The 57,671-nt window shown below is 39.2% G+C and carries 54 protein-coding genes and 1 pseudogene (2 of these 55 only partly in view); 28 read left to right on the forward strand and 27 right to left on the reverse strand.

All coding sequences use genetic code 11. The features are described 5' to 3' along the window. On the reverse strand, nt 1-255 hold the 5' end (the start) of the coding sequence (locus tag DTA23_RS01410) for a TlpA family protein disulfide reductase (protein WP_070565104.1). Its footprint begins 1,119 nt before the window's first position; only the first 255 of its 1,374 coding nucleotides appear in the window; it begins with the start codon at nt 253-255; the stop codon falls past the left edge of the window. Nucleotides 256-273: 18 nt separating this feature from the next. Beyond that, nucleotides 274-648: a hypothetical protein gene (locus DTA23_RS01415; protein WP_070565101.1), complete on the reverse strand. Its 375-nt coding sequence runs from the start codon at nt 646-648 to the stop codon at nt 274-276. Nucleotides 649-1,322: 674 nt separating this feature from the next. Here DTA23_RS01415 and DTA23_RS01420 point away from each other — a divergent pair. The 4 genes from DTA23_RS01420 to DTA23_RS01435 all read left to right on the forward strand — a co-directional run bounded on the left by DTA23_RS01420 (nt 1,323) and on the right by DTA23_RS01435 (nt 3,261). Then, a complete protein-coding gene (locus tag DTA23_RS01420) occupies nt 1,323-1,775 on the forward strand; it encodes a helix-turn-helix domain-containing protein (protein ID WP_070565098.1) in 453 nt (150 codons plus the stop codon). Between the two features lie 84 nt (nt 1,776-1,859). Beyond that, nucleotides 1,860-2,372, forward strand: a complete 513-nt coding sequence (locus DTA23_RS01425) for a hypothetical protein (protein ID WP_070565096.1) — start codon at nt 1,860-1,862, stop codon at nt 2,370-2,372. 9 nt (nt 2,373-2,381) lie between these two features. Further along, a complete protein-coding gene (locus tag DTA23_RS01430; protein ID WP_070565092.1) occupies nt 2,382-2,825 on the forward strand; it encodes a helix-turn-helix transcriptional regulator in 444 nt (147 codons plus the stop codon). Nucleotide 2,826: 1 nt separating this feature from the next. Further along, nucleotides 2,827-3,261, forward strand: a complete 435-nt coding sequence (locus DTA23_RS01435; RefSeq protein WP_070565089.1) for a hypothetical protein — start codon at nt 2,827-2,829, stop codon at nt 3,259-3,261. A 266-nt stretch (nt 3,262-3,527) separates the two neighbouring features. On the opposite strand, the gene DTA23_RS01440 is transcribed toward DTA23_RS01435, so the two are convergent. The 7 genes from DTA23_RS01440 to DTA23_RS01470 form a co-directional block, all read right to left on the reverse strand. Continuing rightward, nucleotides 3,528-3,779, reverse strand: a complete 252-nt coding sequence (locus tag DTA23_RS01440) for a hypothetical protein (protein ID WP_139144960.1) — start codon at nt 3,777-3,779, stop codon at nt 3,528-3,530. A gap of 79 nt (nt 3,780-3,858) precedes the next feature. Further along, on the reverse strand, nt 3,859-4,191 hold the full coding sequence (locus DTA23_RS01445; RefSeq protein ID WP_070565082.1) for a toxin-antitoxin system YwqK family antitoxin: 333 nt from the start codon (nt 4,189-4,191) through the stop codon (nt 3,859-3,861). 252 nt (nt 4,192-4,443) lie between these two features. Next, nucleotides 4,444-5,043 carry a hypothetical protein gene (locus DTA23_RS01450; RefSeq protein ID WP_070565079.1) on the reverse strand — a complete coding sequence of 200 codons (600 nt, stop codon included), beginning with the start codon at nt 5,041-5,043 and terminating at the stop codon, nt 4,444-4,446. A 220-nt stretch (nt 5,044-5,263) separates the two neighbouring features. Continuing rightward, the gene (locus tag DTA23_RS01455) at nt 5,264-6,754 is read right to left on the reverse strand and encodes a SusD/RagB family nutrient-binding outer membrane lipoprotein (RefSeq protein ID WP_070565076.1); all 1,491 of its coding nucleotides are present in this window, start codon (nt 6,752-6,754) and stop codon (nt 5,264-5,266) included. 13 nt (nt 6,755-6,767) lie between these two features. Continuing rightward, entirely contained in the window at nt 6,768-10,004 is a 3,237-nt protein-coding gene (locus tag DTA23_RS01460) for a SusC/RagA family TonB-linked outer membrane protein (RefSeq protein WP_112373627.1), read from the reverse strand. Nucleotides 10,005-10,653: 649 nt separating this feature from the next. Next, on the reverse strand, nt 10,654-11,925 hold the full coding sequence (serS, locus tag DTA23_RS01465) for a serine--tRNA ligase (RefSeq protein WP_112373628.1): 1,272 nt from the start codon (nt 11,923-11,925) through the stop codon (nt 10,654-10,656). Between the two features lie 310 nt (nt 11,926-12,235). Continuing rightward, entirely contained in the window at nt 12,236-13,309 is a 1,074-nt protein-coding gene (locus DTA23_RS01470) for a class I fructose-bisphosphate aldolase (RefSeq protein WP_112373629.1), read from the reverse strand. A gap of 111 nt (nt 13,310-13,420) precedes the next feature. On the opposite strand from DTA23_RS01470, the gene rsmI reads away from it, so the two are divergent. The 5 genes from rsmI to DTA23_RS01490 all read left to right on the forward strand — a co-directional run bounded on the left by rsmI (nt 13,421) and on the right by DTA23_RS01490 (nt 17,879). Next, nucleotides 13,421-14,086 (forward strand): 16S rRNA (cytidine(1402)-2'-O)-methyltransferase, encoded by a 666-nt coding sequence (rsmI, locus tag DTA23_RS01475; RefSeq protein ID WP_112373630.1) that lies wholly within the window; start codon nt 13,421-13,423, stop codon nt 14,084-14,086. Between the two features lie 36 nt (nt 14,087-14,122). Beyond that, a complete protein-coding gene (locus tag DTA23_RS01480; protein ID WP_112373631.1) occupies nt 14,123-14,884 on the forward strand; it encodes a PH domain-containing protein in 762 nt (253 codons plus the stop codon). Nucleotides 14,885-14,907: 23 nt separating this feature from the next. Beyond that, nucleotides 14,908-15,978: a hypothetical protein gene (locus tag DTA23_RS01485; RefSeq protein WP_370445041.1), complete on the forward strand. Its 1,071-nt coding sequence runs from the start codon at nt 14,908-14,910 to the stop codon at nt 15,976-15,978. Nucleotides 15,979-16,006: 28 nt separating this feature from the next. Further along, nucleotides 16,007-16,534 carry an apolipoprotein N-acyltransferase gene (locus DTA23_RS30135; protein ID WP_370445042.1) on the forward strand — a complete coding sequence of 176 codons (528 nt, stop codon included), beginning with the start codon at nt 16,007-16,009 and terminating at the stop codon, nt 16,532-16,534. A 208-nt stretch (nt 16,535-16,742) separates the two neighbouring features. Then, entirely contained in the window at nt 16,743-17,879 is a 1,137-nt protein-coding gene (locus DTA23_RS01490) for a cysteine desulfurase family protein (protein ID WP_112373632.1), read from the forward strand. Between the two features lie 170 nt (nt 17,880-18,049). Here the strand turns inward: DTA23_RS01490 and DTA23_RS01495 are convergent, their stop codons facing one another. Beyond that, nucleotides 18,050-18,469 (reverse strand): copper resistance protein NlpE, encoded by a 420-nt coding sequence (locus DTA23_RS01495; protein ID WP_070565053.1) that lies wholly within the window; start codon nt 18,467-18,469, stop codon nt 18,050-18,052. An 84-nt stretch (nt 18,470-18,553) separates the two neighbouring features. Then, entirely contained in the window at nt 18,554-18,886 is a 333-nt protein-coding gene (locus DTA23_RS01500; protein WP_046674005.1) for a tetratricopeptide repeat protein, read from the reverse strand. Nucleotides 18,887-19,288: 402 nt separating this feature from the next. Between DTA23_RS01500 and DTA23_RS01505 the strand changes: the two genes are divergently transcribed. The 6 genes from DTA23_RS01505 to DTA23_RS30145 all read left to right on the forward strand — a co-directional run bounded on the left by DTA23_RS01505 (nt 19,289) and on the right by DTA23_RS30145 (nt 24,543). Further along, nucleotides 19,289-20,026 (forward strand): electron transfer flavoprotein subunit beta/FixA family protein, encoded by a 738-nt coding sequence (locus DTA23_RS01505; protein WP_070565047.1) that lies wholly within the window; start codon nt 19,289-19,291, stop codon nt 20,024-20,026. Nucleotides 20,027-20,046: 20 nt separating this feature from the next. Then, complete coding sequence (locus DTA23_RS01510) at nt 20,047-21,021, forward strand: electron transfer flavoprotein subunit alpha/FixB family protein (protein ID WP_112373633.1); 975 nt, start codon at nt 20,047-20,049, stop codon at nt 21,019-21,021. Nucleotides 21,022-21,136: 115 nt separating this feature from the next. Next, on the forward strand, nt 21,137-21,763 hold the full coding sequence (locus DTA23_RS01515) for a bifunctional nuclease family protein (protein ID WP_046674002.1): 627 nt from the start codon (nt 21,137-21,139) through the stop codon (nt 21,761-21,763). A gap of 45 nt (nt 21,764-21,808) precedes the next feature. After that, complete coding sequence (locus DTA23_RS01520) at nt 21,809-23,179, forward strand: nucleoside permease (protein WP_046674001.1); 1,371 nt, start codon at nt 21,809-21,811, stop codon at nt 23,177-23,179. A gap of 39 nt (nt 23,180-23,218) precedes the next feature. Continuing rightward, a complete protein-coding gene (locus tag DTA23_RS30140) occupies nt 23,219-24,313 on the forward strand; it encodes a mechanosensitive ion channel family protein (RefSeq protein WP_112373634.1) in 1,095 nt (364 codons plus the stop codon). After that, complete coding sequence (locus DTA23_RS30145; protein WP_112373635.1) at nt 24,313-24,543, forward strand: hypothetical protein; 231 nt, start codon at nt 24,313-24,315, stop codon at nt 24,541-24,543. The genes DTA23_RS30140 and DTA23_RS30145 overlap by 1 nt, the downstream gene beginning before the upstream one ends. Nucleotides 24,544-24,963: 420 nt before the next feature. Here the strand turns inward: DTA23_RS30145 and DTA23_RS01535 are convergent, their stop codons facing one another. The 3 genes from DTA23_RS01535 to DTA23_RS01545 form a co-directional block, all read right to left on the reverse strand. Continuing rightward, nucleotides 24,964-26,523 (reverse strand): calcineurin-like phosphoesterase C-terminal domain-containing protein, encoded by a 1,560-nt coding sequence (locus tag DTA23_RS01535; protein WP_112373636.1) that lies wholly within the window; start codon nt 26,521-26,523, stop codon nt 24,964-24,966. A 340-nt stretch (nt 26,524-26,863) separates the two neighbouring features. Further along, nucleotides 26,864-27,367 carry a hypothetical protein gene (locus DTA23_RS01540; RefSeq protein WP_236560122.1) on the reverse strand — a complete coding sequence of 168 codons (504 nt, stop codon included), beginning with the start codon at nt 27,365-27,367 and terminating at the stop codon, nt 26,864-26,866. Between the two features lie 91 nt (nt 27,368-27,458). Then, nucleotides 27,459-28,031: a C40 family peptidase gene (locus tag DTA23_RS01545; RefSeq protein ID WP_112373637.1), complete on the reverse strand. Its 573-nt coding sequence runs from the start codon at nt 28,029-28,031 to the stop codon at nt 27,459-27,461. A 175-nt stretch (nt 28,032-28,206) separates the two neighbouring features. Here DTA23_RS01545 and DTA23_RS01550 point away from each other — a divergent pair, with 175 nt between their 5' ends. Continuing rightward, nucleotides 28,207-29,103, forward strand: coding sequence for an EamA family transporter (locus tag DTA23_RS01550; RefSeq protein WP_112373638.1), 897 nt, complete (start codon nt 28,207-28,209; stop codon nt 29,101-29,103). A 174-nt stretch (nt 29,104-29,277) separates the two neighbouring features. Here DTA23_RS01550 and mtaB read toward each other — a convergent pair whose 3' ends face one another. Then, a complete protein-coding gene (gene mtaB, locus DTA23_RS01555) occupies nt 29,278-30,600 on the reverse strand; it encodes a tRNA (N(6)-L-threonylcarbamoyladenosine(37)-C(2))-methylthiotransferase MtaB (RefSeq protein ID WP_112373639.1) in 1,323 nt (440 codons plus the stop codon). Nucleotides 30,601-30,866: 266 nt separating this feature from the next. Between mtaB and DTA23_RS01560 the strand changes: the two genes are divergently transcribed. The 3 genes from DTA23_RS01560 (at nt 30,867) to DTA23_RS01570 (ending at nt 33,620) form a co-directional block, all read left to right on the forward strand. Then, complete coding sequence (locus tag DTA23_RS01560; RefSeq protein WP_070565019.1) at nt 30,867-31,688, forward strand: thymidylate synthase; 822 nt, start codon at nt 30,867-30,869, stop codon at nt 31,686-31,688. Between the two features lie 61 nt (nt 31,689-31,749). Continuing rightward, on the forward strand, nt 31,750-32,244 hold the full coding sequence (locus DTA23_RS01565; RefSeq protein ID WP_112373640.1) for a dihydrofolate reductase: 495 nt from the start codon (nt 31,750-31,752) through the stop codon (nt 32,242-32,244). Nucleotides 32,245-32,411: 167 nt separating this feature from the next. Further along, the gene (locus tag DTA23_RS01570) at nt 32,412-33,620 is read left to right on the forward strand and encodes a serine hydrolase (protein WP_312352037.1); all 1,209 of its coding nucleotides are present in this window, start codon (nt 32,412-32,414) and stop codon (nt 33,618-33,620) included. A 207-nt stretch (nt 33,621-33,827) separates the two neighbouring features. Here the strand turns inward: DTA23_RS01570 and DTA23_RS01575 are convergent, their stop codons facing one another. Beyond that, on the reverse strand, nt 33,828-34,835 hold the full coding sequence (locus DTA23_RS01575) for a D-alanine--D-alanine ligase family protein (protein ID WP_112373642.1): 1,008 nt from the start codon (nt 34,833-34,835) through the stop codon (nt 33,828-33,830). Nucleotides 34,836-34,982: 147 nt separating this feature from the next. On the opposite strand from DTA23_RS01575, the gene DTA23_RS01580 reads away from it, so the two are divergent. From DTA23_RS01580 to DTA23_RS01610, 6 genes are all read left to right on the forward strand, one after another. Next, nucleotides 34,983-35,969 carry a PASTA domain-containing protein gene (locus DTA23_RS01580; RefSeq protein WP_112373643.1) on the forward strand — a complete coding sequence of 329 codons (987 nt, stop codon included), beginning with the start codon at nt 34,983-34,985 and terminating at the stop codon, nt 35,967-35,969. A 194-nt stretch (nt 35,970-36,163) separates the two neighbouring features. Further along, complete coding sequence (gene mltG / locus DTA23_RS01590) at nt 36,164-37,204, forward strand: endolytic transglycosylase MltG (protein ID WP_112373644.1); 1,041 nt, start codon at nt 36,164-36,166, stop codon at nt 37,202-37,204. Further along, nucleotides 37,204-37,611: an acyl-CoA thioesterase gene (locus DTA23_RS01595; RefSeq protein WP_070564999.1), complete on the forward strand. Its 408-nt coding sequence runs from the start codon at nt 37,204-37,206 to the stop codon at nt 37,609-37,611. The genes mltG and DTA23_RS01595 overlap by 1 nt, the downstream gene beginning before the upstream one ends. Nucleotide 37,612: 1 nt before the next feature. Beyond that, on the forward strand, nt 37,613-38,578 hold the full coding sequence (locus DTA23_RS01600) for a YihY/virulence factor BrkB family protein (protein WP_070564997.1): 966 nt from the start codon (nt 37,613-37,615) through the stop codon (nt 38,576-38,578). Nucleotides 38,579-38,802: 224 nt separating this feature from the next. Further along, a complete protein-coding gene (rpsA, locus tag DTA23_RS01605) occupies nt 38,803-40,734 on the forward strand; it encodes a 30S ribosomal protein S1 (RefSeq protein ID WP_070564994.1) in 1,932 nt (643 codons plus the stop codon). 100 nt (nt 40,735-40,834) lie between these two features. Then, nucleotides 40,835-41,674, forward strand: coding sequence for a sulfurtransferase (locus DTA23_RS01610; RefSeq protein WP_112373645.1), 840 nt, complete (start codon nt 40,835-40,837; stop codon nt 41,672-41,674). A gap of 1 nt (nt 41,675) precedes the next feature. On the opposite strand, the gene DTA23_RS01615 is transcribed toward DTA23_RS01610, so the two are convergent. From DTA23_RS01615 to gyrB, 4 genes and pseudogenes are all read right to left on the reverse strand, one after another. Then, the gene (locus DTA23_RS01615; protein WP_112373646.1) at nt 41,676-43,577 is read right to left on the reverse strand and encodes a RecQ family ATP-dependent DNA helicase; all 1,902 of its coding nucleotides are present in this window, start codon (nt 43,575-43,577) and stop codon (nt 41,676-41,678) included. Then, nucleotides 43,574-45,658 (reverse strand): ComEC/Rec2 family competence protein, encoded by a 2,085-nt coding sequence (locus tag DTA23_RS01620; RefSeq protein ID WP_112373647.1) that lies wholly within the window; start codon nt 45,656-45,658, stop codon nt 43,574-43,576. Before DTA23_RS01620 ends, DTA23_RS01615 begins: the two co-directional genes overlap by 4 nt. Further along, nucleotides 45,655-47,634, reverse strand: coding sequence for a ComEA family DNA-binding protein (locus DTA23_RS01625; protein WP_172462290.1), 1,980 nt, complete (start codon nt 47,632-47,634; stop codon nt 45,655-45,657). The genes DTA23_RS01620 and DTA23_RS01625 overlap by 4 nt, the downstream gene beginning before the upstream one ends. Nucleotides 47,635-47,850: 216 nt before the next feature. Then, nucleotides 47,851-49,810, reverse strand: a pseudogene (gyrB, locus tag DTA23_RS01630) (DNA topoisomerase (ATP-hydrolyzing) subunit B). Between the two features lie 191 nt (nt 49,811-50,001). Here gyrB and DTA23_RS01635 point away from each other — a divergent pair. Beyond that, nucleotides 50,002-50,619: an OmpH/Skp family outer membrane protein gene (locus tag DTA23_RS01635; protein WP_088160428.1), complete on the forward strand. Its 618-nt coding sequence runs from the start codon at nt 50,002-50,004 to the stop codon at nt 50,617-50,619. An 88-nt stretch (nt 50,620-50,707) separates the two neighbouring features. Continuing rightward, complete coding sequence (locus DTA23_RS01640) at nt 50,708-51,613, forward strand: magnesium transporter CorA family protein (RefSeq protein WP_046673980.1); 906 nt, start codon at nt 50,708-50,710, stop codon at nt 51,611-51,613. Here the strand turns inward: DTA23_RS01640 and tsaB are convergent. The 5 genes from tsaB to mscL all read right to left on the reverse strand — a co-directional run bounded on the left by tsaB (nt 51,608) and on the right by mscL (nt 53,829). Beyond that, on the reverse strand, nt 51,608-52,315 hold the full coding sequence (tsaB, locus tag DTA23_RS01645; protein WP_112374038.1) for a tRNA (adenosine(37)-N6)-threonylcarbamoyltransferase complex dimerization subunit type 1 TsaB: 708 nt from the start codon (nt 52,313-52,315) through the stop codon (nt 51,608-51,610). The genes DTA23_RS01640 and tsaB overlap by 6 nt on opposite strands. 14 nt (nt 52,316-52,329) lie before the next feature. Further along, the gene (gene yidD, locus DTA23_RS01650; protein ID WP_083295891.1) at nt 52,330-52,584 is read right to left on the reverse strand and encodes a membrane protein insertion efficiency factor YidD; all 255 of its coding nucleotides are present in this window, start codon (nt 52,582-52,584) and stop codon (nt 52,330-52,332) included. Then, complete coding sequence (locus DTA23_RS01655) at nt 52,547-52,963, reverse strand: ribonuclease P protein component (protein WP_070564971.1); 417 nt, start codon at nt 52,961-52,963, stop codon at nt 52,547-52,549. Before DTA23_RS01655 ends, yidD begins: the two co-directional genes overlap by 38 nt. A gap of 60 nt (nt 52,964-53,023) precedes the next feature. Beyond that, nucleotides 53,024-53,182 carry a 50S ribosomal protein L34 gene (rpmH, locus tag DTA23_RS01660; protein ID WP_075991291.1) on the reverse strand — a complete coding sequence of 53 codons (159 nt, stop codon included), beginning with the start codon at nt 53,180-53,182 and terminating at the stop codon, nt 53,024-53,026. A 239-nt stretch (nt 53,183-53,421) separates the two neighbouring features. Beyond that, nucleotides 53,422-53,829, reverse strand: coding sequence for a large-conductance mechanosensitive channel protein MscL (mscL, locus tag DTA23_RS01665; RefSeq protein ID WP_046673978.1), 408 nt, complete (start codon nt 53,827-53,829; stop codon nt 53,422-53,424). Nucleotides 53,830-54,106: 277 nt separating this feature from the next. Between mscL and DTA23_RS01670 the strand changes: the two genes are divergently transcribed. Beyond that, nucleotides 54,107-54,748: a response regulator transcription factor gene (locus DTA23_RS01670; protein WP_112373649.1), complete on the forward strand. Its 642-nt coding sequence runs from the start codon at nt 54,107-54,109 to the stop codon at nt 54,746-54,748. A gap of 29 nt (nt 54,749-54,777) precedes the next feature. Here the strand turns inward: DTA23_RS01670 and DTA23_RS01675 are convergent, their stop codons facing one another. Continuing rightward, the gene (locus tag DTA23_RS01675) at nt 54,778-55,920 is read right to left on the reverse strand and encodes a sugar phosphate isomerase/epimerase family protein (protein WP_070564965.1); all 1,143 of its coding nucleotides are present in this window, start codon (nt 55,918-55,920) and stop codon (nt 54,778-54,780) included. 88 nt (nt 55,921-56,008) lie between these two features. Beyond that, a protein-coding gene (gene ftsZ / locus DTA23_RS01680) for a cell division protein FtsZ (protein ID WP_046673976.1) crosses the window boundary here: on the reverse strand, nt 56,009-57,671 show its 3' portion. It continues 35 nt past the right edge of the window; 1,663 of the gene's 1,698 nt are visible here — the last part of the coding sequence; its start codon lies off the right edge, out of view; the stop codon is at nt 56,009-56,011.

Genomic DNA, 57,671 nt, shown 5'->3' on the forward strand with positions numbered 1-57,671 from the left:
GGCAGAAGCTGGGGCGAAGTTGGGCAGACAAAAGTCCGAAGAAGTCTCCATCTGTGTTAGGTATTGAAAGTCGCTCGTGTAGCGCTTTTCTAGCAGGATCGAAGTCCCTTTAAAGTACGTTTTTCCTTGTCTAATTTTCTTGCGCAACAGATGTGTAAATAGTACTATATCTGTGCTTAAGTAGTGCTTAACAGGTACTTGAAATATATTGGTTATATAGGCCTTTAAAAAGGCTAGTAATTTTAGGGTATTCATAATTTTGTCTGTTAGTGGTTATCCCGATAACCGACCGAAAAACTCAGCGAGCTTTCTGCTCAACTCTAGCTCTTTTCCGATGCGTTCTTTTGCTTCTGCAGACAGCTGTACTGTACTTAGCTCTATATGGCGATGATTGGCGATACAATAAGCAATCAATACGCGATACAAGGCAGTTGCAAATTCTTGTATTTCCTCATCTTTCAGAAGCCTATTTTTCTTCACGTCACCATCAACATAAGCAATCAATAGTTCCGAAGTATTAGCAGATACAGTCTCCAGCGAATAGTGATTCCAGAATGTCTCAATCTCTTTTATAGGATCATAATCGACACTGTGCACATCATAGATCATACGATCAAAAGCAAATTGTAGCGCTAAAATCCTGTTCATTTTTCAGTCTGTAAATCCGTAACCGAGAGTACATAGCATCCCCCTCCGATCGAAATCAGCTTTTTATTGGGAGCCTGATGTTACTCAGTTCACATTAGTAATAATTAATTCATTCTGGGAGCCAGAGCGCGTTTGAATGAGGGGTCACAAGGTGTATAATATTGGCGTTACGCGGTCCATGGCAAGAGAAGCCAAAACCTATTTGGCCAAACCAGCCGAGCTACTCGGGGGCTGTGATGATGTTTTTAAATTGTTGCTTTTTGTTCATAACTCGCTTATTTATAAAAACGAGTCTATCAGCAGGTAGAGAAACCAACAATGGCGTGACATCCAACCTACTGCTTATGGGGCCGTGAGAAGCCTTTGGAACGGTAAGCGGACGCCACGCCATTGCAGACGGGCGTTTGATTCCACTTATCGCCTTGTTCCAAATTGAAATTTCTCACGTTCCATAAACAAGACTCATAAGTGCATCCACCTGTATGAGATGGAGCAAATCTATTGTTTTAATTAACAAAAGACAAATTATTTACGCAAAAAACAGCTTTAGACTAATCATAAATCTGTTGTTATCTACAATAATTTGTATCTTTATATGCAAAGGTAAAAAACCAATTATTTCAAAAAAAATGGTAAAAAACCGGTAAAATACCAAACTTATAAAATTCTATAAAATGGGCGTTGCATTTCAAGAAGAGAAAATACACGAAGGAAAAAATCTAAAAAGAATTCGTGAAATCATGGGTGTGAAACAGGAGGCTTTAGGGCAAAAATGCGAAAGTAAATTTGATCAAAGACGAATTTCTGAGTTTGAAAATTCATGGACTATTTCTGAGCCAAATTTAAAGGAATTAGCGGATGCGTTGGGTGTAACCGTTGAATTTATTCGCGCCTTCAATGAAGAGAAAGCCATATTTAATATCCAAAACAACAACACATTTACCGTTTCGGAGAATTCGTTTGGGCTTAGCAATCAACCAAATGTTACCTATAACAGCCTTGGAAAAGTAGAGATGCTTCTAGAAAAACTCGTTCAAGATCATACTGTTAAGACTAAAGCAATTTTGGATTTGACTAAAGTGGTTTCTGATTTGGCGGAAGAGGTGAAGAGGTTGAAGACCCAATAGATTACACTTTACAAAGTACCAGTACCTTATATTGTTCATCTTTTGTAAAATTCATCAAAAGAAATAAACCTATAAGTTTATTTAATGAAAATTGTTGATATATTTGCCAGTAGACTATTTGCTATTCATTACGCTGATCAAAAAGATAATGAATACGATAGATTGATGGATTTGTGGAATGATATTGATTATATAGTACAGTTTTTAAAAGAAAACACACAAGACATTCCTCCGAAATTGGATGTATACCAACTAGCGGAAGATATACTGGATAACCGTGAAGATATTGAAGACAATATACTATACAATCTAGAGCGATTAGACGGGTTTTTCAAACCATTGGATAATAATCAAATTGGTGAATTTGATTTATTAAGAAGTAAGGGAAGAAAAAATGTATTGAGATTGTATGCGCTTAGACTATCAGAAAATGTCTATGTAATTACTGGAGGAGCCATTAAATTACCGCTTCAACACTTGATGCAACATAGAGAACATACACGTATTGAATTGATTAAAATCAACAAATTCAAAGACTATCTGTCTGAACAAGGAATTTTTGATGAAGATGCTTTTTATGAATTTATTAATGAATAATTAACCGTAATGATGAGTGAAGTAAATTTTGACAAGTTTTTAACTATAGTCTCTGATGAAAAAGTTGACAGTATTGAACGTGCAAAAGCGAGGCAAAAGAGAAGAAAACACTTGCGTGCTTCTCAACGTATAGCACTGCATATTCTGCGACAATTGGATCAATTAGGCTGGTCTCAAAAGAAATTAGCTCAGCAGATGGGCGTTAGTCCGCAATTAGTCAATAAATGGGTGAAAGGAAATGAAAACTTTACCTTGGAGACACTGTATAGTCTGAGCGAGTGTTTGAATATTGAATTGATCGAGATTAAATCTTTAAGAGAAAACAAAGAAATAGCTGATATTCTCTCTATCCCTTCAAGCCATTATGAACGGACTGCAAAGATTATAAAACTTCCGGTGCGGACTTCAATTACGCAGAAATCACCATATACCAATCAATCTATTGCACGATAAAATGAAAAAGAAAGATGAGTCATTTTCTTTTAAGCTAGTTCGTATTGAGGAGAAACAGTTCTCTGTCTTTGAAGATGGAATTAATTCAGAGCAAATTAACCAAAAGGTCGGTGTCGGATTCAATGTTGATATAGAGAACAATATCATTGCTTCGGCTATACACTACTTATTAGAGGCTGTTGATAAACCATTTATCAATATAGAAGTGGTGTGTTACTTTGAGCTAACAGCAAAAGATTTCAAAAAACTATTAAAATCAGATAAACGTGTTGAGATCCCTAGCGGCTTTGCAAAGCATCTTGCGAATATTAGCGCAGGAACAACCCGTGGCATTCTATTCGCAAATACTAAAGACACACCTTTTAACAGCTACTATATGAGCCTCATCAACCTCACAGAATTTATTGAAGACAATATTGAGATAGAGATTGAATGATAAGTAAAAATCTAACCGCCCGAAGTAGCACATGTTAAAAGAATCTATAAGGGATAATTATGGCCTTAAGATAGCTTCCCGGCTTCCAAGGCCCGATACCCTGAATCGCTGATGTGATTTGGCTTCTGATCTTAATAGGAATATCCTGATCATATTAAAACTTACTGAGTCTACCATCCTTATTTACCATAAATCGTAAATTAATTATGGAAGACTTTAATTGAGCAATTAAATTGTCCGGCATATCGATCTTCCGATAAACTGCTTCATTTTAAGAGAAAAGTCGGCGCCGATTCCTTTTTCTCAGCATCGTAGGAAATCAATTCGCCATTGGCACGAAACCTTTTTCCACTTTGGAGAATACCAGCTAAATATTGCTCCTCATAACGGCTCTCCTTATTCCAGCCCTCCCATTTCCCTTCTCTTTCATTATCTTTTAGCTCACCTTCAATATATTCACCATTTTCATAATCGAAGCTAATAAATCCATTCCCCCGCTTCAAAAGATAATTTCCCAAAGAATCCAAATATAATAGTTAATATGGTTTGGTTATAGGCTACCAGTGAATGGATTTTGTCCTGATTCAACTTGTGTAACTAACATTTCAGTCTGTCCGTGGGATAGTAATAATAAGATGAATCAATAGCTGAACCATCGATATCGAATTTTTCCAAGCTTTTTAACTGTCCATCAGGATAGTATACTGTTGACTCGCCGACATACTTCCACCCGAAAATCCCAACTGTGCTATCACGGCTATAAGCTAAGGATTTTATTGCAGTAGCAATATAATAGCTAACTATATTAAAAAATCCATTCGATTCATCTCCTTCAGGAACAATACATTGATAAGAGTAAGATGCTAGTTTTGTTCGTACCGGATTTCCTGATTTATCAAAGTAATTAACTACCTTATCGCTAACAAACACTTTCCCCTTGCTTTAGAAGAAAAAGCTTACGTATTAGCTCCTATAAAAACAAGCGCAATTAAAACTAAAATCGATCTTTTCATAAAATATACCAGCGTTAAATAAGGACGAAAACACAGCTTTTCCCTCAGTATATTTCCTATAACAAAAGTGGCAATTTCTTTAGAAATTGCCACTTTTGTTATAGGAAACATCTAATTAGATCACTATCAACACTTTAATAAAATGGCAAAATTTCCTTAAAACATTAGATTATTCATAAGATGGGACAACTTCACCATTATATTCGGGTGTATTTATATCAAATATAGCTATGCCATAAGGTGCATTTTTATCAATAAGAAATTTTCCTGGCACTAAAATAATACCATCCGTTCCACCACCAACTTTCGAGACATAATCAGATACAGCGGGAATAGTGGTTTTAAACTTCTCTAGGTAATCCTTAGTATTCATCTTGTAGACTAACCCCCCTAAGGCGGTCCCCAAAACCGCAATAAATTTATGTCCATCCATTCTAAAATCAATTAGATTGGAATCACCTATTGGAGTATCAAATGTAGGCGTAAATCTTTCATACCACTGATAATCATTTAGATTACTTGGATACGTAAACCAATTTCCAAACCTTAGCCCGCCTGCATATCCGGCATAAAACTGTCCATTACTAAGCTTAACAACATGTACACTTCTCGTGCTACCAGGAGTAGACTCACTTCCTCCATCTGGCAAAAGCGCTTTTTTTGACTTAATCAACTCAGAATTAACCACATCTACACCTTCTTTCTTACAAGAAATAAATAATCCAATACAAATTAATACTGGGAAAATACTGTACTTTAATCTCTTCATAATTACTTACGTTTAATAGTTAATTAAATATATAAAATAAATTAAAGAATAAAAAATATAAAAACAAAAACGCTCCCTCAATTTATCGTTTAACCATAAATTTAGATATCTAAAAAATATATGAAAGAAAATACAACGAATTCAGCTCCTTTAATTTAACTTTAAAAAAGCGGCAATTTCTTTCGAAATTGCCGCTTCCATAAGCATATAATCTAAGAGACTACTTAACGTCCCACCATACCGGTGTATAGATTACAACGTTACCTGGATAATTGCTATTTGTTGTTGCTTCACTAAGTGCGTAAGGCATGCGCAAAGGCATTCTGTCTTCACCTAAAGTTGAAGCTGCAGATTTAACAAAGAAGGTTGGATACCCCGTTCTTCTCCATTCAGTCCAAGCTTCGAAGCCTTGGAAACCACACATTGCATAATACTTTTGTGTGATAATAGCTTTTACCTTAGCCTCCACATCGCCAGTGAATTTAGCATCTGGCGCATCAGCAATATACTTAGCCGCATCAGCTGCATTACCTGTTGCTTTAAAGCTCTCTGTAATACCAGCACTATATAAGCTCTGTGCATCTCCCGTTCCCCAACCTCTTACAACTGCCTCAGCCTGTAAGAACAAACTTTCGCTTGCAGAAAACAGTTTTACCGGTGCAACGGCAGATGTTTGACTCATGGCATTACCTCCAACCATTGGAGAAGGAGTAGATACTAATTTTTTTGAATTACTTGAATACGTCCCTTGAGCAATGTAAGCAATTGTATCTTGTATCTTTGGTTCGTTCGTTTCTGGATCTGTGTATTCAACTTTGTCATAGAAAGCAAATCTGCGAGGATCATTATTTTTGACAAAAGCTTGCACAACGGTTCCACTAGCTACAACATTTTGAGTTTTTCCTAAACCAACCATTTCATTGTAGAAAGGATTTTCATTACCCCCTGTTGTTGTATAAGTGATTGTCGCATCTTGATTCAAGAAAACAGCATTGCTCGCATAAAGTGCTTTAATACCTGCAGAAGCTTTAGCTGCATTCACATTGGAAAGACGCAAATAAGCTCTCAATTTTAATGTATTGGCAAAAGCCTTCCATTTTTCAAGATCGCCATTGAAAATCATATCTTGACTTGCTACTGGAATGGCTTGTTTCACAGCTAGTAAAGATAGTCCTTTATCAATATAATTGAAAATTGAATCGTATACAACTTCCTGAGCTTCATATTTTGGACTCAAATTTCCATCAGCCTTTGATGCTTCAGAAAGCGGGATATCGCCGAAAGCATCGGTTGCAACCTGATATGCATAAGCTTTCAAAATATGAGCGATACCTTTATAATTTTCGTTATCCGCCACTTTTGAATTGATAATCAATTCAGCGTTGTTTAAAGTTCCCCTGTAGATATTACCCCAAACTCTATCCATAGAAGTATTGGTGATTCTATACTGATCGATAACTCTATATTGAGAAGACGTTGGGTTTTGCGTCCAATACTGTCCCCAAATGTTACCAAATACCTGAAAAGAATTTCCAACCACCTGACTGATTGAGGCTTCTACTGTCGGCAATAATAAACTAGGTGTTGCTGACTCCGGGTTATTTGGATTCTCATTGATATCCAAGAATTTATTACATCCAGTCAGACCCATTGTACTAACTAAAGCCACAACGAGGAATTTCTTGGCATTATTAAATTTTATAGTTTTCATACTTTATTCGCTTTTAAAATGAAACTTTAACATTGATACCATAGTTACGCAATGAAGGTTGTGCCGTAAAGTCAAAACCTTGTGCATTACCAGCACCTGATGAGTTCACCTCTGGGTCAGCATATTTATTTTCGCTTGGCGTCCAGATAAACAGGTTATTTCCAAATAAACCAATAGAAGCTGCTCCAAAAGGCGTATTTTTCAATTGATTTTTCGTGAATTTATAGCTCAGTGTCAAGTTACGAAGCTTAATGTAAGTTGCGTCCACTACATTCATTCCAGACTCCAGTGAACCATAGTAATTTTGCTTATCGTAGGTTACCGATGTATTTTCAATAGAGTTTCCGTTATCGTCCAAGTAGACAGAATTTGGGAAGATCTGTGCAATGCGCTCACCACCGGTTTCAGCAGATGTTCCAACAAAAGCCATGATATCTTTTGTTCTTGAATAGAATACACCACCTTGTTTTGTATCGAACAAAGCACTCATTGACCAATTTTTGTAAGTCAAATTGGTACCCAATGATGCTTGGAAATCTGGATTATAGGTACCCAAGTATTGTGGTTTTTCAGTAGCTAACGGCATACCTGATTCCTGATCTACAATCGTACGACCTTGAGCGTCTGTAGCATTTGTAACACCATAAAACTCACCATATGGACGACCTACCGCTGCCACGATATTCATTCCTGAGAAACCACCGACAGAAACTTGCTCTACACCCGGCATCAATTCAATAACTTTACTGTTATTTTTTGTGAATGTACCGAACAATTCCCATGTCAAATTCTCTGTTTTCACTGGCGTTCCTCTTAATGTCAATTCAACACCATTATTTTGGACTTTACCAGCATTTACCAGGGCAAATCCATAACCTGTTGAAACTGGAATTGGAATACTTAGGATCTGATTTTTCGAATTATTTTTGTAATAAGTAAAGTCTGCATAGAGACGGTTATTTAAGAAACCTAATTCAGCACCCAATTCAAATGATGTTGTTATTTCAGGTTTCAAACCCGCATTTCCGATCGTATTACTTGACATCAATGCGGATACGTTTCCAAATGGAAAAGTTGTTGAACCAAAACCGCCAGCAATCGTACTTCTAGAGAACGTTGTAATCAATTGATATGGATCTGTATCAGAACCTACTTGCGCCCAGTTCGCACGTAATTTTGCATAATTGAACTTGCTCTTCAACTCTGGCTTGAACAATTCAGAAAGGACAAACGATCCACTTACACTTGGATAAAAGAAAGAGTTATTTTGCTTTGGCAAAGTGGATGACCAATCGTTACGTGCTGTAGCTTGCAAGTAGGCGATATTTTTATAGGAAACGTTCAAATCTCCATAAACACCTACTAAACGACGGTTGCTCCAAGTATCTTCGATTAGATCCAATGGACCATTCGAGTTAGCTAAATTATACCAACCTGGTACTACAAGCCCTCCACTTGAATTGGTAGCAGTGCTATTATTCGAAGTTTTGCGTTGACGAATATTATTACCAATCATAAAGGATGCGTCCCAGTCCTCATTAAATTTATGATTAGCGGTTGCCATGAAATCATGGACAATTTCATTCACATTAAATTGATCGATTCTATAACTCCCAGGATCCGTCTGAACGTTTCCTTTTACATAATTACCTGTAGAGTTATCAGCAGGCAGGTAACTATATTTTGGAGACTGCGCTCTTCTACGATCGGTATAATTGTCTAAACCTACACGTTCTTGAAATGTTAACCATTCGGTCGGCTTATAATTCACATTGAAGTTCCCCATAATGCGGTTCACATCATTGTAATTATTATAATTCGCTAATACCCAATACGGGTTCATCGTATAAGCACCGTAATAACCGTATACATCATCATGCAAAATACCGTTTGCATCCGTATATCCATACGCATTATACGGATTTGAAAGATCTTTCAATCCTTTAACATCAATATCGCGCGGGGTCTGCAATAGGTTGTTATAAACAGAACCGCCACCTTGACCACCACCGACATTGTTACTGTTAATACGGCTATAATTTACAGAAACACCGGCACTGAATTTATCAGAGAATTCCGTGGTTCCATTAAATCTGACACCATATTTATTGTAGTTATCTTTCTTCCCAGGATAAACACCATTTGAATTCAAGGCATTTAATCCCAGATAGAATGTAGACTTTTCTGAACCGCCTGAAAAACTAAGGTTATTGTCAGAAGCAATACCCAGATCAAAGAAATCGCGTACATTATCTTTTACTGCAGAATAAGCTTTCTTCTGGCGAACGCCATCTATCGCCTGTCCCCATTCTTGAACATTGCCTGTAAAAGGAGCTCCCCACGACCCATTTTCCCTCGGATCATTCACATAATCAACAAAGGCTCCTGTCTTTTCATCAAATGCAGCATAGCCTTGTCCGTATTCATTTTGAAATTCAGGTAACTTCAAAATAGAAGACAATGTATTGGTGGAGCTAAATGTAATGGCACTTTTCGCACCTTTTTTTCCACTTTTCGTTGTAATGATCAACGCACCATTCGAAGCTCTTGAACCATACAATGCCGCCGCCGCAGGGCCTTTTAATACGGTCACGGATTCGATATCATCCGGATTGATATCATTACCACGGTTACCAAAATCCACACTTGAAAGATCACTTGATCCACCAACTTTACTTGTATTATCAATCGGCGTACCATCAACAACAATCAGTGCTTGGTTATTTCCAGCAATAGAAGAACCACCACGTAAGACAACACGAGATGAACTACCCGGAGAATTTGATGTAGAAGTAATATTTACCCCTGCTACTTTACCAGCTAAAGAATTAATTGCACTTGAATTACGACCTTCTGTCAATTCGTCGCTCTTAATTGTTGGCGCAGAATAACCTAACGAACGTTTCTCCCTCTTAATTGCATTTGCTGTAACAACAACTTCTTCCAAAGCATTGTCATGATTTACTAAAGAGACATTGAATACAGTACTGTTGTTATTAACAATAATAGTTTTATCATCAAAACCAACGGAACGGAATACGACAACCTTACCTGCCGGTACATTCAATGAATAATTACCATCAGTATCAGTCTGCGTTGCCTGATTAGTTCCTTGTACAACTACTGTCACCCCTGGTATTGCTTTACCGTCAGCAGATGTAACACGACCACTAATCTTCTTTTCTTGAGCGAATGCAACCGAAGTCAAGATCATACCGCCAACAAGAAAACTTAGTAATGTTTGTTTCATGTTTTAGTTAGTTAATTTTATTATTTTTTCTAATCCTATATATTGATATAAATTATATCCGTTATCATAACCGTCTAAACATAAATTGCCTAGACAATAAACTGCAAACAACATAACATGCTATTGCAGTTTATTCAGTAACAGTTGAAAATATTTTTGGAAAAGCGGGCCCCAGGTAGATGCAGGGTCAGTCCTTAGATAAATATCCAGCTGTAAAATTTGCTCTTTTCAGCATTTACAGTAAATAATAGTTAGTGCGATTTTTATTAGCGGTGTCAAATATAGAAAGCCAAAGTTGCTTTTACAAGTTTTTTAACATAATCTCCAGAAAACAGGAAATACCGCAATAATAAGTTCACAATTTTACAAATTGTTACAAAAGAATCATTTTAGAATAAAAACTCTTCAAACAATTTTCAAACAGAATTTTATACGGAATGAACCATAATTAACAAAACATTAACAATGTTATAAGAAAACGTTAACATGTTATTCTATTATTTTTCTGTATTAAAACCGCATGTAATTTATAATGATTCTAAACATTTTAAAATCGAGTTATAACAAAAAAAAGACGCTCTACCTTCTCAGGCTGAGCGTCTTTCACTGTGATGTTAAATAAGTGCAAAAGCAACTTATTTATTGATATTTAATCGATATACTCAAATTTGGTGTACGGAACCAAAACCGCGGGAACCTTAATTCCTTTTTCTGTTTGGTTATTCTCCAATATCGCTGCGACGATACGCGGTAAAGCCAATGCCGAACCGTTCAACGTATGTGCCAGTTGCATCTTGCCGTCAGCATTCTTAAAACGTACTTTCAAACGATTCGCTTGATAAGTTTCAAAATTGGAAACGGAAGATACTTCCAACCAACGTTTCTGAGCAGAGCTATATACTTCCATGTCATAGGTCAATGCAGCAGTAAAACTCATATCTCCACCACAAAGGCGCAATACACGGTAAGGAAGCTCTAACTTCTGCAACAGCCCCTGTACGTATAAACTCATTTCTTCAAGCACTTCGTAGGACTTTTCAGGATGTACAATCTGCACCGTCTCCACTTTGTCAAATTGGTGTAGCCGGTTTAATCCGCGTACATGTGCCCCGTATGAACCTGCTTCACGACGGAAACAGGGTGTATATGCACAATGTTTAATGGGGAATTGTGCTTCTTTCACAATCTCGTCTCTATAAATGTTGGTGACCGGAACCTCAGCTGTAGGGATCAAATACAGGTTGTCGTTACCCACATAGTACATCTGCCCTTCTTTATCCGGCAATTGTCCCGTAGCAAATGCAGAATCTTCATTGACCAAAATAGGTACCTGTACTTCTTCGTATCCTTCTTCGGCAGCCTGATCCAAAAAGAAATTGATCAAGGCGCGTTGCAATTTAGCCCCCTTACCTTTATAGATAGGAAAACCTGCTCCCGCAACTTTTACGCCAAGCTCTAAATCAACAATACCATATTTGTTCAACAATTCCCAATGCGGCAATGCATCCTCCGACAAAGCTGGGATTTCGCCATGGCTCAAAACAACTTCGTTGTCCTCAGCACTTACACCTGCCGGAACGGATTGATGCGGTAAATTAGGTAATTGCACGATCTTCTCATTCAATTCTGCCTCAATTGTACCCAATTGATCCAAAAGTTGCTTCACTTGCTCCTTATACCCCGAGGATTTGGATTTAACGGTTTCAGCTTCTTCTTTTTTACCTTGGCGCATCAGATCTCCAATCTGTTTTGCTGCCGCATTAGCCTCTGCCGAAAGTGCGTCCGATTCCGATTGGATCTTACGGCGATCTTCATCTAAACTGATGATTTCGTCGACCAATCCAATTTCCTTGAAATGCTTGACAGCCAATCTTTCGATTACCGTATCCCTGTTCTCACGGATATAATTTAATTGCAACATAATATAAATGTGTTATTTAAAATAGTGAACAAACTTAGATAAATTTGCCTTTATATACAAGCTATTTTATTCCTAAACCACCATTCAAAAGGCTTTTTGACTGCTTTACGGCACTCTATTTCCATCGCACCGCACCGGCGAACATCCACCAACTCATCGAAGACTGATCTTCAACGGGATCGGTTTACAAACTATGATCCATAGAAAGAGCGTATCCATTAGACTCCTAATCGATACGCTCTACAGTTTGGTCTGTACTACAAGCGCTGTTGTGAAATTTAATCTGATGAACTCAGGAGTCGCGTATTTGCTAAGCTATGCTTACTTCGTCGCATAAATAAACATCCTGAATGGCATGTAATAATGCGACACCTTCATTCATTGGTTTTTGAAAGGCCTTACGGCCGGAGATCAAACCTGTTCCACCTGCGCGCTTGTTGATAACCGCTGTTTTTACAGCTTCTTGTATATCATTCTGCCCCGAAGCCCCGCCAGAATTTATCAAGCCTGCCCTGCCGGCAAAGCAATTAAGCACCTGGTAGCGGCACAAATCAATAGGATGATCGGAAGAAAGTTGGGTATACATGCGTTCATCCAGCTTTCCATAACTACTTTTACCCATATTCAGCGCTTTAAAGCCGCCGTTCAATTCGGGTAGTTTTTGCTTAATAATATCCGCTTTGATCGTTACGCCCAAATGATTGGCCTGTCCGGTAAGATCCGCAGCCAAATGATAATCTTTATCCCCGACTTTAAAAGCCGAGTTGCGCAGATAACACCATAATACCGTCGCCATTCCCAAGGAATGGGCTTCTTCAAATGCTTTTGCTACCTCTATAATCTGACGGTCGGATTCCTCAGACCCAAAGTAAATCGTTGCCCCTACAGCAACAGCCCCCATATTCCAGGCCTCGCGAATTGTTCCGTACAAGATTTGATCGGCTCGATTAGGATAGGTCAATAGTTCATTATGATTTATTTTAACCAAAAACGGTATCTTATGTGCATACTTTCGGGCAACAGCGCCCAAAACACCAAAGGTAGAAGCCACGGCATTACAATTTCCCTCCAAAGCCAGTTTGACGATATTTTCTGGATCAAAATACTGTGGATTTGGCGCAAAAGAAGCTCCTGCACTGTGTTCGATTCCCTGATCAACAGGCAATATCGAAAGATAACCGGTATTGGCTAATCGACCCGTTCCAAAAAGTTGCCCCAAACTACGCAAGACCTGAGGACTACGGTCACTCGAACTATATACTTGGTCAATAAATGCTGCTTGTGGAAGATGAAGCATTGTTTTGGAAACTGCGGGTTGATCAAATTCTAACAAATAACTCGCTTCAGCACCCAGATGTGCCTGTATTTTTTCAATGTATTGCATAATTTATTTAAAATAAAGTGATGGAGTTTACCATAATCTTTAAAATAAAACTCCAAAAAGCACAGAATGTTTTAGCGCATATTATATAGTAAAAAAAACTTAACTTTGACCATGTTATATTTAGTTCCAACACCTATTGGCAATCTGGAGGACATGACGTTTCGTGCGATCAATGTCCTGAAAGAAGTGGACCTCATCTTAGCAGAGGATACCAGGACCAGTGCTCCGCTTTTAAAACATTTTGGAATCGACAAAAAAGTATTTGCGCATCATCAGCACAATGAACATAAAGCGGTATCTGAAATCATTAAATTTCTGAAAGAAGGGCAAAACATTGCTTTAATTTCGGACGCAGGGACACCGGCGATCTCAGATCCGGGTTTTTTACTGGTACGTGAGGCCATCAAAGAAGGGCTCGAAGTACAGTGCCTACCAGGTGCAACAGCATTCGTACCCGCGCTTGTCAATTCGGGGCTTCCCAACGACCGTTTTTGCTTTGAAGGCTTTCTACCCGTAAAAAAGGGAAGACAAACACGCTTAAAAGCGTTGGCAGAAGAAAAAAGAACAATGATCTTCTACGAGTCACCACATCGTATTCTCAAAACCATCGAAGAATTTATCACCGTTTTTGGACCAGAAAGACAGGCGTCGATATCACGTGAGTTGAGCAAACTCTATGAAGAAAATGTTCGGGGAACATTAACTGATTTAAAATTACACTTTGAAAACAATCCGATTAAAGGAGAATTTGTATTTTGTGTAGCGGGATTGGAATAAATTTTGACAATCTTTAGGTATTAAAAAGTATTTGACATGAACATGGAACAATTTGCACAGGATGGGCAGGACATAAAAATCATTGAAAAATTGGTGACTAAAGTCCAAGATATGCTTACTCCAGGAGAAAAAATAGATTATATCGCAGTTCAAAAGAAACCTGCTGTAACCATTTTACCGGATAGTATCACGATTAGTAATAAACGCATTTTTATGTGCGAATTTACCAAACTGGGCTTGGCCACTGATTTTGAAATCTTCGGCTGGCAAGACATCAAGGATATTGCTTTTAAGGAAGAAATATTTGGTTCAAAAGTGACTGTTATCCCTTTTACAGGAGAAAATCTGAGCATAGATTATATCCCGAAAGTTCAGGCGAGAAAGCTTTATCAATATATCAAAGCTGCACTTGAAAATTATAAAAAAGCCGAACTGGCCGCCGAAAAAGAAAAAATAGTCATTGCTCCAACAGTTGCAAAGGAAGTGATCATCGAGCGACAAGAAAGTAATACAGCAGTTCAGCCAGCAGTTACAGCGCCTGCTCCATCGGCGCCACAGTCCTATATATCGGGCCAGCCAACTCCGGCGGCGCCAATTCAGGCACAGCAACCGACCGGATCAATTCCTGCTGTTCCTCCAGTTTCAGCAGCTCCTATCGTCCCACCTGCTCCCGCCAAAGAAGAGGAAGATGATGAGATTACCTTAAAGCTCAAAAAATTAAAAACACTCTTCGACAAACAATTGATTACCCAAGAGGAATACGAGAGTAAAAAGAGAGAAGTTTTATCCAGTTTATAATCATAAATGGGAGAAAATATATAGTGAAAAACAACTATTTACTGGCACTTTTAAGTGCCTTTTTATTGTGGTTGGGCTGGCCTCCAATCCCCTATTCCAGTCCATTGTTATTTATTGGGTTTGTTCCACTACTCATTGCAGTGGAAAATATTATCCGGAGTGAAACATTCAAAAAGAAAGGCCTCAACATATTTCTTACTGCAGGACTCACCGCAGTTGTCTGGAATACGGCCTCTATTTATTGGGTATACAACTCCATTTCGGCAGTTATGCCGCCTTTTGCAGCTGTTATCATCAGTCTGATCCCTTTTTGCCTTGGCGCCGCTTTAATGGCGCTAGCTTTCAGGCTTTATGGGCAATTACGACGTAAAACGAACATCCTGTTATCCCTTTTCGGATTAATGGGATTCTGGATAAGCTATGAATTTCTACACGAATCCTGGGATTTAGCCTTCCCCTGGATGACTTTGGGTAATGGTTTCGCCAATTTCCATCAATTGATCCAATGGTATGACATCACAGGGGTTTATGGCGGAACAATATGGGTCTGGCTGGTCAATATCTTAGTATTTACACTTTACCTCAATCGAAAAGGACTTTATCCGATCAAACGTAAGATTGTACCAATTGCTTCTTTGGCTGTAGTATTGTTAGTTCCCAGCACCTACTCGCTGGTACGTTACTTCAACTACGAAGAACATCAGAATCCGGCACAGATTGTCGTTGTACAACCGAATATTGACCCTTATATTAAATTCAATTTAAGCCCTGAAGAACAATTAAACACCTTACTTTCCTTGTCGAGTTCGGTCGCCAAGCCCAATACAGAGTTTTTTATCTGGCCTGAAACTGCACTTTCACAGAACGGCTATTTTGACGAGGAAAACTTTAGGGAAACTTATTCTTACCAGCGCATTTTAAAATTTTTAGATCAATATAAAAATGGCAATGTACTTTCCGGTATTGAAAGTTATCAGCTGTACAACTATGCAAAAACACCTACTGCGCGTGAAATAGCTCCTAATGTATATCAGGATAATTTCAATGCCGCAACATTGATCGATTATTCCTCCAAACTTCAGTTTTTACCATAAGTCCAAACTCGTTCCGGGCGTAGAGCAAATGCCTTTTGGGGCAGCGATGAACTTCCTGAAACCTTTATTTAAAGCATTCGGTGGTACGACGGGTGGCTACGGAAAACAGGCTGAACCTTCCGTATTCTATGCCCAGAGCGGTATTGGTGCCGCACCCGTTATCTGTTATGAATCCATCTGGGGCAATTATGTTTCCAAATACGTCAAAAAAGGTGCTCAGTTTATTGCCATTATCACTAATGATGGCTGGTGGGGCAATACTTCCGGTAAAGACCAGCATTTACAGTATGCAAAACTGCGTGCGATTGAAAACAGGCGCTGGGTTGCCCGATCGGCAAATACAGGGATTTCAGGCTTTATCAATCAACGTGGTGATATTGTACAACAGACTAAATGGTGGCAGCCTGCGGCCCTAAATCAGGAAATTAATTTAAATGAAGAAATTACGTTCTACACGCAAGCAGGTGATATCGCTGCCTATTTGGGTTTGGCGCTCGCACTAGGAGGAATTGTGATACTCATCGTGGTCAGACCAAAAAAGAACTTGTCAAAATAGAAAAGTAGCGCCAAACTGAAGTAATAGATTGGCGCTATTTTTTTCATCAGAACGGAAAAATACTCATCTTATTCCTTTCCAGGCAAAAGAGCCTAATTCTGATGAGACCCGCTACGCCAGCACTGTCAGCTACAATTAGGAAAATAAAATGATAAAAATAAGTCATTTAATACCTCTAATTTACTTGAGAGATTTGTAATTTTGCAGCATGCAAGTATATTTTGATAATGCAGCGACTACAGCCTTAGATCCTGAAGTAATAAAAGTAATGGTCGATGTGATGAACAATAACTTTGGAAATCCATCTTCTATCCATAGTCACGGACGACAAGTAAAAACAATTGTAGAAAAAGCACGTAAAACGATCGCCAATCTACTTCATGTATCTCCAGCAGAGATCTTCTTCACATCGGGTGGAACCGAGGCGGACAATATGGCCATCGTTCGGTCAATCGCCGACTTTGGAATAACCCATGCCATCACCTCGCCTATTGAGCACCATGCGGTATTGCATACGTTAGAGGAGTTGGAGAAAGCTGGTAAGGTACACCTTGATTTATTGGAAGTTGACCAGAAAGGTAATTTAAATCTTAACCAGCTGGAAGAACTTTTAAGTACCAATCCGCGTACTTTTGTTTCCATTATGCATGCCAATAATGAGATCGGAAACCTCAACGATATTCAACGTATCTCCGAATTATGCCAAAAGTATAATGCGATATTCCACTCGGACACTGTACAGACCATGGGGCATTATCCGCATGATCTTGGCAGTCTGAAAATAGATTTTATAACCGGGGCTGCACATAAATTCCATGGTCCAAAAGGAGTTGGCTTTCTTTACATCAATGCGAATAACAAGATTAAACCTTTAATCTATGGCGGAGCGCAAGAACGCAACATGCGTGGCGGAACAGAAAATGTCTATGGAATAGCGGGTCTTGCCAAAGCTTTGGAACTTGCCTATGAGCATATGGAAGAACACCACGCTTATATTCAAGGACTCAAATCTTATATGATCGATGAGTTGCAAAAAGCAATCCCAGAGATTGATTTTAATGGTGTTATAGAACCCGAGAAATCACTTTATACCGTACTGAATGTTTCTTTCCCATGTAGTGACCTTGCTGACATGCTTTTATTCAACCTGGATATTGCAGGGATCTCTTGTTCTGGTGGCAGTGCCTGCAGCTCGGGAACAGACATCGGATCGCATGTATTGGGTGCAATCAAATCAAGCTCGGAGCGTCCTTCGGTTCGTTTTTCATTCTGCAAGCATAATACAAAGGAAGAAGTCGATTTTGTGGTAGCAACCTTGAAAGAACTTTGTACAAAGAACAAATAGCATTTATAGGTAAAGCGTCAAGCATGCCCCGCAAGTGAAGAAAAAATCTCAAGCTTGTAGCAAGAAGAACTTATTCGATAGCCGAAAACAGCTATACATCCAAAAACATAAAAAAGCCGAAAGTATACTTTCGGCTTTTTTATGTGTTAATATAGCCCTTAGGCTATATATCAATTTTTTGTCAAGACATAATATTTGGAAATATCACCCGTAATATCATTTCCGGAAAGATCCAGCTGGCTGAGTATCCGATTTCCTAATTTGAACTTATAGTCGACGCCGTCCAATGTAATAATGTTGCCATCCAATTTCCATTTTCCTTCACGCATAAACACATCATCACTTTTATTAAGGTATTTAGATGAATATTGGTAGGTGTTGTCTGCATGCAATGAAATAAGCGTTTCTATACCATCACAATCCGCACAAGGCATGACACCTCTATATTCACCAATCACTACTTCCGCCTTATCCCTACCTTTTAGGTCTTGTAAATTATCTTTATAGACCGCAACACTTTGTTTGGGATTATCACATCCCACCATTCCAATTGTCAATAACAAACCCACAATCCAAATATACCTTTTCATCTCATTCCAAATTCAAAAAAATCAGCATCTAACAGTTACACCAATAAATTCATAACAAATTAAATACCAAAAATTTAGAAAAGATTAAAAATCATCTTCATCATCGTCTGTCAAGAATGACAATGCACCTTGTAACTCGCCCAAAGCATGGAAATTACGCGTCTTGCGAGCGATCTCAATCCCGGATCTATAGGTATTAATCGCGGACTCCTGTCTATTCAATTTTTCGTACAATTTACCCAAATGATAATACGTTCCTACATAATCTGGATTCGTATGTACTAAATTCTCAAATCTTACCATGGCCTCTTGTTCATCTTCCTGCTTGAGATATTCAGCCGCAATCGCATATTTTAAAAATGGATCTTCAGGGCTCTCTTTCAAAAATTCATTCAGTTGATCCAATCGTGTCGACATATCTTTTTTATTTCAAACTTAGACAAATTGCATATTATATGCAATTTAATTGTATATCCACTAAAACAATTCCCCGTCTCTCCATATCACACAAAAGGTTTTTATAAACAGGAACCCCGAATGAGCTGTGATGCTTTATGAAATTACTATGCTAGCATATAAAATGACAATTTACTGACGTAATAAATCTATTGTCAAGAACCGGCTATTTAAAATAAAAAATTACAAAAAAGACAACAAAACACCTCAATATTATATCACATCAAAAAAAAATACAAGAAAACAACTGGTAAAATTACAAATTCATCAAAATCTCAAGACGACTTTTTAACAGCATTTAAAACGCCTTAGCACTTTTTAATTGAAAGAAAATATGGTAAGTTTGAGTAAAACCAATCGTATATGAAAATATTAGTTTGTATAAGTAATGTCCCTGACACTACATCCAAAATCACTTTTACAAATGACAACACTGCATTTAATACAGCTGGTGTACAATTCATTATAAACCCATATGATGAAATTGCTTTATCCAAAGCAGTTGAGTTGGCCGAAGGTGGAAAAGGAACCGTAACTGTCATCAATGTGGGCGATGCATCTACTGATGCAACCATTCGAAAAGCATTGGCAATTGGTGCAGACAATGCTGTACGGATTAACGCCGTTCCGCGCGATGCTTGGTTTGTTGCGAATCAGATAGCACAATATGCCAAAGACAATGCATTTGATTTGATCTTAACCGGCCGCGAATCAATCGACTATAACGGTGCTCAAGTGGGAGCAATCGTAGGAGAACTGCTGCATATCCCTTCTGTTTCCATTGCCAAAAAAGTTGACATTGCGGGCGACGCAGTCACAGTTGAGCGCGAGATTGAAGGTGGAAAAGAAGTATTGACAGCAAAGCTACCCATCGTCATTGGCACTGCCGAAGGTGTTGCCGAACCTAAAATACCGAATATGCGTGGTATTATGAGCGCACGGACCAAACCATTGGATGTGCTGGAACCCTCCGCAATAGACGTTCTTGAACACATTGTCAGCTATGAGACGCCTGCTCCACGGGGTACGGTCAAACTTGTTGACGCTGCCGAGGTAGAAAAATTAGTTTCTCTTCTTCACGACGAAGCTAAAGTTATTTAATCTTTAAACGCTAAAACACTATGTCTATACTCGTATATGTAGAAAATACTGATGGAAAATTCAAAAAATCAGCTTTTGAAGTTGTTTCTTATGCAAAATCCATCGCCGATAACATACAGACTGATCTTGTGGCTATTTCAATCGGAAATGTCGCTGAAGACGAACTTGCTGGTTTGGGCAAGTACGGTGCTTCCAAAGTATTAAATGTCAATAATGAACAACTTGCTTCTTTTGTAAACCAAGCGTACGCAAGCATCATTGCTGAAGCCGTAAAAAATACCGGTTCAAAAATACTTGTGCTGTCCAACTCATTCTCAGGTAAGGGACTCGCTCCACGTATTGCAGCCAAATTGGAGGCTGGTCTGGCCGATGGCGCACTCGAATTGCCGACCATTAATGGCGACAAACTGACTGTCAAAAAAACAGCGTTCTCCAATAAGGCTTTCGCTACGCTCGAACTAACCTCGGATATAAAAGTCATCGCACTTAGTCCAAATGCATATGAAACAAAAGAGACCGGTGGTAGCGCAAATGTCGAAACTTTTGCTCCAAATATTGACCAAACAGATTTTACAACTATGGTCAAAGAGATTGTTCGTGCAACAGACAAAATATCCCTACCGGAAGCTGAAATCGTCGTCTCTGCCGGCCGTGGTCTAAAAGGACCTGAAAACTGGGGGATAATTGAAGAACTCGCCGATGTGCTTGGCGCGGCTACAGCCTGTTCAAAACCCGTATCCGATGCTGGCTGGCGCCCGCATTCGGAGCACGTAGGCCAGACAGGTATTGTAGTGAGTCCCAATCTCTATATCGCAATCGGTATCTCCGGAGCAATCCAGCATTTGGCTGGAGTAAGCTCATCCAAAACAATCGTTGTCATCAATAAAGATCCAGAAGCGCCCTTTTTCAAGGTGGCCGACTATGGAATTGTAGGCGATGCCTTCGACGTCGTTCCGAAATTAACGCAGGCATTGAAGGCTTACAAAGGTATTTAAAGCTTTCATCCGATATATTCTCCCCATTTATCCAAAATGAATGGGGAGTTTTTAGTTGTTATAATTGCATATAAAAGCAAATTTATCTAAGTTTGTAGACCGCTTTGGAATTAAAATGAAGAAAATCAGATTAGATATCGTTGGTTTATCCTATAGTCAAACACAATCTGGCGCTTATGCTCTTGTATTGGGAGAAGTGGAGGGCAACAGAAGATTGCCCATCATCATCGGCAGCCATGAGGCTCAAGCTATTGCTATTCGGATAGAGAAAATGATTCCTAGTCGTCCGCTCACACACGACCTATTTCAATCTTTTGCAGATTCTTTTGGTATTAAACTCATTGAAGTACTGATCTATAATTTGATTGAAGGGATATTTTATGCTAAAATTATCTGTTCCGACGGCAACAAGATTGTAGAAATTGATGCCCGCACATCCGATGCAGTTGCACTGGCTGTACGGTTTGAAGCTCCGATCTATGCCTACGAATTTATTATGTCCTCTGCTGGAATTATCATTGAAGGACATGAGTTTGCATTTTTGGAAAACCTGGACAAATCCAACAAAGTTCAGGATCCAAGTGTTGTTGAGGTCGAAGAAAAAACACCTTCAAAATCCCCACAAAATCCTTTCTCCTCGTTGACAGATGAGCAACTGGAGCAAGCACTTAATCAGGCATTGACCGAAGAAAACTACGAGCAGGCTGCCTTGATTAGGGATGAGATTTCCAAAAGAAAATAACTCCTTTCATTAAAGCGAAATAAAAATTTTAAATAACATCGATTTATGTCTATTAAATTAAGATTGACCATTATGAGCTTCTTTCAGTTCTTTGTCTGGGGAGCATGGTTGATTACAATAGCAAACTATTGGTTTGGCACAAAACAATGGGATGGTACACAATTTGGAGCTATTTTCGCAACCATGGGGATCGCTTCTTTATTTATGCCTACCCTGATGGGAATTATCGCCGATCGTTGGATAAATGCCGAAAGATTATATTTTATCCTTCACTTATGTTATGCGGGTGTTTTATTCTATTTACCGCAGGTAAATGATCCAAACACTTTTTTTTATGCAATGCTAGCGGCGATGTGTTTTTATATGCCCACTTTGGCCCTATCCAACTCCATTGCATATACGGCATTGAATGAAAATAACTACGATTTGGTCAAGGCATTCCCCCCTATCCGGGTATTCGGAACGATAGGCTTTATCGTCGCTATGTGGATCACCAATTTAACCGGCAACAAGGCTACAGCTTATCAATTTTATATCGCCGGAACCGCAGCGCTGGCTTTAAGTCTCTATGCTTTTACGCTACCTAAATGTCCACCAAAAAAGTTACAACAGGAAGATGCTTCCTGGACACAACTATTAGGCTTAGAGGCATTTAAACTTTTCGGAAATTATAAAATGGCTTTATTTTTTATTTTTTCCATGTTCTTGGGGGCCGCACTCCAACTGACCAATGCCTACGGTGATGTATTCTTGGATGAATTTAAATTCTATCCTAAATTTGCAGAATCTTTCGTTGTGAAATATTCGACCATCATTATGTCGATTTCCCAGATATCCGAGACACTATTTATTTTGGCTATTCCATTTTTTCTCAAAAGATTCGGTATAAAAAAGGTCATGCTGATTTCGATGTTAGCCTGGGTATTACGTTTTGGATTATTCTCCTTTGGTGACCCTGCAGGCGGACTTTGGATGATTGTATTATCCTGTATCGTCTATGGTATGGCATTTGACTTCTTTAATATCTCAGGTTCCTTATTTGTCGAAACTTCGACAACATCAAGCATACGCAGCTCGGCACAAGGTTTGTTTATGATGATGACAAATGGTTTTGGTGCCGTTGTAGGCAGTTTTGCATCGGGTTGGATCATTGACCACTACTTTACCAAAAGTTTTCAAAACAGCAAAGATCTCGCACAATATTTAGATACAACAATCGACAACACCCATTTTCTACATTTTCTGCAGGAAAAGAGTATCTCAATCTTACCTGACGGCATGTTAAGTGGTAACCTCATGCTAAAAGACTGGCATGACATCTGGCTAGCTTTTGCCATCTATACCTTGGTTATAGCAGTCCTTTTTGCGGTCTTCTTCAGACATAAACACGAGCGCGAACCGCTCAATTCAAAATAACAAAAAGCCGCTAATTGCGGCTTTTTGTATATTTGTAACATGCAAAGCACAGCAACGGAATTATTCAAAGATTCTCAATCCCACATCTATAATTGGACATTTCAATGGATTAAACAACTTGGCCTTGATAATCAGGGGAGTCATTTTGTTAACTCGATCCTTTTACTCTTACTGGTTGTCTTGTTTTTGATCATCATTGACTATTTCACCAAAAGAACATTACTCCTGTTAACAATTAAAGCGATCAGACGTAGTACAAACCGCTTTGATGATCTGTTGATCCGTAATAAAACACTGAAACTTGTTGCTCATTTTGTTCCGATCTTAGTGGCACAATACATCATGCCCATAATTTTCATGGGGTTTCCAACCTGGAAAGAAAACAGCAATAAAATACTTGACATAGCCACGACTGTCGTCAGTTTATTGATTATTCATTCGCTCCTGAAAAGTTTGCGGGATATGCTGCGCATGAAGAAATCTTTTGCAGACAAACCTCTGGAGAGTTATTTACAGGTCTGTCAGATTATCTTATTATTTATCGGCGGAACGATCTGCTTTTCAATATTGACAGGAAAATCTCCCTGGTCTTTCTTATTATCCTTGGGTGCCGCATCCGCAATTCTGATGTTGGTATTCAAAGACACTATACTAGGATTTGTTGCCAGTATTCAAGTTTCGGCCAATGACTCCATCCGTGTCGGAGATTGGATAGAGATGCCCAAATATGGCGCCGATGGAACGGTCAAAGAGATTAACCTCAATAATGTAAAAGTACAGAACTTTGATAAGACCATTACGACGATACCAACACATACGCTATTGTCGGATTCGTTCAAAAATTACAGGGGCATGCAGCAGTCGGGCGGTAGGCGCTTAAAGCGGGCCATAAATATCAAAATTTCCACGATTCGATTTTTAGAAAATGAAGAAATTGAAAAACTCAAAAATATACAGATCCTGCGGCCGTATATCGAAGAGCGAGCCAAGACAATTGACCAATTCAACACCCAACAGCAAATAGATCAGTCAAGCCCCATAAATGGTCGCAAAATGACAAATTTAGGGATGTTCAGAGCTTACACACTCACCTATTTACGTCAAAACCCCAATATCCACAAGACCATGCCCTGATGGTGCGTCAGCTTGCTTCAACCGAACACGGTGTTCCAGTCGAACTTTATTTCTTTGTAAACGATATCCGCTGGGAATATTACGAAGGAATTGTTTCGGATGTATTCGACCACCTATTTGCCGCCACAAAATACTTCGACCTGGAGATCTTTGAAAATCCGGCATCGGATGATTTTCGGCGTGCTATCCGGCATAAAAGCCTTCATGACTTCGCAGACCAACAACAATAAAAGCGAACGGAATGTTCTTTCTGGCCAATAACGTCAGACACTTTCAGAAGAAAATATCGCTGTCGAACTAAGTGTTCAGCCGAACTATGTGTTCATATATTGCTAAGGTTCATACCAAACGAATTACCAGGCAAAACCTTGTCTGCATAAATCAAATGAACTGTAAGAACAGGCCAGCCGAGAAGCAGTTAAATGCTGGTATCGTAAGATAGCCTAAAAGGTCTAAAACAGTGAAAGGTAATCTGGGGAGATTACCTTCACTTTAAAAACAAACTAAATTTTCAGACGTGTTTCACAACAGATCTACACATTAACCCTAACTCTTTATGAATCAAAAATTACTCTACACAAATATAGGATCGTTATGTTAAGTGCATCTTAAGCTATCTTTAAACTTAAAACAACTCTACAAATGGTTATTTATCTCACCTCAATAGTCTTTGTTGCCAGGTGTACTCTATTGAAAAGATCAACCGCTTGAACCTCAATCTGATATTTACCAGCTTTAAGTTTGGGCAAATTAGCTGTCCACAGATGACTGGATTTTTCGGGGTTCGAAGGTCTACGCGTATTCTTTAATTCAGTTGCTGTATCGTATTTAGCAAGAGAATTTAGGAATGCCGGATCGTTTTCATTGACAAAATCCATTTCCTTCCATTCGCCCTGATTGATTCTATACGTTACCTTGTCACCTTCCTTTCCAATGAAAAAATTAGCGTATATCGGATATCTCTTTGTGTATTTTTCTGGAACGACCGATGCGCCATATAAATCGATCTGATACGTTGCTGGCTTACCGACAACCTTATAATCAAAACTGTATTGGTTACCCTCGATTTTTAAGATGGCATACCCTTTTGGTGTACCGTCCCGCATTGTAGAAACAGGAATTCCCTTTTCATTCAACTCGCCCGAATACCAGTCGCCCGAGGTTGTACCCACATTATACTCGTGATGTGGCTTTTCTTGTTTCCATCCTTCGTTTTGCCCATAAAAATATTGCCGCTGAAAGTGTGTATGCGCGGATAAAGACAAGGTATGCTTAAATGGAGCCAAAATATCGAACAGACGTTGTCTATCTTCGTTACGAAAGACATCCGAGTTTTGATGGTATAAAGGAATATGAAATGCCAACACAATCAATTTATCTTTAGCAACGTTTTTTAAGTCATTTTCCACAAAATCAAGCTGATCTTTACGGAATCCGCCTAAATAACCTTTACCTGTCCGTGGATTCGGATAAATGATATTATCAAGAATGATAAAATGCGTATTTCCATAGTTGAACGCATAATTATTGGGGCCAAACGTCCGCTCGAACGATTCATCGGAGAGGCTATCCACTTTAGCATCATAGTTCATATCGTGGTTTCCCATGACATTATACCATGGCAAGCCCATCGTGGAAATCACCGATTTATATTTTGGCTGAAGTGAAAGATCGTCTCCCACCAAGTCGCCTAAGCTTATTCCGAATTTCGCAATTGTCTTATCGGAAATTTCATTGATCACACCATTTTTGAAATAGGCCAGTTCTTCCTCCGTGTAAGCCTGTGGATCCCCAAAAACAAAAGCTGCGAAGTTAGGATTCTCATCTTGCTGGTACAATGCAAAGTTTACAGCCGCAGGGATTTTTCCTGTAGCAGCAACAGCAGGGTATTTTGAAGCTGGACTACCGTTTACCTTATGGATATAATAGAATTTTGGGTGGTTATTTTCATCCAAGGGCAAAGCATAGCCTGTTGGTTTAACCACAAAAATGATGTTGTCATTTCCAACGGGCAATTGGTAATTACCATCTTTATCAGTCGTTGTCACTTCACGCCCGTTACTAACAGAAACAGACGCAATACCTTGTTCGTTTTTATCTAATTTTCCGTTCTTGTTTACGTCCAGATAAACTTTTCCTTTTGCAAAATCTTGCGCCTGCACAGCGTTTACGCATGCCCAGGAAATTGCTAGTGCCAAAAATGCTTTCATATGAAATTTTGTTTTGGCGCTAAAGTATTCGATTCAGGTTAACGGAGTATAAAGAGAATATAAAGAATTTATCAAAAAACAAAGGAAGCCATTTAATACTCCTGTATTAATTAATCCATATTGGCAGTACGTTATAGGGACCTTATCCGTGTTTTATACGTATTCATCCGAATGAGGTCCCTATCAGGTCCCTATTAGTCCCTATAAATCCCTACTAACATATATGTTGTTGGCGGGTTAAATCCTTCTTCCATCCTTTGTTTACAGACGGATATTCGGCACAAAAAAAGAGAAACCAATGACTTGATTTCTCTCTTTACCCTTAGGGCCTATTTCTTAACTATCTGGCTTGCGCAGTTGCCAACATGCGGTTGACTTCATCGATCATTGATTTTGCTGCATCGTGCATCCGAGGGTTGCCTGCAAAATCTGCATCCAAAGTGATATGCTTGGACTTATCTTTATAGTTGAACTCTAAATAAAAACGTGGGACTTTAGAATTTGTTGAATCCTGCTGCCATTCAGGACCGGTCATATCGGTATCCAAGTTCCAAAAGCCGAGCTCCATTGCTTTGCGATGCAGGTATAATAAATCGTCTTTTGTAAATTTTACAGTATCGGTAATTAGAGAATCTTTTTTGTCTAAATATTTATAGATACGTGTTTTTGAATTGTATTCGTTGACCATGTGGTTCGGCTCGCCATATTTGAATTCAATGGATTCAAAATCGGCAAAACGAAAAGGGGCATTTTTGATCATATTACTGTAGTAATAAACACAATACATCAAAAACGGCACAATAATACAAAGGCCCAAAAAAATCTTCTTACTCTTGATTGTCATTTCTATAAAATTTTGACAAAAATAAGGATTTATACAGGGTATAAAAGTTTATATCAAGATATGACATAAAACCTACATGAAATTCACGCGTTTAGATATTGGGAGAGCCCGCGTCAACAAAGGTCTTCGCATACCAACTGTCGGTAAGATCAGAGATAATAACACCTTTCCGTGTCGAAACATGAACGAACTTATTATTATGCAGGTATACACCAACATGATCTATTCCATTTCGTCCGAAAGAAAAAAACACGAGATCTCCTTCTTCAAGTTTATCGACCTTTTTTCTCTTTACTATTCCTTCCATGTCACGCGAAGTCCGCGGCAAATTCCCTTTGTATACTTCAATATAGAGCAGATTAACAAATCCCGAGCAATCTACCCCCGATTTGGTCTGTCCACCCATACGATGCGGTATCCCCATCCAATCGTCAATAAAGGAATAAAGGTGCGGATTTAGTTTTTTGGTACTCACATTGAGCAAGTCTGCATAATTGTCAAGTTTGGATCCCGAAAAAGTTTTTCCACGCGCTGAGCTCGCATCTGTCAAAACCGAACCATTGGAAGAATGTGTTTTGGAGCTAAGTACCTTTTTCTTCGTTGAACAACTGCTCAAAAATAGAACTGCACCTAAAAAGAAGATAAAATAAGATCTGACACCCATGCTGTTCGATTTACGTTCTTGCTTAACAAACTTACTTGCATGACAAACTTAATTAAATTGCTGTTGATATCCAATAAATTTGCTTGCCCCCGGAGATTGCTTTTCTTGATAAGAACGTCAGATAAGAAAAAGAATTGTTCAGAAATCGTAACTTTGACGCCTAATTTATTTGAGAATGGAAAAATTAAAAGGTGCATTAGCTGTCTTTTTAGGTGCGAGTAGTTTTGGGATACTATCAACGTTTGTTAAAAAAGCCTATGGTAAAGGGTTGAATTTAGGAGAGGTAACGGGAATTCAGGTATTGTTTGGCATGCTTATCCTTTGGCTTATCTATATCATCATCAAACTCTTTTCGGCAAAGTCATTTCACTCTTCAAGCAAGAAATCTTCATGGATCAAGATATTAATCAGTGGTACTTCGACCGGTTTGGTGAGCATTCTCTATTACAAATGTGTACAGCTCGTCCCGGCTTCGTTGGCCATCGTACTGCTCATGCAGTATATCTGGATCGGTGTGGTAATCGAATTTATCTTTTTCAAGGCAAAACCTTCAAAAAACAACCTGATTGGTATCGGCATTGTACTCATTGCAACATTATTAGCGACTGGACTTCTTGAAAAAGGCTTGCAACACCTCAACCTAACAGGTGTCTTATTTGGTCTTTTAGCAGCGACCGCCTATTCGGTCTTCATGATCGTCAACGGTCGTGTCGGCAATGACTATCACCCCATTCAAAAAAGCGCTATTATGGTAACGGGGGCCTGTATACTGGTCTTCACCTTGTTTCCACCTGCTTATTTATGGAATGGTCAATTTGATGGTAACTTCCTCTATTTCGGCTTGATCCTCTCGCTATTTGGCACGGTCATCCCGCCTTTATTATTTGCCTATGGCCTACCGAAAACGGGCTTCTCCTTAGGCGGAATATTAAGTTCGGCGGAGCTACCCGTAGCCACCTGTATGTCGTTTTTTATACTTCATGAAAGTGTATCCACGATACAATGGCTCGGGGTACTTTTGATCTTGGGTACCGTCATCTGGTTAAATGCAGCAAAGAGCAGTACGCATTAGGCGACCGATCCACTTCTGGTCAGAGTACTGCAGTCAATTTGATCAGGAACACAACTGTGTGCTGCAATCAATAGGGAAATTATGGAATTCCCGTTAACGAAAAAAGGCAATCTTCTCTAATAAGATTGCCTTTTTTATATGTTAAACCTTAGTATGTTATAAATCTTAAAAAGGTTAATGTGTCAGTGTCTCCGGAATTTCTTCTACTTCCACTTCACAGGAATCCGTTACTTCTATAAATTTAACCGGCACAACCTCATTCACCAATAATGGATCGTATAAGGTCCGTACTTTGACATAGTTTTTAGAAAAACCATGCATATAACCATCTTTTTCGTCTGCTTCAAACAAAACATCACCAGTCTCACCAAGCTGTGACTCATAAAACGCACGGCGCTTCTTCTCCGAAAGGATGTGCAACATTTTGCTACGGTCGCTGCGTTGAGCTCCCGGTACAGCACCGTCCATTTGAGCAGCAATCGTATTCTCCCTTTCTGAATAGGTAAAGACATGCAGGTAAGAAATATCCAAATCATTCAAGAAATTGTATGTATCGATAAAGTCTTCACGTGTTTCTCCCGGAAATCCGACAATAACGTCAACACCGATACAGCAATTAGGCATCAATGACTTGATAAAAGCGACGCGCTCTGTGTAAAGCTCTCTTTTGTACCTTCTGCGCATTAAACCCAGAATTTTATTGCTTCCAGACTGCAATGGCATATGGAAATGTGGAACAAAACGTTTTGATTGGGCCACAAACTCAATAATATCATTGGAAAGAAGATTGGGTTCTATCGAGGAAATACGGATTCTATCAATCCCTTCGACTTCATCCAGTGCTTGTACCAAATCCAAGAACCGGTCTTCGCGCTTACCATCCCGAATGCCAAAATCGCCAATGTTTACACCTGTTAAAACGATTTCTTTGACGCCTGAAGCTGCAATTTCTTCTGCTTGACGCACAATATCTTCGATCTTGCCCGAGCGACTTCCGCCACGTGCCAAAGGAATCGTACAAAATGTACATGAATAATCGCAGCCGTCCTGTACTTTTAGGAACGTACGCGTACGATCGCCAATCGAATAAGCCGAGACAAATTGATTGGTCTCATCGATTGGACCATTATAAACGATCGTTTTTTCCTGTTTCGTCAAATCATTGATATGCTCAATAATATTAAACTTTTCAGCTGCACCTAAGACCATGTCCACTCCGGGAATCTCTGCAATCTCTTTTGGTTTTAGCTGCGCATAACAGCCAACAATCGTAATATAGGCGTTGGGAGAGTGCTTTAAAGCTTCCTTCACTACTTTTCTACACTTCTTGTCAGCATTATCCGTTACCGAACATGTATTGATTACATAAACGTCTGCACGGCTATTGAACGCTGTGGTATCATAGCCCGCATCTTTAAATAAACGACCAATGGATGATGTCTCCGAATAATTCAGTTTACATCCAAGTGTATAAAAAGCTACTTTTTTATTCTCCATAATATTTTGCAAAATTACATTTTTTTTCAGTAACCCCTCTTATCATTTTAAGTTTTGACTTTCTCGTTATAAGGATTTTCCTTAGTTTTGACTATCTTGAAAGGTTGAATGCACCGGCGGCTTATTACGGACAAACTAAATTAGAGCCGGACATGATGTATTCAAATATTCCCCGATTGAGAATCAGACACATAAAATAGTGCTAGTCGTTCTGTCCAGTTCGATTATAGCATTGATATTTGGTATTTAATAATTACTTTTTACAGATGAAACAATATTTAGATTTACTCAGACATGTATATACGAATGGTGTTGTAAAGACAGATCGTACGGGCACAGGTACCAAAAGTGTCTTTGGATATCAGATGCGTTTCAACCTTCAGGAAGGTTTCCCTTTGGTAACGACGAAGAAATTACACCTGCGATCCATTATCCATGAATTGATCTGGTTTCTTAAAGGTGAAACCAATATTCAGTATCTCAAAGAAAATGGCGTAAGCATTTGGGACGAGTGGGCTGACGAACAAGGAAATTTAGGCCCTGTATACGGATCACAATGGCGCTCCTGGCCAACACCCGATGGCCGTCATATCGATCAGATCACACAGGTTATCAACCAGCTAAAAAATTCACCGGATTCACGCCGTATTATTGTATCGGCATGGAATGTTGCCGAAATAGAGCATATGGCATTACCTCCTTGTCATGCCTTTTTTCAGTTTTATGTCGCTCCGGCACAACCTGAAAAAGGTATCTTAAAGCCGCAATTGTCCTGTCAACTCTATCAACGTAGTGCCGATATATTCTTGGGCGTTCCTTTCAACATTGCCTCTTATGCTTTATTGACGATGATGGTCGCACAGGTTTGTGACATGGAAGCCGCAGAGTTTATCCACACCCTTGGCGATGCACATATCTACAGTAATCACTTCGAGCAAACGGAGCTCCAATTGAGCCGCGAGCCAAAAGCGCTACCCCAGATGAAAATAAACCCTGAAGTAAAAGATATCTTTGATTTTAAGTTTGAAGATTTTGAATTGTTAAACTACGAATCCCATCCACATATCAAAGCTCCGGTGGCCGTTTAACAAGAAAGGTACCTGATTTTGTAATATATTTTAGCGAACGAATAATCACCTTATATCAAAAATGAGCAACCCAACGATCACATTAATCGTAGCTGCGTCGGAAAACAATGCCATCGGAATCGACAATCAGATGCCTTGGCATTTACCCAACGACTTTAAATATTTTAAGAGAAATACCGTTGAGCACTCTGTCCTAATGGGCAGAAAGACTTTTGAGGCCATAGGCAAAGCATTACCAGACAGAAGGAATATTGTCATTACACGTAACGCGAATTTCCAGGGAGAAGATATTGATGTTGCCAACAGCATCCAAGAGGCACTCTTGTATTGCCGGGATGAACGTGAGGTATTCATCATTGGTGGCGCAAACATTTATCAGCAAGCGCTACCCTTGGCAAATAAAGTGCTTCTGACGCGCGTACATACAACTATCAAAGGTGACGCTTTCTTTCCTGAATTACCGTCAGAAGAATGGGAATTAGTTGCCTCAGATTCGCATCAGGCCGATGACAAACATGCATTTGCTTATACCTTTGAAGTTTATACGCGAAAATAATTCCATGTTTACGAATAGCAAAACGCGATAGGATCATGGAGCTTTTTGCTTCATGATCCTATCACCATTAAAAGCTATAGAAGAGCTTAATCGACAAGACTAAACAGGCGCGACACTTTGATCTAAAGCACATGCAAAAATACCTCACCCTAATTCTTACTCTATTCATGTCAGATCTATACGCTCAGAAGATAGATACTGTTTACCTGGAAAAATTACTCCAAAGTCATCCCGATCTATTTCAAAACATATTAAGTCATCCGACGAAAAATGAAATACAAATTCTGTATACACAGATTGATCGTGACAAATCCAATAAGCTACATTTCAGGTCCTATAGCTATCGACTGAATTCGAACTGGTATTTTTATCCCGCAAGTACAGTGAAGTTGCCGACAGCAATTCTGGCTTTGGAAAAAATCAATGACCTGCATATTGCCGGTCTCAGCAAAGATACCCCACTACGCATCGATTCTGCTTTTGAAAAGCAGACTAAGGTTCTTGTGGACGAATCCGCCGCCAATGGCCTTCCATCTGTTGCTCAATATGTTAAAAAGATCTTATTAACCAGCGACAACGATGCCCAAAACAGGCTTTTCGAATTTATTGGCCGTGCAGAACTGAATGCGAAACTAAAAAAATACGGCACTAATTACAGCCGCATTGTCAACCGTCTTGCTATTGGCGACAAAGGCATATGGGCCAAACATACTAACCCCGTCACCTTTTATAAGGGGAAGGATATTATTTATAAACAAGAAGCACAGTTCGATCCCAAGGATTATACCATCGAGCTGTCCAATACGCTTCAGGGGAAAGGTTACATGAACGATAAAGATGAACTTGTTCATGAACCCTGGAGTTTTGAAGGATTAAATGTATACGCTTTGCAAGATCAACAGCTGATATTGAAGAAGCTGTTATTTCCCGAAGCATTTCAGCCTCAAGAAAGATTCAATCTGAAAAAAGATGACTACGCGCTCCTCTATGATTATATGTCGCGCTATCCCTTTGAATCGGATTTTCCAAAATATGATCCAGCAGAATTCTGGCCAACGTATAGCAAGCTCCTTTTTTATGGCCGTGAAAAAAATGCGATCTTAAATCCCAACATCCGGATCTTCAACAAGTATGGAGATTCCTATGGCTATAATATTGATAATGCCTATATCGTCGACTTTGAACATGGCGTGGAATTTATGCTCGCCGTTGTTGTGCAGTCCAATGAAAATGGCATCTACAACGATGGACGCTACGAATATGAAACAGTAACCTATCCTTTTTTAAAAAATATCGGTCAGGTAATTTATCAGGAGGAGCTGAAAAGGGTTAAAAAGTTTAAACCCGATCTATCGAAATTTGATTTCAGAAAATAAAACACAAAAAAGGCTCTCAGAAAATTGAAAGCCTTTTTTGCGCATCGTCATCGTGGCGTATTTTTATCCCCCTTGGCTAGAAGGCTGCTTATGCGAATGATCAGCGGGCTGTGGCTGGGAAATGCAGTATGTCATCATCGGAATGTATGCTTATCCGCGCTCCAGCCATATAGTCCCTGCCTCAAGTCTTACTGAGATAGAACAAAACTACTTCGATTGTAGAGCCGTTTCGATCAACTCCCCGTAAAAATCCCCCTCCTTCATTCCAAAAGCCCGTACCTGCTGCGGAATAAAGCTTTGTGGAGTCTGCCCGGGAATGGTATTAATTTCGATAAAATAAAATTTATCGGTATCGTTTTCTAAAAAGAAGTCCACCCGAACCATACCCTTACAGTTCAATCTCACATAAATTTCCCTTAAAATACGTGCAGCGCGCTCCTGCTCTTCCGTAGTCAGGTCTGCTGGTGTAATCTCTTCGGTCAATCCAGGTACATACTTGGCTTCATAATCAAAAAATTCACGTGTAGTACGAACTTCGGTAGCCGGCAAAACAACGAGTTCGCCTTTTGAATTCCTAAAAATTCCCTCGGAAAATTCGCGTCCAGTCACAAATTCTTCAACAATAACCTGTTTCCCGGTATTCTCTGCATCAAAAGCTTTATCAATCGCTTCCTGCAGTTGTGCCGATTCCTTTACTTTGGTCATTCCGATACTACTTCCACCGGCATTAGGTTTCACAAAATACGGCAGCGAAAGATTGCTTTCGACGATTTTAACCGCTTCCGGGCGTTGCGATTCAAACAATAAGACCGATTTTGCCAAATGCAATTCCGGGATATCCGATAAAATCGCTTTTGTATACCCTTTATTCATAGTCAATGCCGAAGTCAAGGCATCACATGAGGTATATGGAATATCTAATAAATCAAAATAGCTCTGAAGTCTTCCATCTTCTCCAGGCACACCATGCACCATAATAAATGCTAAGTCAAAGCTTAAGATATCTCCGTTCAATGGAAGTGTAAAATCTGCTTTTGAAATCGGATGCCGCTTACCGTCCAAATCTTCATAGTACCATGCTTCTTTGGTCACTGTAATCAAATATATATCGTATTTGTCGTGATCAAGTTGAGAATTGACAAAGGCAGAACTTTTAAAAGAAACTTCAGCTTCTCCTGTATAACCTCCAGTTATTAATGCTATTTTTGCTTTCATAAATTTTAGCGATTCGAATAGCAAATATAATTTGCTATACACGGAAAAACGAATAATTTTGTGAGGAATAATTTTATTTAATCATTCTGCAAACTTGGCTTTAATATTGCGGTTCTATGCAGAATTAATTTTTATCAAAACAGAGAAATGTCCAAAGTCGTACAATATCTTCAGACCCCCACTTTTAGGAAAAATCTTATTGCCGCTCTTATCGCGATAGTATGTTTATTCCTTTTCGTTTATGTTGGACTGAAAATATATACCAAACATGATGAATCTATAGCCGTTCCAAAAGTGAAAGGCCTTCATATCAGTGCTGCCATCCAGGCGCTGGAAGACGCGGGGCTGGAATATCAAATTGACTCCGTCTACCAGATGGACGCCAAACCAGGAATGGTCATCGAGCAGGATCCCGAACAAGGATTTCATGTAAAATCGGGGCGGACTATTTATTTGACCATTATCACACAAGTTGCACCTGAAGTTGCCTTTCCGAATATAAAGGATAAAACATTGATCGAAGCAACGGCTATTTTGAAAAACCATAACCTTAGAATCGGAGACACTTCTTATGTCGCCGATATCGCTAGGGACATCGTATTGGATGCTCAATTTGCTGGACAATCAATCCGTAACGGGCGCATGATTCCTAAGGGTTCACGTATAGATCTAGTTTTGGGAAATGGACTCGGTGCTAATGAAGTGGAAATACCCAACTTAATTGGTCTTCCATTAAACGAAGCGAAGTTTGCCCTATCTGGAGCTGGTCTAGGCCTAGGCACAGTGACTTATGATCCCAATGTAACGGATACAGCCACCGCAGTAATCAGTGTACAATCACCAGGAATAGAAAAAGGCTTAACCAGCTTAGGGGCTAAAATAGACATAACGCTCTCATTGACGGCACCAACAACAACTACAGGTGCTCCAGCTGGAGGTACGCCAACTCCTAAACCACAGGCAAACCAAACACAGGTTACTCCGCCAGCAGCAAAAGCTCCGGTTCAGTCTAAGCCCGTTGCTCCAGCGAAAAGTACCACAACAAATACGCCAGCAGCTAAATCGACAACAACAAATCCAACTGCAGGGCAGAAAAAAGAAAAAGAAAGTAAAGGGAATAGTCTTGGCTTTTAAGTGTATTGACTTAAAAATGAAGCTGCATGGCATAATCTCCATTATGATGGATTAGCGTTTGTTGCAGATTCAGGAATTGTATAAAATATAAAGATGAAACCGATCCATATCTGGGCGATTTCATCAACCATTGACCGCTAAAGGCTGTATGAATGCCCTTAATAGCGAACAACAAATGAATAAAAAATTTTAGCATGGAAAATAAAAAAGGAATACCAAGTTGGTTAAAAATCATTGCCCTGATCGTTATCGTTGTCGGAGGTTATTTTGCTTGGACATTTTATAAAGCATTTTATGCTTCCAATGTATCGGGAGAGAAAAAATACCTGTACATACACGAGGGCGAAAAATATGAAGATGTATTGAAATCAATCAAGGATTCAAATCTTGTGGATGACATCGCTTCCTTTGAGCGTGCCGCACAATATAAAAAATATGAGCAAAGTGTAAAACCCGGACGTTATCTGTTAAACCCTGGTATGAACAATAGACGCTTAGTTGGCAATTTGATTGGTGGCTACCAAGAACCTGTAAAATTCAGATTTTCCAATGTGCGACTGAAAGAGAATATGGCCGCACTCCTTGGTAAAAGTTTTGAGGCAGATTCTGCAGAATTTATCGCGGTACTAAATGATGAGGCTACAGCACAGAAATATGGATTTACAAAAGAAAATCTGATTGCTATATTTATCCCCAATACCTACGAAATTTATTGGAACACCAATCCCGAAAAAGTAATTGCTCGTTTTGATGATGAATGGAAAAAGTTTTGGAATGCAGATCGCACGGCAAAAGCAAAAGCGCTTAACCTGACACCGCAACAAGTCAGTACATTGGCTTCTATTGTCAAAGGTGAAGCCTTACACCAGGATGAAATGCCCATGATCGCCGGATTATATTTAAACCGCCTCAAAAAAGGCATGTTATTGCAAGCTGATCCTACCGTGATCTTTGCCAACAACGACTTTACCATTAGAAGGGTATTGAATAAGCACCTTAGAACAGACAATCCTTACAATACTTACATCTATAGGGGCTTGCCTCCAGGTCCTATTTCAATTCCAAGTATTGCTGCAATTGATGCGGTCTTAAACTTTAAGCAACATGATTATATTTACATGTGTGCTAAAGATGATTTTTCGGGCTATCATAATTTTGCAAAAACAGAGGCTGAGCATTTGATCAATGCACGTAAATTTCAACAGGCATTGGACGCCAGAAATATTAAAAAATAATGTTTGTATTTGACCATCAGATTCGTGTCCGCTATGCAGAAACAGACCAAATGGGTTATGTTTATTATGGAAATTATGCTGCATTTTACGAAATAGCGCGGACTGAAATGCTGCGGAGCACGGGGATATCGTATAAGGAGCTGGAAGAAATGGGGGTCATGCTCCCCGTTACGGAGATGAAAACAAAATACCTGAAACCGGGCAAATACGATGATTTGATCACAATACGGGTAACAATCCGCCAGAAACCTGCCGTCCGTATTATTTTTGAATATGAACTGTTCAATGAAAGCGGAGAACTACTCAACCAGGGTGAGACAACTTTGGTCTTTGTCAACATGGAAAAAAATAGACCTTGTATGCCGCCACAGGTTTTCTTGGATAAGATGAGTAACTATTTTAATTGATATGGGGAAAATCCACCAATGGCTATTAAATATTGAACCTTATTTTAGATTAATCGAATGGAGTAAACGTGTCGTATTACCTGGCTTTGGCTCGCTACCACTCTATACTGTGGCCGTATTTTTCTTTCAGGAGCTATCGAGAGATTCCATTGTCAGCAAGGCTTCTTCCCTTTCCTATAGCTTTTTATTGGCCATTTTTCCGGGTATCATTTTTTTATTTACATTGATCCCTTATATTCCGATCAATAATTTTCAGGAACAGTTGCTGGACTTTCTGGCCGTGGTTATTCCCAAAAATGCTTTTTTGGTTGTTGAAACGACTTTGGAGGATATTATTAAAAACCAAAATGGTGGATTACTTTCTTTCGGTTTTTTATTTGCGGCCTATTTTGCAACCAATGGTATGGCCTCTCTGATGAATGCCTTCAATAAGGCTTCCCTCATGACGGAAAGAAGGCCATGGGTCAGAAAACGTTTGCTAGCCTTAGCCTTGGCTTTCCTAATTATTTTTGCGTTAACAGTTGGGATGACAATATTTACCCTAGCTGGCATTACCATAGACTACCTCAAGGAAACAACAGGTATAAAGTCGAGCTTCTGGGCCATTCTACTTAAAGTAGCCCGATGGTTGATAATATTTGCTATTTACTTTTTCACGGTAAGCTGTATTTACAAATTTGGTCCTTCCAACTCCAATAAATGGAAACTCTTCAGTCCCGGAGCTTCTATGGCTACCATTTTAGCGATATTGACGTTTTCCATATTTACCTTTTATATAAATCATTTTGGTGCATATAACAAACTCTATGGATCCATCGGGACACTGATCGTCATTATGCTCTGGATTTACCTGAATACGCTTATTTTATTATTGGGCTATGAGCTTAATGCAGCAATAGCGCTGTCTAAACAAACCATTGTTATTGCCAAACCACGCATTTTCAACTCTTTTAAGAGAGACGAATAGGTGTATAAAATTATTTAAAGCTTCATTTACCCCGTCAGGTTGGCAACAAATGAACGGTAGAAGACGCTAAACGAGCGTTCGAACAGGCAGCTTTACATGTCTAAAGCAAAAGGCCTGTATAACTGAAAGTCTTTCAATAAAATAAGAAAAATAAAATTTTGCATTTAAAGTTTTTTTGTACCTTTGCAACTCCTACAAAGTAGGAAAAAGGAGAAAATTAATTAATGGCAAAAAAACAAGAAGCAGAAAAAGAATTAGCAGCGAAAAACGCAGAGCTACAAGGTGCTGACACTAAAGTAGTGAAAGACACTGAAAAAATTGAATCAGAAGCTGATTCAAACTTAATCGACGAAATCAAATCAAACACTTGGATCACACCAGAAGGTGAATTTGACTGGGATGCAAATGATAAAGGTTTCGGAAATTATAGCGAAGCTGAACGCGCTAAACTTGAAGCACAATACGCAGATACTTTCAACCAAGTTAACCAAGGTGAAATTATTGAAGGTACTGTAGTTTCTATCAACAACAAAGACGTAGTCTTAAATGTTGGTTTCAAATCTGACGGTTTAGTTTCTTTATCAGAATTCCGTGACTTACCAGAATTACAAGTTGGTGACAAAGTTGACGTATTCGTTGAATCTCAAGAAGATGCTAACGGTCAATTAGTACTTTCTCGCAAACGTGCTAAAACTCAAAAATCTTGGGAAGCTATCAATGAGGCATTAGAAAATGATGCAATCATTACTGGTTTCGTTAAGAGCCGTACTAAAGGTGGTCTTATCGTTGATATCAAAGGTGTTGAAGCATTCTTACCTGGATCTCAAATCGATATCAAACCTATCCGTGACTACGATGTATACGTAGGTAAAACAATGGAATTCAAAGTTGTGAAAATCAACCACGAATTCAAAAACGTTGTCGTATCACACAAAGTATTAATTGAAAACGATTTAGAAAACCAAAAATCTGAAATCGTTGCTAAATTAGAAAAAGGTCAAGTATTAGAAGGAACAGTTAAAAATATCACTGATTTCGGTGTGTTCATCGATTTAGGTGGTGTTGACGGTTTATTGCATATCACAGACATCTCTTGGGGTCGTATCGAGCATCCAAAAGAAGTTTTATCGTTAGATCAAACAATCAACGTTGTTGTATTAGACTTTGATGACGAGAAAAAACGTATCGCTTTAGGCTTGAAACAATTATCTGAGCATCCTTGGGAATCTTTAGATACTGCATTAGAAGTTGGTTCTAAAGTTAAAGGTAAAATCGTAACAGTTGCTGATTACGGTGCTTTCTTAGAAATCATCCCTGGTGTTGAAGGTTTGATCCACGTTTCTGAAATGTCTTGGTCACAAAACTTACGTTCTCCACAAGAGTTCTTGAAAGTTGGTGATGAGATCGAAGCGCAAATCTTAACGTTAGATCGCGATGAGCGTAAAATGAGCTTAGGTATCAAACAATTGACTCCAGATCCTTGGAAAAATATCACTGAGCGTTACCCTGTAGGTTCTAAACAAACAGCTGTTGTTAAAAACATGACTAACTTCGGTGTATTTGTTGAATTGGAAGAAGGTATCGATGGTTTGATCCACATCTCTGATTTATCTTGGTCTAAAAAAATCAACCACCCTAACGAATTCACTAAAGTTGGTGAAACATTAGACGTAGTTGTTTTAGAATTGGATGAAGAAAACCGTAAATTATCTTTAGGTCACAAACAATTGGAAGAAAACCCTTGGGATACTTTCGAAACGATCTTTACTGAAGGTTCTATCCACGAAGGTACTGTGATCAAAGTTGGTGACAAAGGTGATATCGTAGCTTTACAATATGGTGTTGAAGGTTTCTGTCCTTCTAAACACTCTGTTAAAGAAGACGGTTCTTCATTGAAAGTTGATGAAGTTACTTCATTCAAAATCATCGAGTTCAACAAAGAGAACAAACGTTTGGTAATTTCTCACTCTCGTATCTGGGAAGAAGAGAAAGAAGAAGCTCGCAAAGAAGAGTCTAACAGCCGTAAAAAAGACGCTAAAGCTGAGTCTTCAGCTGTGAAAAAAGTAAAAGATTCTGTTGAGAAATCTACTTTAGGCGACTTAGACGTATTAGCTCAATTGAAAGAGCAAATGGAAAATGATAAAAACGCTAAGTAATTAGCGATTTCAATCCATAAAAAGCGGCTGTTCCAAAAGAACAGCCGCTTTGCTTTTATAGGGATGCTTTTGTAATTTTGTAGCAATAAACTTTATTGTTATGTCATTCAAATCAGCCTTAATCAACCCCACCGAACTTCTGGAATCATTGGGACAGCATACAGACATTGTCCTCCTTGATTGCACCATCGACAAAGTTGGCCAATCCATCAAGGACGCCAAGTTCGAAGTACTACCGCATTCTCAATTTTTTGACATCGAAGGGAAACTTTCGGATTCTACTTCTAAATTACCACATACCCTTGTATCGGCAGAAGTATTCGAACGGGAAATGCAACGCCTAGGAATCAATCAGGATAGTACCGTCGTGTTATATGACAGATGGGGTGTTTATTCAAGCCCAAGGGCATGGTGGATGTTTAAGGTCATGGGTTTTGAGCAGGTATTTATTTTAAATGGTGGCGTCCCCGCTTGGAAAAAAAGTAAATTACCCCTCGTAGACCAGTATGCAGCTGCTGTAAAACCCGGTAACTTTAAAGCCCAATTTCAAGCCAACCATTATGCTGACAAAGAATATATCTTAACACATTATCGGGATGCTCAAGTGAATATTTTTGACGCCAGAAGTAAAGGTCGATTTAGCGGTTTAGTCGCTGAACCCCGAAAAGGCCTTCATGGTGGGCATATCCCCCATTCCAAAAACCTCCCTTTCGAAGAATTATTTGATGGAATCGTTTATAAACCCCTTGATGAATTGAAACAGCAATTTGATCATTTTAATACTACCGGAAATGAATATGTATTCTCCTGTGGATCGGGTATCACGGCCTCAATCTTAGCATTTGCTTCTCATCTTGTTGGTCACGAGCAAATCCGCGTATACGATGGCTCTTGGTCAGAATGGGGTCGCGAAGAGCTCAATCTACCCATCGAAAAATAGTTTAAAACAAGGTATTCCAAGAGTAGAGATTATCCTCCAAGCGGATTTTTTCCGCATCCAGGAGATCGCGGATAATCTCTATTCTTTTCTTTTCTGTACCTATCGTCAAACTAGCCACCAAATCGTGAATGTTTTTAGCGCCAGCGAGCAAACTACTTTTGATTTCTGCTTTTATATCTGCGCGCTGCTTTTTCTGATGATTACGGATCAGACACAAATCGCATACTTCACAGAACCCCGCATTTTTTTCTCCAAAATATAACAACAGCGACTGACTGCGGCAATTGCTACGTTCAATATAACCGATCATGCCATTGACTTCTTCTTCTTTCACCTGATGGCGATCGCGAATAAAAATATGATCGATATGCAGGTGTTTGTAATCGACGCGGTTCTGCAAAAAGGTCAATTGTGGCGCATCTGTAGAAGGCAGATAACTCGCTATTTCCAATGACTCTAACGACTTCAATAGCTCGACAACACGATCATAAGGCAGACCCAACTTACGTGCAAATTCGTATTCATTAATGAGGATATAGTTTTCAAATACACCACCATAGCTGCGTAAAATAGCCTTAATGAGCTTATCATATTTTACATACTGCACCTGAACTTTATACAATTCGGCGCTATCAATTTCAAATTTAAACCGTGAGGGGATTGTGACAGCTTCGGACAAAACCAACCAAGTGTCCCGCTCCAGAAACTTCAGCGCATTCATAACAGGAACCAATGGCAGCTGATATTTTTTGGCAAAAGCAACAACATCAAAATCTACAGTCACTCCTTCTCCAGCACCATAGGGAATCTGAAAATGATTACACAGGTAATGATAGGTCTGTTGAATAAATGGAATATCAGGGAAGCTAGCTTGCAAATTATCGACAAGCTTCTGCTCATCTGTCTTTTGATAAAGAATAACGGGATAGGCCTTCTTGCCATCTCTTCCTGCCCTACCGGCTTCTTGATAATAGGCCTCCAGTGAATCGGGCAAATCGAGGTGAATCACAAAACGCACATCAGGTTTATCAATTCCCATCCCAAACGCATTGGTAGCTACAATAACGCGAACAACATTTGTCATCCACCCTTGCTGTTTCTGATCCCGTTCCTGCCCCGAAAGTCCGGCATGGTAATAATCTGCCGAAATGCCGTTATTGACCAAAATACGGGCTATCTCCTGCGTTTCTCGCCGGTTTCTGACATAGACAATACCGGATCCACCCAACTTATGTATAATCCGGACCATACGTCCCATCTTATCCTCTTCTTCAATGGCCATATACGCCAAATTGTCCCGGAGAAAGCTTTTGACAAATACATTTTCTTTCGGAAAGCTCAGTTTCTGTTGTATATCGCTGATGACACGCTCCGTTGCGGTCGCTGTAAGGGCCAGAAAAGGCACCTTGGGATGCAGTTCCCGTAATTTAGCAAGTTCTAAATAGGGCGGTCTAAAATCATATCCCCATTGAGAAATACAATGTGCTTCGTCTATCGCAAATAGATTTACATTCATAAATCGTATGCGCTCCCTTACTACATCATTGTACAATCTTTCAGGAGAAAGATAGAGAAATTTTATTTGCCCATAGACGCAATTATCCAAGGTAATATCCACCTCCCTCTTCCGCATTCCAGCATATATTGCGACCGCCTGAATTCCATTTTTTTTCAAATGTTCAACCTGGTCTTTCATCAATGCGATAAGCGGTGTAACGACAATACAAATCCCTTCTCGCATCAAGGCAGGTACTTGAAAACAGATCGACTTCCCTCCGCCAGTTGGCAACAAAGCCAAAGTATCTTTACCTGAAATGACCGATTGAATAATTTCTTCCTGCAGGGGTCTAAATGAATCGAATCCCCAGTATTGCCTTAAGATTGATATACTATCTTGCGTCATAAATTCTCCTTATCCCAAACATACGCAAAATTATCTTTCATGAGATAATTCTGTATCCCCAAACTATCTAACGTACGTTGTATATGCTTGGATTTTTCCTGTGAATTGGATCCATCCAGTATAACAAGTTTTGGTCTAATTTGCCTCAATAATCGGGGTAAACCATTTAATAAATTTTTCCTAACGATAACGAGGTCAGCATGTGGCATAGTTTCTACGGCATGGCACAGAATAGCGATTTTACCCAAGGGGAGCGTAACAAGATAGTTTTTACGCTCCTGGCCATGCAAAGCCACAAACTGAACTTCTTCTTTCGTCAATAATTGAATTTCTCTTCCACATGCATATTGCAAGCCCCGGGCTTGCAAAGAATCAAATGTGCTGTAAATGATACCGCGCCCACCTTTGAAATAACCGATCGTCAACTCTTGTTTCGTATTATAGACCCGAAATCGTTCTGCATCTTTATTTTCTAAGCGTTTTTGCACAGTGATCAATAGCATTCCAATTGCACAGCATCCCCCTAACCAAACGTATTTTTTATCTTTCCACTGAAAAGCATATAAACAAGAAAACAGTGCAAAATAGGTCAAAAATAGGAGTTCAAGCCCCATAGGATCAACTTTTATTGTTGAAAAAGCCCAACGGTCAATACATTTCAAACCGTATAAGATGAAAGCAATGAGATGCTCCAAGAGCAAACCCATTAAATCGTTAATCCCCTCCATTGGATTAATTGTCATGATAAAACCGAGATACATCGCTAGGGTTGAAGGAAAATCGACTAATAAGTTGGCTACCAGAAAATAAGTTGGGAATTGCCCAAAATAATAAAGGCTCAGTGGTGTCGTCAGTATTTGCGCAGCAACGGAAACAGCCAATGTATCTCTCAAAAGCCGTAATATCGGTCTTTTGACCGGAAGGAATGCTTCGACAAGCGGCGAGCATATCGTCATACCCAAAACAGCTAAAAAGGACAGCTGAAAACCCACATCAGCAACCGCCCTTGGAACGACCAGCAGAATCAACACTGCGGCAATAATAAGCGAATTGAGCGTTGAAAAGCCTCGTTTAAAATGCTGTGCACAGAGTACAAAACTAATCATAATAGCCGCCCGCGTAATGGGCGGATCAAGCCCTGCAATAAAAGCATATATCCAGATCATACTCCATAATAAAATTAGGGGCAGCCATCTGAGATAGGAAGGCCAGGCAATTCGTTTGAAAATAAGGGATAAAAACCCGAATAAAACAGCAACATGCATTCCCGATACACTTAACACATGTATCGTTCCCGTATTGGTGAAGGCCTGTATGCTTTCGGCACTGATATCGCTCCGCGAACCATATAATAAAGCTGACACAATAGCAAAGTTCTCATCCCCTTTAATATGGGGTCGAAGCTTGAGCAAAAAATATCTTCTCATTTGTAAAGCGAGCGCAATCAACGAAAAAGTCGTTGTTTCTTGCCGGCTGATCAGCTTGTACTGACCAGAGACTGCGAAAAGTTCATGGTAGACATGCTGCCTTTTCAAATACGCCCTATAATCAAACTCCATTGGATTGAATGGCGGAGCTATTTCCCGGGGCTGACCTTTTAACCACAATAGGTCACCAAACTGCAGCGTATTCTTCTGGCTGGATTTTAGGGATAACATGAGTCTACCTGTCGTTTCTATAAATTCACCTTTTTGGTAAGCCCCTATTATCTCTGCCGAAAACCGAATGATACCCCGCTTCACTTTGGGCTCTTCAATAATTTTGACCACATAACGATCTGTCATTATATGGGAGAAATGACCGATTGCAACCAAAGGGTCCTCGCGCCAAAATTGGAAGATCCCAAATAATACAATAGATACATAATACCCGCAGGTATACCCGTATTTGCGAATTGTACCATTAAAAAAATAACTAATTATCGTTAACAGAGTCATCACAACCAATACCTGCTGTATATATTGAAAAATAGGGCGCGAAATCGGTATTTTAGGAGCGAAAAGAAGTGTCGCAATATATAAAATAGCTATTTTAAGAATTGGCAGCCGCTCTAATCTTTGTGTAAAACTTAGCTCTTTCATAACTGCCACCGCAACTGTACCTTAACCTCGGATTTTCTATTGCCCTCAATTTGGTCTAATCCAGTCCCGATATGCTCTCGTCGCGGATAATAATAGACCCCATATTTGGTCCATACCTGAAGATGGCGACTTAATCGATACTGTAGGTTGAAATACATTCTCCATCCCCTTGTATTGTACATTCCAAACCCAGAGGCATATAATACGTCTCGCTCATAAGCATAGATCCGATTGTCATAACTTGCCGCTTCGAAATACGCAATCCGCATATTCGACTGCAATTTTCCAGTGGTAGACTTCCAAAGTATATCCTGATAATACATATATCCGAAACTATTTTCCTGATACTCTTTTTGGAATAAATTGGCTTCTACCCGGGAGCGAATAGTCCATATTGAACTTAGGCGGTATTGAAATTCTATCCTGAACTGCTGTTTGCCGGTATTCACAAGCCCATGCTCGGTTTGCCCCTCTCCCTGGTAGTTCACTTGTTTCAATCGGTTGCGATAGCGCAACGAAAGTTGGCCTTTTTTGTACCACATGTAACTCAGCTGGCTAAAGAAATCGGCGCCTGTAGATAACGTATCAGCCTGATACTTTGCTCCTGGAAAACGAAATACATCGGCATAATTCGACCAGAGCAATTTTCTTCCCAGTTGATAGGTAAGTCCGCAATAAACACCCTGTTCGTTGGAGCTGTTATCCGATTCACCAAATCCTTGTCCATAAAAAGTATGAAAATTCTTCTTGTAGTCCCGAAGCAATATAACCGATGATAAACGTGGATGTAAACTTATGATAGCTCCTGTCAATAATGCTGAACCGCCATCGATACTATTGGCATATTCACCAAATAAATACGTGTTTCGAATCGTATAGTTTACATATAAACTTATATTTCGGAGCAAATCACCTTCAAAGTCCGCCTCTTGCTGTATAGCATTGCCTTTTGTTTTAAAGGCATTCAATTGAGTCTGATTGAAATGAATACCCATTTTGATCCGTTTATAGCGCCACAATAGATTCAGTCCATAGGCTAGTTGCGATGCGGCATGACGGTATTGCTGTTCGGTTGCTGTCCGATGCAGTCCGGTACTCGCGATTGTTGAAATCGTAGCAGGAGAAGCGATACGGTTAACTTTTCCATCAATGGATCGATAGGAGATATAGGGTGTAACCTCAAATTGACCGATCTGTAGTGTCCCGGCAATGCCCCGCATAAAATTTGCCTCATTTAAGGAAGTATATGACTTTACTCCAATCCCTTGTCTTGCTGTATGCTGTACCAATCCCCCTTTTCCAAAATTCAAACCGTTCCACATACTGAGCCCTTGTCCGAATTGCAAAGCATAGTCGCCGATTACGATATTCCTGAAACGGCCAAAATGCTTTATCGATACACTTAGGCTATAGAAATCAAATCCCATTTTTTGTTTATCCCTAAAAAAGGGCTCCCCGGCATCTTTCTCCATATTGACCGCTAATTGAACCACAGCGTTCAATTGGGCTCTATACCTAAAAGCATAGCGATTGGCATCGCCGAGATAATGGGATTTCGTCGTATCGACAATACGGTACCCTTTTGCTTTTTCGAGTGTCCGGGCATATCGTACCGTAAATTCCTGTTTAAAATTTCTCGATTTCAGGGTTTCAAGAGGAGATCCGGGGCCTACCCTCACAAAAGGTAACAGTAAACTGATTACACGCTCATTAAATCCTTCAATAGACTGTAGTTCAAGCACGTCAATAAAATTTCCTGAAATGGTCCTATGCTCCAGTAGACGCTCGATCAATAAAGGGTCCAAAAACTGTAATTCTGTGAGTTCTCTTCCATCCGTTTTGTTGAGATCGATCGGGTGTTTGAGATAATGATACCACTTTTCAGTGAATTCACTCAAATCAGCATCTGCTGCGAGCTCATCCGATAAGCTTTCAAATAAATCTTGGAGATCGATTTTTTCATTTGTTTGCGCCAAACAGGTTATTCCAATAAAACAACCTATAAAGAGCAAAATTTTGCTACAATATTTCATAATAGGTTTTAATTAATATTGGCTAAATGCTAGGCGATGAACCCTTTATCCCGGCAGAAAAACGATTCACTCCTATGAAATTAGGAAATATAAAAGAATAAAAAAAGCCTGATGAAAAAATTTCATCAAGCTTTTTCTATTCTTTTATGATCAGATCAATTAAATATCAATTTTCGCATAACGTGCATTTTTCTCGATAAATTCACGACGCGGGGCAACTTCGTCACCCATCAACATCGAGAAGATACGGTCACATTCAGCTGCATTTTCAATTGTCACCTGTCTTAAGGTACGCGTTTCAGGATTCATGGTTGTATCCCATAACTGCTCAGCATTCATCTCTCCAAGACCTTTATAACGTTGTACGTGTACACTATCTTCTTTACCTGATCCTTTCAAACGTTGAATCGCATTGATACGTTGGTCTTCATTCCAAGCGTACTCATGCTCTTTCCCTTTTTTTCACCAAGTATAGCGGCGGTGTAGCGATATATACATATCCTCTTTCGATCAATTCCTTCATGTATCTGAAATAGAATGTCAGGATCAAAGTTGTAATGTGGGACCCATCCACATCGGCATCGGTCATGATGATGATGCGGTGATAACGTAACTTTTCAAGATTCAGCGCCTTAGCATCTTCGGCTGTACCCACACTGACGCCTAAAGCTGTAAACATGTTTTTGATCTCCTCATTTTCGTAGATCTTATGTTCCATTGCTTTTTCGACGTTCAGGATCTTACCACGTAAAGGCATGATCGCCTGATGTTTTCTATCACGACCAGACTTGGCAGTACCACCCGCAGAATCCCCCTCGACAAAATAGATCTCACATTTTGTAGGATCATTGTCTTGGCAATCGGCCAATTTACCAGGAAGTCCGGAGCCTCCCATAACGGTTTTACGTTGTACCAAATCACGGGCTTTACGTGCAGCAGCACGTGCTTGAGCCGCAATGACAACCTTTTGAACGATAGATTTTGCCTCACGTGGATTTTCTTCCAGATAAACGCCTAAGATCTCACCTACGGCAACATCTACAGCCCCCATGACTTCAGAGTTACCTAATTTCGTTTTGGTTTGCCCTTCGAATTGAGGTTCTGCAACCTTCACTGAAATTACTGCTGTCAATCCCTCACGGAAGTCATCACCTGTAATTTCTACTTTTAAGTTCTTAAGCAAACCTGACTTGTCCGCATACGCTTTCAAGGTACGAGTCAAACCACGACGGAAACCTGCAACATGTGAGCCACCTTCAATCGTATTGATGTTATTCACATATGAATGGACATTCTCCGAATAGGTATCGTTATACTGTAAAGCCAGTTCAACAGGGATACCTTGTTTTACGCCTTCAACATAAATTGGTTCTGGAATCAACGACTGACGGTTACCATCCAAAAACTTCACAAACTCTTTCAGACCGCCCTCTGAATAGAATGTCTCTTTCTTTTCAGAACCGTCTTCATTTGCTTCACGCTCATCATTCAACGTCAAACTCACACCTTTATTTAAAAAGGCAAGTTCACGAAGACGATTGGCCAATGTATCGTAATTATAAACCGTTGTCTGCGTGAAAATCGTCGCATCTGGATGGAATGTTACAATAGTACCCGTCTTATCCGAAACACCAACTTCCTTCACATCATATAAGGGTTTACCTATTTGGTATTCTTGCTGGAAAATCTTTCCATCGCGATGAACCTCGGCCTTCAAAAGAGTAGACAGCGCATTCACACAGGAAACACCGACACCGTGCAGACCACCAGAAACCTTGTATGTATCTTTATCAAATTTACCTCCGGCGTGCAATACGGTCATTACAAGCTCTAGAGCTGATTTATTCTCTTTTTTGTTGATGCCTGTAGGGATACCACGACCGTTATCCCGGACAGAAATCGAATTATCTTTATGGATAGTAACGAAGATATCTGTACAATATCCCGCTACAGCTTCATCGATTGAATTGTCAACTACCTCGTATACCAAATGGTGCAATCCTTTTACACCGGTGTCACCAATATACATGGATGGACGCTTACGAACCGCCTCTAAACCCTCTAATACCTGAATATTATCGGCCGAATAGGTGGATGCATTTTTATTTTCTTCGCTCATTGAAAACCTCTTAAATGTAATATTCAAAAATACGAAATTTTGGCCGATTTATCAAGTCCGTGAACAAGTATTGAACCTATATTCCGAATTATAATACATAGGATAATTTTACTTTTTTATTACTAAAAACTAGAATTTCGATTTTTTTATGTTAGGTTTGTTTTCAGTAATAATTTGCAAATAACAAAAAAATGAACACTATATTTTCAATTGTATCGAAAGTTTCCTTTGGCCTTTTATTGGTTGGAACTATTGCATCATGTAACCAAGGTGCAAAAACAACAAACGAACCTGCAAAAAATGATTCCAATACGGTAAGCAAGGAGAGCCAGGGAAGTAACAAAGATAAAATCGTCTATTTAAACTCGGATTCACTTTCTGAAAAATATCAATATTTTAAGGACATTAAATCAAAGCTTGAAAACAAAGTAAAGAAAGCACAAACGGATCTGCAATCTAAAAGCACTGCATTCCAACGGGAAGTTGCCGAATATCAAAAAAATGCAGCTACAATGTCTGCCCCTGATAGACAAGCTACTGAACAAAAACTAGCACGTAAACAAGATGAGCTTGCACGTTTAGATCAAACAGCTTCTTCCTCTATTGCAAAAGACGAGTCTGAAGAATTCAACAATGTTTATAATAAAATTACCGAATTCCTGAAAAAACATGCTGCAGAAAATGGCTACAAACTGGTGCTGACCTATTCAAAAAGCAACCCAACTGTATTGTATGCTGACCCATCTCTGGAAATCACGAATGAGGTAATCAAACAGTTAAACGAAGAATATAAATCTTCAAACAAATAGAAGGTTATAATAATTTAGGAAAGCCATCAACTGAGTTGATGGCTTTTTTTATTTTCTTTCTTATCTTGTCCTTACTAAAATTGGATTTATGGTCAGAACGATTGTTGAAAAAGAAATCGCAAACTACGAATGGATAGATATAGCTGAGCCAACTTCAGAAGACTTCGCCTTCATCAAAGAGCGCTTCAATTTGAATGAAGCTTCGATCAAGGATTCCAAAGAACCAGAACATCTACCTAAAATTGAAGAATTTGAGAATTATACTTTTGTCATTCTTCGTGTCATGTCGGACAATTTCAAAGAAAATTCAGACAGTATCGGAGAAATCACCGATCGCCTGACCATCTTCTATGGAAGTGATTTTGTGATTACGGTGCACAAACGTCGCATCGAGTTTTTAGAAAAACTTAAAAATATTGAATTCACGTCCATCAAGACAAAAAATAGCCGTAAACTGGCTGTATTTATCACGACTGCAGCTGTATTTACCTTTAGCCAAACGTTAGAGCAACTTTCCACACGAATCGATGCTTACGAAGAATTGATATTCCTCAAACGCATGAAACAACAGCCGATACTGAAAAATCTTTATTTTATCAAAAGGCAGATTGATGTTGCGCGAAAGGTCATCTTTCTCTACAGGGAGGTCGTCGAGCATTTTCATTCTTCGTCAAAAAAAGATGTCTATACCCGGGATTTAAAAGATCTGCAGGTCCGGACATCAACCTTGTACGAAAACTTATCGGAAAATGTAGCTCAACTGCTTAATGTGTATTTCAACATCTCATCTAATCACACCAATGAGATTATGCGTATCCTGACAATTTTCTCCGTATTTTTTATGCCCATCACTTTTGTGGCAGGAATTTATGGAATGAATTTCAAAAATATGCCCGAACTTGAATGGTACTATGGATATCCAGTAGCCATGGGGATCATGGTGGCCATATCCCTTGCCATTTATCTGTGGTTCAAAAGAAAAGGTTGGCTATGATAAGCCAACCTTTTTCTTTGCCGTAGTAACCAAAAAATCTTTAAGATAGAATGGCTCGAAATAAGCAACATCCTCAAACTCTTTCCGCTGAAATTTATCAAAGGCCAACGTCGACAGAAAAGCCGCGGAACCATCAAATCCGCTCAATACATTGACTCGATCCGTTACGTTGAACAAATCTTCAAATTTATCGGCACCCGAACCAAATAAATGGACACGATTGTAGTTCAGCAATAATTCATTGAAATAATCGAAATCGATAATTTCTGCTGATGTTGCTTTCACTAATGCAGCATTATGGTCATAAACAGCCGTATACACTTCCATACGACGGGCATCGATCATGGGAAGATAAGCATCACCTGCTGTTAAACCAAATTGCTCCTTATACCCTAGAAACAAAGCTTCTAACGTATTAATAGCGATTAAAGGTATATCTAACGCATAACAGAGACCTTTGGCCGTAGATACCCCTATACGTAAACCTGTATAAGAGCCCGGTCCCATGCTCACCGCCACAGCACTTAAATCCCGCATCGTTCGGTTTGTCTGCTTAAGGACTTCCGCGATCAAAATAGTCAATTTAGCCGCATGAGCATTAGGTTCAACGAGATCAAGAACCTGTAACGTTTGACCATTTTCACTCAAAGCAACCGAGCAAATCGTGGTTGAAGTATCAATTTGTAAAATTAAATTATTCATCGTCATTATAGAAATCAAGGTACAGGATCATGCCCGTGGCCGCCCCAGGGATTGCAACGTGCAATTCGTTTCAAAGCCATCCACCCACCTTTGAAAGGACCATATTTCAGAATCGCTTCCTTACCGTACTGAGAACAGGTAGGTGTATATCTACAATTAGCGCCTAAAAACGGTGAGATAAAAACTTGGTAAAAACGAATAATAGCCAAGAAAATAAAACTAAACAAGGGTCTAATCCCCTTTTTCCAAATAAACTTCAGCACATTCATCCTGCAATTTTTTCAGCATTTTATTCATTGCGGTGCTAAACACATCATACGCTAAGATCTGCTTGCCTACATATTGAATAGCTAGATACAAAGTTACATTATGTTTCAACAAAAACGGAATCAAATCATTCGATTTTTGTAAACGGTAACTCTCACGCATCATTCGTTTAATCGAATTGCGATCAACTGCTCTTTTGAACCTACGTTTGGATACGGAAATAATAGACTGACTGGAGGGAATATCGTCAGCCTCATTGTTTTTCTCGAAGATAAAAACAATTCTAAATGGATACAAGACAAAAGAAGAACCGCTTTTAAAAAGCGTATCAATACGCCTTTTCGCACATAACCGTTCTTCTTTTGTAAATGTATTTTTCATACGATGACTTAATCTTATTAGAAAAAGCTCTTATAAGCGGCCACCGATACTTGTCAAAGATTAACCTTTGTGACGGTATTCGTCAGACACTGTAAGACGTTTTCTACCTTTAGCTCTACGTGAAGCTAATACTCTTCTACCGTTTGCAGAGCTCATGCGCTCTCTAAAACCGTGTTTGTTTCTTCTTTTTCTTTGCGATGGCTGAAATGTTCTTTTCATGACGCTATTATGCTAATTTGTTCTTACTTCAATTAATACAAAACTCCCCAAGAGGAATGCAAAAGTAAAGTTTATTTTAGACAAAAACAAACAATATTACGAACATTTAAAGTTAATGTAAAACGGATAAGCTAATTTATTCAGCTACAGCTTCAAAAAACAATTTTTCAACTACCGTAAAATAAAAATCAGCACAGTTTGACTGTGCTGATTTTTATAAATGAAGTATAAACCCTGCCCTATTTATTTTTCAGAATATCTCTGATCTCAGTCAAAAGCGTTTCTTCTTTTGTCGGTGCTGCAGGGGCCGCCGGAGCTGCTTCCTCTTTACGTTTCAATGAATTTAAAGCCTTAATAACACAAAAAATACAGAATGCTACAATTAAAAATTGAATAACCACATTAATAAAGTTTCCATAATTAATAGATACTTCAGCTTGTTTAGTCGCTTCATCAGCAGCTTTCAAAATCAATTTTTTGGATGAAAAATCAACACCCCCAGTTAAATAACCAATGGGTGGCATGATAATATCATCAACCAATGAGGTAACAATTTTACCAAAAGCTCCACCAATGACAACACCGACAGCTAGATCTACTACGCTGCCGCGCATTGCAAACTCTTTAAACTCTTTTAAAAATCCCATATTTAAATTTTTTAGTCCATGAATTATGACAAAACTAATAATTGTCACATAAATCTAATTAAAATATGCTAATCTTTTATCGTTAAACTCATATTGTGCTATATTTTCTAACCCATATCCTATTTTATAAAAAGACATGTACCCCGCACCCCACTAATTTTTATTAACTTTAATTTCTTATATTTGCCCGTTAACTAGTAAAATATCAAGATATATTGTATCTTGTTAGTACTTTATTTCATACAGTAATTAAAGCCCAGCATCAGATAGCATATCTATGAAAAAGATTCTTATAGCAGACGACCACGGCATTGTACGATTAGGAGCCTCCGTTATTATTAAAGAAACTCTTCAAAAAGCAGAAATATTCCAAGCTGAAACCTTTGACGAGGTTCTTGACAAAATAAAGGTAGAGGATTTCGACCTATTATTATTGGACATTAATATGCCGGGAGGAAATAATATACGTGTCGTTGAGGAAATCCTTCAAATTCGGCCAAGCATTAAAATTTTGATTTTCTCATCTTATGACGAATCACTTTATGCTTTACGTTATATCGAAGCCGGAGCAGTAGGCTACCTCAACAAAACAACAGCTATGGCTGAACTTTCCAATGCTATTTTGGCTATTCAGGATAGAGGAAAGTATATGTCGAGCAACGTACAGGACCTATACATTCAGAAATTGACGCAGAGTAAGTCTGAGCTGACAAAACTAAATCCGTTGGCACGTTTGTCAAATAGAGAGGTGGACGTTGCTAAACAATTGATAAAGGGACTGGGGATTATTGAAGTATCTAGCTTGTTGGACTTAAGCCCTTCAACAGTGAGCACGTATAAAAGCAGAATCTTTGAAAAACTCAATGTTTCTAATATTCCTGAACTTATCGAACTGTTCAGAATACACTCCAACAACTAGTCATTTTGTTGGAGTGTATTTTTATCATACTAAATTAACTCATCCATCGTAACAACAGGAACATCTTTTACGTTCAGATCTTTTAAAGGTTGAGATTTCTTATAAGAATACCCCACCTCTGCTTCTAAATCCCATAACATCGGTGCCAAAAAGTTAAGACAGGTTGTAAAACCTTGAACCGTTGCAGAAAAATCACCCGTGTCTTTCGAGTTTTTAGCTTCATTTTCGATCTCAAAGGGACCACTGAAACCACGCTCTTGCAATAAGTCAACAAACCCGCGCCAATCCATACTGTCAGATCCGCCAAAGCCTGGCAACATAGCTTCGTAATGATGTCTATCCCAGTCGTGGCCCGGTATACTTACATTCGCTTTTTTAGCCAATTCGGCGTCAACATGCTGCATGGGATACATCCCGCCCCAATCAATACGTGCAGCAGTCTGTAGATTACGCGTAGTCTTCACATGTATACGTTGTAAGCGCGTGATGTCCGTATTACGAATAACGTCTATTGGGTTTGTATTTTGCCAGACATCATGTGAAGGATCATAGATCTCACCATGAGCCTTACTTGGTATCATCGCATACATTAATTTACGAGCAGCAAGCACTGCTGGAAGATTGTTATAGGTAGAGCTATAACGTGATGAGCGCCATCCTTCCATTGGGCAGTTCTCATAAAGGATCGTTACACCTAAACTCTCTGCGTAATTAACAATGGGCGCAAATACACGCTTGTATTCTTCAAGATTTTTCTGAAATCCATCAATTTGATTGCCCAATTCATGATTGTAGCCCACAAATGTCCCTACCTTAACGTTATTTGCATCACCTCCCAGCAAATGTGCAATACGGATCAATTTCAATAAATGATTTTGATTCTTCACTCGTTGCTCAGGATCTCCGCCAATCATATTTTCAAAAGCACCAAGCGAAAGTTTTAAATCAGCCTGATTGAACAGCTCAATGATTTCCCTCGCTTTTGCAGGAGTAAAATCATCATAATCCAAATGCGTTGCGGTATGATCTTCACGGGTACCATCTTTTCTAAACACACAAAGGTCTATCCCCCCTGCTCCGATTCTTTTGGTCGTCTGAATCAACTCTGGTAAGGATAATTTATCAAATGCAGAACTCATTACCCATACAGGGTTATTTAATTTTGTCGTCATAGCTTGTATAATTGTCTTATTTCGGTATTTAAAGATACTAAAAAAGCCATCCGATTGGATGGCTTTTTGTTATTTTATGGTGAATCAATTAGTCTACATTATCATGTAGGAAAGAATTGTTCGGTCTAATTTCAGTATTTCCGTCTTCAAAGGAAAGTGTAAAACGAGACACCTGAGATTGCGAAGAATGCGGTGTATCTTCCAATGACATTTGTTTCCGCTTATAAGCAGGCTCGTTTTCCAACTCATGTAGACCATTAGAAGATTTTAGTTTCATGCTCAATTCTTTAAGACGCAAGATGCGTTCTTTTGTACGAACCAGCTGATCTTCAAACGAAACTTGCTCTTCTTCTACCTGAGGGACTTCTACTTGCTCATTTGTTGTACTTGATGAAAATGTAGGTTTTTCCTCATATCCTGACGCAGAAGGAGCTGTGTAAGAATCAAACACTGTTGGCATCTGGAATTGAAACACTGACGGTGAGGTTTTCAATTGAAAATCACTATCTCCAAATGAAGTTTCCTCTTCATAACCACCATCAAAACCCAAATCATGACGTATTACTTGTGGTTCCTCAACAGCTACCTGTTGTTGTACCGCATTTCTGGGCGAAGTGAACAAGTCAGATTGCAAATTATTTGGAGTAGAAGTATTTGTAGAAGGTGCTGGTGTATCCACACGTTGAACCGGAGTTACGAAACTATTCGTAGCTGGAACTTCTCTTGGAGCTACCTGAGAAACAGGTTTGATAAAAGAATTAGCCGGTTCAGCAGTTAAGGGCATAGACACCTTTGTATTTTCACGTTCTTTATCACGTTCTTCAGATGTTTGAAAACCAGTGGCAATAATTGTTACTGACAATTCGTCTTCAAAATTCTCATCAATACAGTTACCCCAGATCAAATCTGCTGACAAACCAGCTTTTTCCTGAATGTAATCCGTAATGATCGCAACTTCATCCATAGTTACTTCTTTCGTTCCAGAAGTAATATTCAATAAAATATAGCGAGCACCTTCAATCTCATTGTCTTTCAACAATGGAGAAGCTAAGGCACCTTCCACTGCACGTAATGCACGATCTTCACCTTCGGCAACAGCATTTCCCATTATGGCAACACCACTATCGTTCATAACAGTGCGAACATCTTTAAAATCGACGTTTACATAACCAGGGATAGTTATTATTTCGGCGATACCTTTTGCCGCGGTAGTCAATATATCATCTGCTTTTGCAAAAGCCGCAGTCATCGTCAAATTACCAAAGATCTCACGAAGGCGGTCATTTGAGATCACAAGATAAGAGTCTACATATTTACGTAATTCCGAAAGTCCTTCCTCCGCTTGTGAACGACGGCGTTTACCTTCAAACGTAAAGGGCGTAGTTACAATCGCAACAGTTAAAATACCCAATTCTTTGGCAGCTTTCGCCAATACTGGACTAGCACCGGTACCAGTACCACCGCCCATACCAGCTGTAATAAACAACATCTTGGTATTGGTACCCAACATACGTTTGATATCTTCAATACTTTCGATCGCTGAATTTTCACCTACATCAGGATCTGCTCCTGCTCCCATTCCTTCGGTCAGACTTATCCCCAATTGAACTTTATTTGGGATCGGGCTCAATTCCAATGCTTGCGCATCAGTATTACACACGATAAAATCTACCCCACTAATTCCTTGTTTATACATGTGGTTTACGGCATTGCCACCACCACCACCAACCCCAATAACCTTGATTATTGAA

It is taken from the genome of Sphingobacterium multivorum, from assembly GCF_900457465.1.
GTDB classification, from domain to species: domain Bacteria; phylum Bacteroidota; class Bacteroidia; order Sphingobacteriales; family Sphingobacteriaceae; genus Sphingobacterium; species Sphingobacterium multivorum.

Excerpts from the sequence above, each read along its gene's own strand:
- DTA23_RS01415 (WP_070565101.1), bottom strand. The coding sequence starts at position 648 with ATGAACAGGATTTTAGCGCTACAATTTGCTTTTGATCGTATGATCTAT.
- DTA23_RS01420 (WP_070565098.1), top strand. The coding sequence starts at position 1,323 with ATGGGCGTTGCATTTCAAGAAGAGAAAATACACGAAGGAAAAAATCTA.
- DTA23_RS01425 (WP_070565096.1), top strand. The coding sequence starts at position 1,860 with ATGAAAATTGTTGATATATTTGCCAGTAGACTATTTGCTATTCATTAC.
- DTA23_RS01430 (WP_070565092.1), top strand. The coding sequence starts at position 2,382 with ATGATGAGTGAAGTAAATTTTGACAAGTTTTTAACTATAGTCTCTGAT.
- DTA23_RS01435 (WP_070565089.1), top strand. The coding sequence starts at position 2,827 with ATGAAAAAGAAAGATGAGTCATTTTCTTTTAAGCTAGTTCGTATTGAG.
- DTA23_RS01450 (WP_070565079.1), bottom strand. The coding sequence starts at position 5,043 with ATGAAGAGATTAAAGTACAGTATTTTCCCAGTATTAATTTGTATTGGA.
- DTA23_RS01455 (WP_070565076.1), bottom strand. The coding sequence starts at position 6,754 with ATGAAAACTATAAAATTTAATAATGCCAAGAAATTCCTCGTTGTGGCT.
- DTA23_RS01460 (WP_112373627.1), bottom strand. The coding sequence starts at position 10,004 with ATGAAACAAACATTACTAAGTTTTCTTGTTGGCGGTATGATCTTGACT.
- serS (WP_112373628.1), bottom strand. The coding sequence starts at position 11,925 with ATGTTGCAATTAAATTATATCCGTGAGAACAGGGATACGGTAATCGAA.
- DTA23_RS01470 (WP_112373629.1), bottom strand. The coding sequence starts at position 13,309 with ATGCAATACATTGAAAAAATACAGGCACATCTGGGTGCTGAAGCGAGT.
- rsmI (WP_112373630.1), top strand. The coding sequence starts at position 13,421 with ATGTTATATTTAGTTCCAACACCTATTGGCAATCTGGAGGACATGACG.
- DTA23_RS01480 (WP_112373631.1), top strand. The coding sequence starts at position 14,123 with ATGAACATGGAACAATTTGCACAGGATGGGCAGGACATAAAAATCATT.
- DTA23_RS30135 (WP_370445042.1), top strand. The coding sequence starts at position 16,007 with ATGCCTTTTGGGGCAGCGATGAACTTCCTGAAACCTTTATTTAAAGCA.
- DTA23_RS01490 (WP_112373632.1), top strand. The coding sequence starts at position 16,743 with ATGCAAGTATATTTTGATAATGCAGCGACTACAGCCTTAGATCCTGAA.
- DTA23_RS01495 (WP_070565053.1), bottom strand. The coding sequence starts at position 18,469 with ATGAAAAGGTATATTTGGATTGTGGGTTTGTTATTGACAATTGGAATG.
- DTA23_RS01500 (WP_046674005.1), bottom strand. The coding sequence starts at position 18,886 with ATGTCGACACGATTGGATCAACTGAATGAATTTTTGAAAGAGAGCCCT.
- DTA23_RS01505 (WP_070565047.1), top strand. The coding sequence starts at position 19,289 with ATGAAAATATTAGTTTGTATAAGTAATGTCCCTGACACTACATCCAAA.
- DTA23_RS01510 (WP_112373633.1), top strand. The coding sequence starts at position 20,047 with ATGTCTATACTCGTATATGTAGAAAATACTGATGGAAAATTCAAAAAA.
- DTA23_RS01515 (WP_046674002.1), top strand. The coding sequence starts at position 21,137 with ATGAAGAAAATCAGATTAGATATCGTTGGTTTATCCTATAGTCAAACA.
- DTA23_RS01520 (WP_046674001.1), top strand. The coding sequence starts at position 21,809 with ATGTCTATTAAATTAAGATTGACCATTATGAGCTTCTTTCAGTTCTTT.
- DTA23_RS30140 (WP_112373634.1), top strand. The coding sequence starts at position 23,219 with ATGCAAAGCACAGCAACGGAATTATTCAAAGATTCTCAATCCCACATC.
- DTA23_RS30145 (WP_112373635.1), top strand. The coding sequence starts at position 24,313 with ATGGTGCGTCAGCTTGCTTCAACCGAACACGGTGTTCCAGTCGAACTT.
- DTA23_RS01535 (WP_112373636.1), bottom strand. The coding sequence starts at position 26,523 with ATGAAAGCATTTTTGGCACTAGCAATTTCCTGGGCATGCGTAAACGCT.
- DTA23_RS01540 (WP_236560122.1), bottom strand. The coding sequence starts at position 27,367 with ATGACAATCAAGAGTAAGAAGATTTTTTTGGGCCTTTGTATTATTGTG.
- DTA23_RS01545 (WP_112373637.1), bottom strand. The coding sequence starts at position 28,031 with ATGGGTGTCAGATCTTATTTTATCTTCTTTTTAGGTGCAGTTCTATTT.
- DTA23_RS01550 (WP_112373638.1), top strand. The coding sequence starts at position 28,207 with ATGGAAAAATTAAAAGGTGCATTAGCTGTCTTTTTAGGTGCGAGTAGT.
- mtaB (WP_112373639.1), bottom strand. The coding sequence starts at position 30,600 with ATGGAGAATAAAAAAGTAGCTTTTTATACACTTGGATGTAAACTGAAT.
- DTA23_RS01560 (WP_070565019.1), top strand. The coding sequence starts at position 30,867 with ATGAAACAATATTTAGATTTACTCAGACATGTATATACGAATGGTGTT.
- DTA23_RS01565 (WP_112373640.1), top strand. The coding sequence starts at position 31,750 with ATGAGCAACCCAACGATCACATTAATCGTAGCTGCGTCGGAAAACAAT.
- DTA23_RS01570 (WP_312352037.1), top strand. The coding sequence starts at position 32,412 with ATGTCAGATCTATACGCTCAGAAGATAGATACTGTTTACCTGGAAAAA.
- DTA23_RS01575 (WP_112373642.1), bottom strand. The coding sequence starts at position 34,835 with ATGAAAGCAAAAATAGCATTAATAACTGGAGGTTATACAGGAGAAGCT.
- DTA23_RS01580 (WP_112373643.1), top strand. The coding sequence starts at position 34,983 with ATGTCCAAAGTCGTACAATATCTTCAGACCCCCACTTTTAGGAAAAAT.
- mltG (WP_112373644.1), top strand. The coding sequence starts at position 36,164 with ATGGAAAATAAAAAAGGAATACCAAGTTGGTTAAAAATCATTGCCCTG.
- DTA23_RS01595 (WP_070564999.1), top strand. The coding sequence starts at position 37,204 with ATGTTTGTATTTGACCATCAGATTCGTGTCCGCTATGCAGAAACAGAC.
- DTA23_RS01600 (WP_070564997.1), top strand. The coding sequence starts at position 37,613 with ATGGGGAAAATCCACCAATGGCTATTAAATATTGAACCTTATTTTAGA.
- rpsA (WP_070564994.1), top strand. The coding sequence starts at position 38,803 with ATGGCAAAAAAACAAGAAGCAGAAAAAGAATTAGCAGCGAAAAACGCA.
- DTA23_RS01610 (WP_112373645.1), top strand. The coding sequence starts at position 40,835 with ATGTCATTCAAATCAGCCTTAATCAACCCCACCGAACTTCTGGAATCA.
- DTA23_RS01615 (WP_112373646.1), bottom strand. The coding sequence starts at position 43,577 with ATGACGCAAGATAGTATATCAATCTTAAGGCAATACTGGGGATTCGAT.
- DTA23_RS01620 (WP_112373647.1), bottom strand. The coding sequence starts at position 45,658 with ATGAAAGAGCTAAGTTTTACACAAAGATTAGAGCGGCTGCCAATTCTT.
- DTA23_RS01635 (WP_088160428.1), top strand. The coding sequence starts at position 50,002 with ATGAACACTATATTTTCAATTGTATCGAAAGTTTCCTTTGGCCTTTTA.
- DTA23_RS01640 (WP_046673980.1), top strand. The coding sequence starts at position 50,708 with ATGGTCAGAACGATTGTTGAAAAAGAAATCGCAAACTACGAATGGATA.
- tsaB (WP_112374038.1), bottom strand. The coding sequence starts at position 52,315 with ATGAATAATTTAATTTTACAAATTGATACTTCAACCACGATTTGCTCG.
- yidD (WP_083295891.1), bottom strand. The coding sequence starts at position 52,584 with ATGAATGTGCTGAAGTTTATTTGGAAAAAGGGGATTAGACCCTTGTTT.
- DTA23_RS01655 (WP_070564971.1), bottom strand. The coding sequence starts at position 52,963 with ATGAAAAATACATTTACAAAAGAAGAACGGTTATGTGCGAAAAGGCGT.
- rpmH (WP_075991291.1), bottom strand. The coding sequence starts at position 53,182 with ATGAAAAGAACATTTCAGCCATCGCAAAGAAAAAGAAGAAACAAACAC.
- mscL (WP_046673978.1), bottom strand. The coding sequence starts at position 53,829 with ATGGGATTTTTAAAAGAGTTTAAAGAGTTTGCAATGCGCGGCAGCGTA.
- DTA23_RS01670 (WP_112373649.1), top strand. The coding sequence starts at position 54,107 with ATGAAAAAGATTCTTATAGCAGACGACCACGGCATTGTACGATTAGGA.
- DTA23_RS01675 (WP_070564965.1), bottom strand. The coding sequence starts at position 55,920 with ATGACGACAAAATTAAATAACCCTGTATGGGTAATGAGTTCTGCATTT.